The sequence below is a fragment of the Mesotoga sp. UBA5847 genome (genome assembly GCF_002432735.1).
In the GTDB taxonomy this organism is placed as follows: domain Bacteria; phylum Thermotogota; class Thermotogae; order Petrotogales; family Kosmotogaceae; genus Mesotoga.
Window position 1 is genome coordinate 1 of the sequence record NZ_DJGL01000103.1, and the last position, 57,671, is coordinate 57,671.

Genomic DNA, 57,671 nt, shown 5'->3' on the forward strand with positions numbered 1-57,671 from the left:
GCCGAAGGCAGCCTTGCGTCCCCGGATGCTTCTCCGGGCATTGCGCCCTGGCGAAGCCAGCCTTGCGTCTCATTCCACTCTTTCCAACCTGACCCGCTACCACGCGTTTACGGTGTATACTTTTGATTAATAGCGGCTTCATTGCTTCAGGAGGGGGTGCACCAAGTTGAGGATCGGAATTGCCGGACTCGGCACAGTAGGGTCCTGCGTATATGCTATTCTTTCTGAAAAGGGAGATGATATCGAGAAGAGATCGGGAAGGAGATGTACTGTCTCCAAGGTGATAACAAGGACTCGAAGCAAGTACGCCAAACTTGGAATCCCGTCCGACCTGATCGCAGAGGATTTCGAAGACCTGATTATCAACAGCGATATTGTAGTCGAGACTATTGGCGGGACTGAGGCCGCCAGAAAACTGGTTAGACAGTCTCTGGAACTCAACAGAACAGTGGTTACCGCGAACAAGATGCTTATCTCCGAATTCGGTAATGACTTCTCCGGCAGTTCCGTAATTAAGAGTCTCTTCTTTGAAGCTGCCGTGGGTGGCGGCATTCCAATAATCTCGCTTCTTGAGGACTACCTGATATTCCACGGAATCAAACGCATACGCGGTATACTCAACGGAACAACGAATTTCATTCTATCTGAGATGCAGAAGGGAATGGGGTACCAAGAAGCTTTGAGGCTTGCTCAGGAAAGGGGTTATGCAGAAGCCGATCCGTCAAGCGATGTAAAGGGCTTAGATGCAGCATACAAGCTATCGGTGCTCACGGGGATAAAGACTGGGATTTTCCCCGGAATAGCGACAATAGAGACGAAGGGAATTGAAGGTATAGATAAGCTAGATATAGAGAGGGCTGCAGACGAAGGGAGGAAGATCAAGCTCATAGGGACGATTGATTTCGAGAAGGAAGGAGCTTATGTTAGACCTCAGGAGCTAGAAAGAGATGATCCACTTTGGAGCGTAGATGGTGTTGAGAATGCCATAGAGGTTGAAACGGATCTGTCTGGAAGGTTTATTCTCAGGGGAGAGGGTGCAGGCGCACAACCAACTGCAACTGCGATTATCTCGGATATTCTAAGGGCATCGAGATACGCCGAGAAGCAGAGCAATTCAGTCGTGATAATGAAGTTTGGAGGAACGTCGGTCGATACGCCGGAGAAGATAAGGGATGTTGCAAAACGTGTTCAGAGAAAGGTTCAAAGCGGAGTCAAGCCCGTTCTGGTTGTTTCGGCCATGGGGGTCGAAACTGACACTCTCTATGAACTCGCCGGAGAGATCTCCAGTAAGCCAAACGGCAGAGAGATGGATATGCTTCTAGCTACCGGCGAACAGAAGTCTATAGCACTTGTAGCGATGGCAATTCAGGAGCTGGGGATGAAGTCTATCTCACTTTCCGCCAATCAGGCTAGGATTCAGACTGACTCGAATTTCTCAAATGCAAGGATCGTCTCAATCGATGCGGATCTAGTGAGTCGCCACATTTCAAATGGATATGTTCCCGTTGTTGCAGGCTTTCAGGGATCGACATATACTGGCGAGATCACGACGTTAGGACGAGGGGGTTCGGATCTTACGGCCGTAGTGCTTGCGAAGGCTCTGGGATCACAACTGTGCGAAATCTACAAAGATGTGGATGGCGTATATTCTGCCGATCCGAGGATAGTTGAGGATGCCAGACCTATAAAAGAGATCTCATGGGAAGAGATGATCGAGCTTTCCAAACAGGGAGCTCAGGTGCTTCAAAGCCGAGCGTCGGAATTCGCCAGGAAGTATGATATAAAGGTGCTCGTGAAAAACGCGCACACGAACGCCAGAGGCACACTTATATGGAGGGGATCGAAAGTGGAGCAACCTATCGTAAGCGCAGTAACTTCTGATCAGGATATCGTAAAAGTAGTTCTGCAGGAAGTTCCTGACAGGCCGGGAATAGCTGCAAGAGTGCTCAAGACTCTTACCGAGCAGAATGTGAATATCGATATGATAATACAGAGTATGAGAAGTGGTGATTTCAACACAATGGCCTTTACCGTTCAGGCGAGCGACCTTGCAAAGCTCAAGCAGGATATTTTGAAATCGAGAAGCGAAGCCAGAGAAATAACCATAGAAAGAGCTATTGCAAAGATTTCCATAGTGGGCGTCAACCTGACTGCCACACCGGCCATAGCTGCGACTCTCTTCGAGACTCTTGCAAATGAAGGGATCAACATAGATATGATAAGCGCCAGCAACAGCAGAATCTCGGTCGTAATTGACAGCAAGAAGGTGCGTTTGGGTGTAAACGCTATTCACAGTGCCTTCAGTCTGGGGGAGATCGAATGAAAGGGTTAATAGCTAGCTACGAGAGATTTCTTCCCGTAACTCAGAGTACTCCGAGGATTACCCTCCTTGAAGGAAACACACCTCTGATATATCTGGAAAACATCAGCAGGAAATTCGGACCGAAAGTTTACGTGAAGTATGAAGGGGCCAATCCCACAGGCTCTTTCAAAGATAGAGGGATGGTTCTGGCTATCGCCAAGGCGATTGAAGAGGGTTCAAAGGCCGTAATTTGTGCCTCTACCGGAAATACTTCGGCCTCTGCTGCCGCTTACTCTGCAAGGACCGGTTTGAAGTCGATAATCTTGATTCCGGAGGGAAAGATCGCTCTGGGTAAGCTTGCTCAGGCGATGATCTATGGTGCAAAGGTAATTCAGATAGATGGGAATTTCGATGACTGTCTTGAACTTGCGAAGAAGATTTCTGAAGAGTATCCGGTAACGCTTGTGAACAGTCTGAATCCATACAGACTTGAGGGTCAGAAAACTGCCGCTTTCGAGATAATCGACGTTCTGGGAAGGGCTCCTGACTACCACTTCATACCAGTAGGGAACGCGGGCAATATTGCTGCCTACTGGATGGGTTATCGGGAGTATCACGAGAGAGGTCTGTCAGGCAGCCTGCCCAAGATGATGGGCTTCCAGGCCGAGGGAGCTGCCCCAATTGTATATGACAGGGTCTTCGAACACCCCGAGACTATTGCGACCGCCATTAGGATTGGTAACCCTGCAAGCTGGAAGAAGGCAGTCGCTGCAAGAGACGAATCGGGAGGGGTAATAGAGGCCTTGACCGACGAAGAGATCTTGAACGCGCAGAAGCTGCTCGCGAGCACCGAGGGTGTCTTCTGCGAGCCGGCCTCTGCAGCTTCTTTTGGCGGCTTTTTGAGAAAAGCCTATCAAGGGCTTATCCAGCCGAGTGATGTCGTTGTCTGTACTTTGACCGGGAACGGTCTCAAAGACCCCGATGCAGTCATCAAGTCTGTAGACATGCCTGTAGTCATTCATAACAGTCTGGAGGCAGTCGTTCATGAGGCAGGTCTGAAATGAGACTGAGGGCGCCGGCCACGACGGCAAATATGGGAAGCGGATTCGATGTCGTCGGCATGGCTTTGAAGCTCCATAATACCGTTCAATTCGAGAAGGCGAATCGACTTAAGGTTCTATCTATAGGTAGATATGGAAGAGAGATCGAGGATGCCGAAGAGATTTTCAGAAGTTCTATAGCGAGATTTGAGAAGATTACCGGCAAGGTGGTACCGGGAATCCAGATAATTCAGGAGTGCGATATTCCGCCGGCTCGCGGCCTGGGTTCGAGCGCCGCAGCGATTGCTTCAGCTCTGTTTATAGCAAACATCATGACCGGCGGGAGTATTCCCGTAAGGAAGCTTCTCGAGATCGGGACCGAGATCGAAGGCCATCCCGACAACATCGTCCCATGTATGCTTGGAGGGCTCGTTGTCTCTTACTACGACGGAAAGAGATTCGACTACGAGAAGTTTGAAATGCCAGATCATAGACTGACTTTTCTGGTGCCAGAATTCAAGCTCTCCACAGATGTAATGCGAAAGGCGCTTCCCGAATCGATTCCCTTTGAAGACGCTGTGAGCAATATAAAAAGCGTTTCGCAATTTGTAGCCAAAATCTCAAAGGGCGACCTTGGTAGCGCTCTGAAATACTCACAGGATGAAATCCATCAGACTTACAGAATAAACAGCGATTCACGGATGAAGGAATTCGTCCTCAGCATCGAAGAGAGAAGGCCTTCTTTCTGGTTTGTCAGTGGTTCGGGCTCGGCGGTCTGCTGCGATCTGGAAGATGTGGACGGAATTCCATATCTGGAAGCAGTCATAAGAACCACCCCTGCAAACGAACCATTTATCGTAGGTCTGTGAGTAATTGACTAGATAACGAGTTTCAGTCAGCTTCGATAAACAGTCTCTATGGCGCCTTCACATGGAAACAGGTCATCGAATATCCGGTAGTATAGAAGCTCTTCCTTTGATCTAATTCCGCTGTTTCGCCGTTCGTTCTCAAGTTCGGAGTCGGATATCGTCTCCTCCGCATACTCTTTCATCAGATGCGATGAGCCCGAACCGACGCTGAACTTGCTCTTCTTACGCCACACGACGCTCTCCGGCAGCTCGTTTTCGAACGCCTTTCTGAGAATCCACTTCTCTGTCTTTTCCGGTCCGTGGATCTTCCATTCAGCGGGTATGGAAAAGGCAAGATTCAACACCGAAGGGTCCATAAAGGGTACATCGAATTCGATTCCGAATGCAAGACTCATTCTGTCGTTCCGCTGGAAGCCCGAGCGATAACCGTTTCTCGTAATCCTTATCGACTCTTTGTCTATAGACTCTGCACTGGGCAGATCCTTCATGTACTCATAGCCGGCGAAGAGCTCGTCGGCCCCTTCTCCCATGAAGACGAACGAACTGCCTTCATCGGCTGCCAGCTTCGAAACGAAGTAATTGGGAATAGCGCTTCTGACCAATGGAGGATCGAACGACTCGAGATGATAGATTACTTCGGGCAAGACTTCGAGCATCTCATCGAAATCATAGGTGTGCTCTCTATGATCCGTGCCGAGGTACTCGGAAACCTCCCTTGCGAATTCCGGGTCTTCCCCGTCGCCGCTTCCAACGGTAAATGTTCTCAAGGACCCGCTCAGCGAACTAGCAACAGCTGCAATACAACTGCTGTCCAAACCGCCGCTCAAGAAGACTACCGCGTCATACTTAACTGCTGAGAGCCTCTTTTCAACGGCCTCTTCAAGAGAACTCCGCAGCAGTTCGGCTGCCTCTTCTTCGTTTCGAGCATCTGACTCATCTGTAAGCAGGTCTTCGAGTGAGGAGTACTTCTTGAACCCTTCGATGGAAGAGAAGTAGTAACCCGGCGGAAAGACCTTCACCTCACTACAGAAGGGTGTCAGAGCCTTGAGTTCGGAGGCACACGCGATCGACCCGTTTATGAAGCAGTAGTAAAGAGGCTTCATGCCTAAAGGGTCTCGGGCGATCAGAGTTTCTCCGGCTGTATCTATTGCGAAGGTAAAAGATCCGTCCAGCCTATCTATGAATCGATTCCCATACTTCCTGCGAAGACTCAGTATCTTCTCCGGCCAGGGCGCATCGGAGCAGTTTCTGAGAAAACCGTCGAAAACGACGTACTCACCATGCCCTTCAAAGACATTCATGTCATCCTCATAGGCATTGCTCAACACAGCGCCCATACCTACCTCTCCGCCTGCCGCGAGGACTCTTGTCTCGCTCCCCCTATGTGCAAGAAAAGATAGCGAGTCTTCTATCATTTCTCTCTCGCCCCTATAGAAAACAGCGATTCCGCTCATCAAAAATCCCTCCATTTTGTTCCATGCGCGAGGACTTACCTGAAGCTACTTCTGGGATCATTACTATTCTGACACATAATAATTATATCATGTGAGGAAATCTCCAAAATTCATTTCTGAAGCCAGGTCCGCGCATCGCGTTCCAACTAGCTCAGAAGGCTTCATTCACTTAGTTCACAAGGAGGATTTCTGTATAATGGGAGTGCAGAGATTCCATTCACTTTGGAGTATCTGTTCTTTGCAGGTTATCATTTGTTTCTTATTCTTTTTCTGCACAGGGGATTGGGGAGGTGCGTTATGAAGATAGCAGTAATTGGAGCTGGCAACGGTGGACAGGCTCTTTCGGCGGTCCTTGCGATGCGAGGACATGATGTCTCGCTTTACAACAGGAGTCAAAAGAGAATACTACCGATACTTGATGACCGGAAAATAAGAGTTGAAGGTGAGTCTAGCGGAAAGGCCAAACTCAAGTACGTCGGAACGGATATGAAGAAGGCGATAAATGGGGTAGAGGCAATCATGGTGGTCGTGCCTGCCTTTGCTCATGCTCAGATTGCCGCCGGTCTGGCCGACTGCGTTACGGAAGGGCAAATCATAGTTCTGAATCCGGGCCGAACCGGAGGCGCGCTCGAGTTCGATAAGATCTTCAGGGAGAAGGGCGTTAGAGAGAAAGTGGTAATTGCCGAGGCCCAAACCTTCGTCTTCGCTTCGAGAATCTCTGGTCCGGGGATGGTAAGGATATTCAGGATAAAGAACGCCGTTCCGATTTCTGTTCTGCCTTCAAAGGAAAACGAGGCGATCATGCCGATAATAAGCGAGATCATGCCCGAGTTTACACTGGCAAAGAACGTACTGTACACAAGTTTCAACAACATAGGCGCAATCTTTCATCCCGGTGCGATACTTATGAACGCCGGTTGGATTGAGACGAAACACGGAGACTTCCAGTTCTACTTAGAAGGCATAAGCCCATCGGTCGCGAGAGCTTTGGAAGCGCTGGACAGAGAGCGCTGCGAGGTCACGAAAACTCTTGGCGTTGAGGCAATGGGCGCCAAGGAGTGGCTTGACTATGCTTATGACGTCAAAGGCGAGGACCTATATACGGCCATCCACAGCAACGAAGGCTATAGAGGGATAATGGCCCCGATAAGCATAGAGAACAGATACATAATGGAAGATGTGCCGATGAGCCTCGTTCCGATCAGCTGCTTTGGAAAGAAGCTCAAAATAGAGACGAAAGTCATAGATTCTATAATCAATATTGCTGGAGCGGTTATGGAGAGAGACTTCTGGAGCGGAGGGAGAAGTCTGGCCAGTCTCGGTGTTGATAAAATGTCCGTTGAAGAACTTACCAGGTACGTGGAGGAAGGGACCTGATATGAAGATACTGGCGGGAGCTATCGGGAGCGACATACACACTGCTGGCATTCTGAATTTCCTCTATCTGGCCGAAAGGGAAGGCTACGAGACGACATACATTGGAAGTGTAATCGGTATAGACAAGCTGTTGGACAGTGTGGAAGAGGCTTCACCTGACATAGTTGCGGTGAGCTACAGATTGGGCAAGGAATCTTGCGAGCAGCTACTGCGCGAACTGAAGCTGTCTCTGGAGAACAGGGGGATCGAGAAAAGACTGATCTTCGGTGGAACGGTTGAGACTGCTGAAATAGCAGAGAGAAGCGGTCTCTTCGAGAAGGTCTTTGATGGCAGCGAGATGCCGGAAGAAGTCGTTATGTTCCTCAGGGGCACGACAGATGCAAAAGGCCAGGTTGATTACCCGCAGTCGCTTCTCGAAAGAATAACATCTAAGAAGCCCTATCCGTTGATAAGGCATCATATAGGCCTGGAAACCGTTGAAGCAACTGAGAAGGCCGTCCGGAATCTCGCCGAATCCGGATTGCTGGATATCATCTCTCTTGCCCCGGATCAGAACTGCCAGCAATGGTTCTTTCAGCAGGAGAATATGATCTCTTCTGAAGACGGAGCCGGCGGCGCTCCCTTCAGAACTAGAGAGGATTTTGAAAGAATATATGAGGCAAGCCGAACAGGGAACTATCCATTGATGCGCTGCTACTCAGGAACAAGAGATCTTCTAAAGTTCTCACTCCTCTTCAAAGAAACAATAAACAACGCCTGGGCGGCCGTGCCTTTGACATGGTACTCGCAGCTTGACGGCAGGTCGGATCGCGAACTGCTCGAAGCGATTAGAGACAATCAGGGGGCGATAGCCTGGAACGGAGGGAAGGGCATCCCGGTCGAGATAAACGAGGCCCATCAGTGGGCGCTGAGATACTGCCATGCCGCAGTCGAAGTGACCACCGCCTATCTTGCCGCCCTCTGCGCCAAGCGCCTCGGCGTAGAAGTGTACGTTGCGCAGTACATGTTTAACACGCCACCGGGAATCTCTCCAAGAATGGATCTGGCAAAGGCGCTCGCAAAAAAAGAATTGATCGAGTCTTTGAAGGATGATAACTTCACACCGGTTACGATGGTAAGGCCCGGACTCATGTCTCTTCCAGCCGACCCCAATCTGGCTATGGGTCAGCTGGTAACATCCGTTTATACTGCTATGAACATTGACCCGGAGATCGTTCATGTTGTCGCTTACTGTGAAGCGACAAGAAGGGCCTCAGATGCAGAGATCATAGAAAGCGTGAAGATGGCCAAACAGGCGATAAACGAGGCGATCAAAGGGATTCCCGACTTCAAGCAGGATAAGGAGATTCAAAATCACAAGGAATACCTCAAGAGTGAATCTGCAACGATCATAGAGGCAATGGAGAAGATCAGAACAGGCGAGCTCACATCGCCCGAGACAATTTACACGGCAATCAAACTGGGCATTCTCGACGCCCCTGGTTTGAGCAAGATGTCAGTAGCCAAAGGAGCAGTTCGGACAGCCATTATCGACGGCCAGTCCTGCGCGGTCGATGAGGAAGGAACGAAGATAGACGAAAACGATAGACTTACCGCTTTGACAAGTGAAAATGGGGATTGAGATGCACCGAAGATCGTCGGCGGTCGCAATGCCGGCAAAGAACATGCCGGGACGCAAGGCACTGAAAAGCATCAGTGGACGCAAGGCTGGGCAAGAACGGCCCAGGTCGCAATGCTGCCTTCGGCAGGAGGCGATTTTGAAGCCAGTCTGCTAACGCAGGCCAGTCAGGCTTCGCCTGGCCAGTCTCGCCTTCGGCGAGGCCAGTTCCGGCGCGCCGGGCAGAAGAGACGATGAACGCTGATGAAGACCACGTTGACCGTCATCGGTTCTCCGTTCTCCGTAAAAGCTGTTTCTTCGGAGAACAGAGGACGGCCAACGGCTAAGTAAATTCAGACTTCATCTCTAGCATCTCGCCAGCCTGATTTGAAATAGAATAGGTATGTAACATGTTTGTGCGTTGAGTTATAAACTAGAATGATTTAAAAGTATATACTCATTCTAGCCAATAATACTTCTGAGACAAGACTGAGTATGTTCTCTACTCGACTGTGGGTGAATGATGGAAAAGAGGCTGCTTTTTACAATGGTCCTGTTCCTGACGGGAGTTTTTAGCCTGTCTCTAGCTATCACAAGCTACGTAGACCCGGTGGGATTTCCCGCTCCCTGGCCGGATAATCCAAGCCAGCCGCTAGCTTCTTATGAGTTCAACAGTCTCAACGACCTTATAGATTACTACCCTACGAATTCCTGGAATGTAGCCGGCGGTATTCTATCGCTTACCGCTTCTGGCGAGCGCAGAGCGATACTTGATGGGAACGAAGGCTGGGGCGATTACGTTGTGAGGAGCTTTGGCAGGATCACCGACGGGATTCAGTCCGGCGGCTCCGGTTATGCGATATATGTCAGGGCTACCGGTACTGCCAGGAACATAAACGCCTACGCTTTTCAGGTCGATCCGGGACTTGGGAATAAATTCGCATTGAGAAAGGTCACAGATGGTAGAGAGTCCGGCGTTCTAGCCTCGGGAACGCCTGCCGCAGGTTTCGACTGGCTGGAATGGCATGAAGTAACCATAGTGGCCATGGGTAATACATTCACTATGTTTGTCGATGGAATTGAGGTTTTGAGATACACTGACAGCGATAACCCTTTCATGAACGGAAGAGTTGGTCTCAGATCCTGGGGACCGACACAGGTCGAATTTGACTATGTTCGAGTGAATGAAAGCACTTCGGCAACCAACGAGTGGATCCCTTACACTTACTCGAGAGACCCGATTTACGACGCTTCAGGCAATACTGACAATTCTAATGGGGGGACCAGTCCCAGGCAGGAAGCAGATTTCGTCAGTTCTCAGAATCTGCCTGCGATACAGTTCTTCGCCGACTGCGACAATCTCATGTTCAGAATGGTGCTTGCCAACAACCCTCTACAACTACAAGGTTCTGGGACTCCCTATAAATCTTCTACATGGAACATACTTATAGATATAGACGGCGACGGTTATAGAGACTTCGCGATTGAACTCGACGGAACCGACCAAGGAATTGCGCCCGACGATATAAAGGTATATTTCAGCACAATCAGAGATCAGTATCTCTACAATAATGATTTGATCTGGAAACAGGATAGCGCAAAGCACTTGATTAGTCCGACAAACGCCGACGGCGAACCCGGCAGTCCGGCAAACTGGGATAGAGATCCCTCGCCTCTAGTGTGGGATTTTGGAAGAACCAGAGTGATCGAGTACGTTGATCCCTCGCTAGGTACTGTTTATCTTCTGGATATCCAGGTGCCACTGGCAGCTCTAGACGCTACTTCCAGAGGCGGGCCGAAACTCACTACCGACGATATCTTCCAGCTTGCGTTCACTACAAGTTCGAACACGAACAATCCTATACAGAGAGATCTTGCATTCCAGGGGACCTATACGATGGGTCTTAATAAACCCATCCCCTTTGGAGACCTTGTGAATTCATGTGGGCATATTTCGCAGATTCCTCTAACATCCAGGATCACCATTTCCGGCTGCGGTCCTTCCACGATCGAGGCTTTTGTGCTCGATTCGCATACCGCCGTCGGAGGAGCAATACGTTCGACGGTCACAAGCGTTAAGTTCTACTATTATTTTGACTATAACGGTAACGGAGTTGCCAATGACGGATTCGAGTGGGTCTTGATCGGAGATGCAACGGCCGTGGACCAGTTTAACCCCTGGAGGTTACAGTGGAATAATTCTCAGGTTCCACAGGGAGACTACATAATTAAGGCAGTAGTGAGAGACAATCAAGGCAATACAATGGACTCCTATGTGCAGTACAATAGCGGCGAACTCAGAAAAGTAGCACTCTTGGAAAATACTTGTAGCAGTATCTCGCTGACAGTCTCCGGAAAAGCCTTTGAAGACCGAGGAGACAATGGTGGGCCTTTTGTTTCGGGTGTCGATCTGCCAAAAACTAACGTTAGGGTGAGAATTTACAGAGAGGCCGACGGTAACGACGCGATCAGTAATGGCGACGTGTTTGTCGCAGAGACTAATACCGATTCCAATGGCAACTACTCTTTCGGACCTTTGCCTCAATATAGATACTACGTCGTTGTGGATTCGAAGAGCGTCGCTCCGACAGCTCTCAATCCCGGATTTCCACCTGCGACTCCCTGGGCCGAGCAGACTTTCAAACGCGAGTTCAAAGACGGTGCTTACAATGATGTACAGGCCTTTGGCGGTTTAGATCCCTCAATCTCAGACAGATTCGCGACCTGGAATAGGGCCGTCAGCCAGAGCAACTTTCAGCATTTATGCGTGGTTGACCTTTCGGAAAGCATACAATCCGTAAGCGGAATCGATCATGGCTTCTCGTTCAACGTGATTGTCAACACGAACGACACTGGAGATAACGACTTCAGAGTTGCCGGCAATCAGGGAACCTTCAGGCAGTTCGTGCTGAACTCAAATGCTATTGCCGGAGCCAATGCGGCGAGATTCGTCATGCAGACTCCTCAAAATTCATCTTTCGGAAGCAATAGTTGGTGGACGATACAGACTCAGGCAGCCTTGCCGGACATTACCGATACCCAGACAACTATCGACGGCACTGTATACACTGCGCAGGGGAACATCATAAACAGTAACGGCTCAAACTTTGGGGGCGGTCTTGCCGGAGTCGATAAAATTGCCATACCCCCACTCAACGGCAAAGAGATCGAGATAGATTCGAACGGTCTGCAGTATGTCCTGAGAACTTCGGCAACCGCGGGAGGCTTCTCGTTGAAAAACATCGCCTTCCTTAACGGCGGCGGGACTATCGGCGACACTAACGCCCCGGTAGTCATCAACGGCCAGAACTTCAATCTTGACAACATTGTGAGCGGGGCAAGAGCCGATGGATCTAGACCTGAAGATAGCAGTCTAAACAGAAGATACGGTCTGGTTATCAACGCGAGCGGAACTCTAAAAGACTCGTATATCGCTTACAACGGCTCCGGTCTTCTGCTGACTGGAAATACCATAGATGTAAACAGGATAATTGTACTGGACAACGGCATCGGTCCTTCGGGAACCGACGGAAATGGCGTTTCGATAGTCTCTCCGGCGATTTCAGTTACTTTAAGAAACTCTATCGTAGAATCGAATGGCGGAAGCCACGCCGGCGTGACTCACGGAAACGGTGTCTATACACAGGGAGACAAACTGACGCTTCTAGAGAATACAATGATCGTCGATTCAACCGCTTCGGCCATATCTCTCAACGAATCTGTGGGAGCAGTTATAAGAAAGTCAATCGTCAACGGCTCTCTTAGCGGTCCCGGTATAAGGGTTAGCAGCGATTCAAGTTATGGCGACTTTTCGCTAAACTCTTTTGGTGATAATCGCGGTCTGGCGATTGATCTTCTCAGATCGCCATCTTCGGACATAATTGAGGGTGCGAATCCAAACGACGGGCTTCTCAATGCAAACTATGGCAATATGGAAGTCGATCACCCTGTAATAGCTCTGGCAACGCGAAGCGGGAGCGCTCTGTCTATTCAGGGATTTGTCGGTCAGAACGCTCCCAGCACAGTCTTTGCTGGTTCTGTCGTTGAAATATACTCTGCAAGAGCCGGGGATGGAGACTCTTATTCGGGAGAGGACTATGGTGAAGGAATAAAGTATATCGGGTCACTCACAGTAGATTCTCAGGGAAACTTTGAGGGCAATGTCTCCCCTGTCTCTGAGGACACAAAGGTCATAACAGCTATAACCCGTCACGAAAGCTTCAGTAACGTTCTCGGCATTCTTGCTTACAGTACTTCCGAGTTCGGTCCGAATAAATCAGTTGGTTCGGGTCTGAAGATCAGCGGTTACGTCTATGAAGATCTCAATTTCAACAGGACCCGCGACTATGCCGAACCCGGTATTGCGGGAGTCAGGCTGAAGCTCTGGAAGTTTGATGGAAGCGGCTGGACTTTCCAGTCTTATACTCAGACGGACAATGAAGGTTTTTATAGCTTCGATGTTTCACAGGGAACTTACAGAGTTGTGGAAGACGCACAGAATCTCTTCAATTCATCAACTGAAGGATCTGATCCTGTTGGATACATATCCACGACTCCGAACTGGGTTGAAGTGATAGTAGATACAGTAAACAAAACGGCCGATTTCGGTGATTTCAGAGGTTTTATTGTGAAAGGTTTTGTCTTCGATGACACCGGTGCAGGCGTCGTCTCTCAGGCCAACAATGCTACAAGAGAGCCGGGAGAGGCGGGGATACCGGGAGTGCTGGTTACACTGACAAACGGGTCGGACAAATTTACAAGATACACAGACCAGGACGGTCTTTATAGATTCTTCGTCTCCGGAGATCCTGTCTATTCAATCGTAATAAGAGAGACGGATCTTCCGGCATATACATCAACGGGCGACCATGATAGCGGCGGTTCTGCCCCTCTTGATGAGAGGAATACTATAACGATAAATTCGAATGTTGATTCTTCGGCTTTCTACAATTTCGCAGATGTGAAGAGATTGCTCATCGAAGGTATAAACACCGTTTCGGGACTTCCGGGAAGTACCGTTAACCTCGATCATTCTCTGCTCGTTGCAACTTATGGTAGCGTTTCTCTGGAGACCATTTCATCTCAAGGCTTCGGTATAGCTGTTTATGAGCTCGATTCGGCAGGGAATGTGCTGGGCCTGTGGGATAACAATATCGCAAGGTCTCCGGCAAGGTACTATTTGAGACTTGCAGTCAACATACCCACTGAAGCCATCAGCGGCACGTTCGACGCGATAAAAGTCAGGGCGGTTCAAGACTGGTCTAATTCTGTGGGAAGCGATCGTGCCGAGACTTACGATACAATTACCGTTGGAGCCGAGGGCCTGTCGATTCGCAAAGAGACCCGCAATTTCTCGATCTCGGGTGACTGGGGATTGTCATCTGAAGGAAAGCCCGGGGAGATAATCGAGTACAGGATCTCATTTGCCAACAATGGAACTCTTTCGATTCCTTCTGTTGTGATAACCGATCCTCTGGATAGAGATTTGCAGTTACTTCAGAGCAGTTATTCGATGGGCAGTTCTCACGGTAACGTGATTCTCTCTGTCGATGGCAGCGAGTATCTGCTGGTCGCCGAAGACGGTGGCGACGCTAATCTTGATTGGGCCTTCTGCGAGGGGGGAGTTCTGACGGTTAATATCACAAAGATAATTGGTGCGTTGCAGCCAGGCTCTTCGGGCTGGCTGATATTCAAGACGAAACTTAGAAGATAATCGGGAGGGGATACAGATGAAGAAGTGTTTCCTTACAATCGTTTTTCTTTCAGCACTCTTTTTACTGGGTTTTGCCAACGAGGAACCTATAAAGGTCAGTATCGAAAGTTATAAGGTCTGGGATTCTCAGAGTGCGACAGAGACATACGAGGAACTCGACGAGGTCTTTCCGGGCGACGAGATTCTTTATGTTCTCACATATGAAAACGTATCGGAATCTACGATCGAAGGTCTCCAGATGATCGCATTGATCCCCGAAGGCACTTTCTATATAAGGGGAAGCGCAACTGGAGAGAGGCGTGAACATCTGGACTGGGAGAGTCGAGAACTAGAGCTCTACTTCAGTTTCGATGGAGGGGAGACTTTCGGAAAACCACCGTTATTCTTTGAAGAAGTGAGGGGGGGGATGGCAGTAAGGAGATTGGTCAATCCTACGGCTTATACAAACATAATGTGGGTCTATGGAAGACAGTTTATGCCATCAGATATATTGAAAGTGCTTTACAAAGTTAAGGTATCCAACTAAAACACACAGGAGGTGAGTTTATGAGTAAGAAACTTCTACTGGTGCTCCTCGCGGTCATGATAGCTGTTGCCGCGATTGCCGCACCACCTGCCGCCGGCACCAAAATCAAGAACCAGGCCGCGGCTACATATACCGATGGCAGGGGAGTAACCAGAACAATCCTATCCAACCAGGTAATAACCACGGTACTACCGGTCTATTCGGTACTTGTCACACCCGATCTAATAGAACAACCGGGTGCCGCCGGACAGACTATGCAGTTTCAGTTCAGGATCGACAATCTCGCAAACACTGTCGATACTTTCAACACGAGTGTGAATATCGATCCCGCATCGACATTTACTCCGCAAAATATCGAAGTCTTCTACGACGAAAATGGCAATGGCGTCGTTGACCCCGGTGAAGAGCTCTGGAAAAACACAATTCCGATACCATCGGGTGACTTCAGGTATGTCATAGTCAGGTACAGGGTGCCGAGTGCGGCTGCGGCAGGAACCACCGCCACAGTCTATCTTGATGTGAACTCGGTAAGCGATCCGGTAAATGCCTTCGATCACGACAACGCGGCGCGCACAACGGTCTATAACGATGCCGTGTTGACTCTCTTCAAATCTGCAACCCCACAGGAGGTCAAGGCCGGCGACGAAGTCGTTTACACGATTTCCGGAGCTAACGTCGGTAACAAGGCAGCTTCAGACATAACCATAATCGACATTCTGCCGGCAAGTCTTGAATATCTGGGCTTCCTTGACAAGGTTCCGGCAGGTATGACCCTCGATGTAACAGGCAATACAGTGACCCTGCATATAGCCAATCTAACTGCAGGCTCGAGTTTCCGGATTAGACTTAGAGTACAGGTGAAAGCGGATACTCTTGCAGGTGTCGTTGAGAACGTGGCAACAATGACTTACAAAACGACTGCGCTCGAGACTGTGAGCAGGAGCTCGAACGTCTCCACTATCATGGTTGGTGGACCGGGCAACGAGACGACTAAGGTCTGGATCGGTCCCAAAGACAACCCCGAAGCGGTAGATCCGAACGATATAACGATAAAGCCCGGTGTTGCCGGTACTCTAGTAGAGTTCACGAATACGGTGAAGAATGCCGGTCTCTCGAAGGACATAATAAACATTACAATCGCCGAGGTTCTTCCTGCCGGACTCGATAATGTTGTCGCTATCTCCTTTTTCACCGAGAACCTTACTCCCCTACCCGATACCGACGACAACGGGATGCAGGACACAGGTCCGCTTGCACCGGGAGAGACCTTCGACATTACCGTCAAGATCTTCATACCCGCAGAAATCCAAGCCACTGTAACTTCAATTACCGCTGAAGTAAAGGCTATCTCCTCGATATCTCCAGCCGCCTCCGACACGACCACAGACAAGGTCGAACCAATAACCTTCCCGTCCGTAGCAATCGGAAATATGTCTGGAACGGCCACCGATACTACCGTAGATAAGACCCCGGTAAACAAGAACGCCGATCCCGGCTCTTATGCATATTTCCCTCTGGATGTTGTTAACAATTCCGATGCTGGCGATACTTTCAGCCTCTCGGCCGATCTTCCCGCTGGCTATACGGTGAGGTTCTACATCGATACCAACGGAAACGGAGTTCTCGATCCAGATGAGATGATACCTATAACAAATACCGGTCAGGTATCGGCAAAAAGTGGCATCAGGATCATAGCGAGAGTAACCGTCCCCGAAGGAGCCCTTTACACAGGAACGGCAGTTCCCGTGGAGTTCTTTGCAACTTCACTGACGAGACCCACAGCTGAGGACTCACAGATTAACACGATTACCGTGAACGCCGTCAGACGCATTACACTCTTGCCTTCCCGAAATGGATCGGCCGCACCCGGGCAGAATATCAACTACGAGCACACTCTGACAAACACCGGCAACGTATCGGTGACCGTCAAGCTCTATCCAAGCTCGACGAGAGGCTGGGACTTTACTTTCCTTCAGGGCGGAAACCCAGTAGATCTAGATGCAACTTGGCCACTCGACCCCGGCCAGAGCGTAACGGGTATATTCAGGCTTGAGGTCCCGACTGATGAACCTCTTGGCGTGACTGACGTCGCTTATCTGAAGGCCGAGGTCCAGGAGGACACTAACGTTACGGCAACTGTTATAGATATCACGGTCGTTGTGTCGGAAAAGGTCACTCTGGAGAAGGCCGTCAATAAGACCGATGCAAAACCCGGTGAACAGCTGATCTACACCATAACCTATGCCGACGTCGGAACGGAACCAATCAATAATCTGATCATCTACGATACGATTCCGTTCTACACCTCTCTTGATCCTGTAATAGTAACCGACACGGTCAACTTCACCGAACCGTCTCAGGTTAGCACCAATTACGGAGTAACCTGGGAGGACTGGGCAACGTTCGACAAAAACAATCTTGCCTCTGTTACCACCGTCAAGTGGGTAATCGGGACACTGACTGTCGGTGGTTCAGGCACAGTTGTCTTCCCGGTATTGATAGACGGTTATTGATCCAATTGCCATGGCCTTCGGGCCATGGCTCTTCATCTCTGTGATCCCCTGAAAACCATTTGGAGATCACAGAGACGAGGGATAGCGAGGTGATTAGGTGCGCAGGAAGACCGTAATGCTTCTTATATTAATCTTTGTGACAACAGTGATTGTCTCGGCGCCGGCTGCCGGTTCTAAGATAGAGAACTTTGCCTTTGCCAGATACAGAGATATCGAAGGCAATCACATTACGATCTTCTCGGATAAGGTCGTCAGTACGGTATTGCCCGTCTATGGTTTCACGATAAAGCCCGACGGAACATTCGAGAAACCCGGTCAGGAGAGAGAAGGCTTCGTTGGCAGCGCGGTTGATCTAAACTACGTGGCACAAAATTTTGGAAACAGCCCGACAACTATCTCCCTTTTGGCCTCTCAGGTCTTTGAAGAGGAACCATCAGGGGTCCCGGTGCTTAGAGTTATCGGTATTTATCTCGATGAAGGAGAAGAGAGTTTCTCGGGACAGGCAAAAACACCGGTAAATAGTGTCGACCTCGAAATCGATGGTTCAAAAAAGCTGATAGTAAGAGTTATTCTCGAAGAGACCGGTGATTTGACCGATAAAGGGTTTATCAACATAGTCGGAATAGACCCGGCCGGCAACACCGATGACGACAACATAGCCCAGATAAAGGTAGAAGAGAAGGAGATCGTCGCCTCTACAAAATCCAGACTCCTGGAGACAGTTCTCCCGGGCACATCACAGTCCTTCTCGGTGAGCCTCACAAACAACTCGGAGTACGAATTAGACAGCCTCGTTCTCAAAGACTTCATAGACTACGGAGGCAATCTGGTTGACGGTGTTCTCGATTCCGCTTCTCTCTTTTCGAATTACGATTTCTCCGTCCGTTACTTCAACGGTTCGGATTGGTTGCCCGAGCCGCCACAGAACGATGAAGAGATAAAGGGCTTCGAGCTCACCTTCGGGCCGGTTAGTCCGGGGCAGTCTATCGAAGTATCTTTCGATGTCTTCTTCCCAAGTAGTGTTCCGGCCGGCAGGCGCTACAACACAGCCAGTGTTTCCTGCTCGCGGCTTGGAACAACATGGTCCTCAAAGACAAATACTGTCGATTTCACCATTCCGGCTCTGGGAGTCCCTCTTCTAGGTCCTTTCGGATACCCGGACGCGCCGGAAATGACTTTTGAGGACACTACGGTCAGCACTACTACGGTTTTCGATGGCGATACTGTCATATTCCGTCATACTCTCAAGAACGACGGAAATACCCCCGGTGTAATGGATCTACTTATCGAAAGTGCCAACTTTCCGCTGGAAGGCTGGGGATTCTCTTTCAAAGACGATACGGGAGTTCTTCTGACGGACACAGACGGAAGCGGTTATGTGGATGTCGGGGTCGTCGCTCCCGGGCAAGAGGTAGATATAATCCTGGAGGCAACGATTCCTGGAGGCGTTAGCGGCAGCAATTTTGCAAAAGGTTTTAAGTTTATACCGAAAACCGTAATGGGTAACGAGGAGAACAGAACGATAGATATAATTCCACATATCAGGAAGTCAGACAGTCTAAGCATATCCAAAGTCGTTCTCTCGAGCTCGCTTGTTATGCCAGGGGCCGAAGTGCGTTTCCTTATCTCGGTGGAGAACGAGTCTGAAAGTTCGACCGGAAAGATCACGGTTAGCGATCCTATTTCCTCGCTCCTTTCGGCTCCGTACGAAATTGAGGTTTCAAAAGAGGCTACGGTTTCATTCAACAGTCAAGAGAGAATACTCACGGTCGAGTTCGACTCTCTTGATCCTCTGGAGAGTGTGGAGATTACCTTTAAATGCCCTACGGTTGACGGTCTCGCTGAAGGGACCGTAATAGAGAACACGGCAACCGTCTCCGGCGACGGAACTTTCGAAGACTCCGAAAGGGTCTCCGTGAAGATCTTTCACGGGAGTCTGGAGCTCGTGAAGCTGGCCTCTCCTTCGATCGTTGAGCTGGGGTCGGAGATCACCTACACTATCGAGGTGTCAAACCCCAGTACCATAGCAACTGTAACTGAACTAAGGCTGGAGGACAGAATCCCGCCGGGGACCTCTTACGTCGAGGGAAGCGGAAGCATCGACGGCGAACCCGTAGAGCCTCTGATTCTTGAAGATATGCTGATCTTCGATAATCTTAGAGACCTGAAGCCTGGAGAGAAGTCAAAGGTAGTTTACCGTCTGAGACTCGACGAGTTTACCGGAGAATTCCTGAAAAACATGGTCAGGGCTATCGGTACGATTTTATCCGAAGAGTACAGCACGGAAGTGGTAACAGAACCCTCTGTCGTCGACGTGCGCGTCTTCAGGCCTATGAATACGGGCACTGGAATCATAGGCAGGATTTATGTAGATGAAAACGGAAACGGCTTCTACGATAAAGATGACAGCAAACCTCTGCCCGTCAGACTGCTCCTTCAGGACGGTTCCTTCGTCGTTACGGATAAGGACGGACTGTTTCATTTCGACAGACTGAAACCGGGACTTCACACCGTCAAGGTAGATATTGACGTGACGCCTTACAGGCTTTCGCCGAATCAGGATAGCCGATCGCTTGGAGACGACAGATCTTTCATGATCGAGACGCTGCCGGGAATGTACACTATCATAGATATACCGCTGATCCACAGGGAGAGAATCGTTGAGACGATAACATATAGAAATCCGCTGACTCTCAAAGGCTTTGACGCCGCGTCGCTAATAGTCTCTGGAAATCAGAGTCTAGATCCCTCCATGTTCTCCGATTACGGTTATATAGTCACACCGTTGAACGGACAGGAATTTGTCGGCGTTGACAGACTCATGGTAGAGGTGGCAATGCCCATAGAAAGTCGCCACACTCTCTACGTAAACGATATTGTCGTTCCCGAGAGCCAGATAGGTCAGAAGGCCAACGACGCAGATGGCCTCTGGCTTTTTGTGAAGTACTTCAATGTGAAGCTGAATCCCGGAAGGAATAGAATAAGGCTAGACTGGCAGGATGGAACGGCAAAAGGCAGCAAGGAGATAGAGGTATATCTCTCCGGAGAGCCCTTTGAATTCAGAGTCTCGACCGAGCCGCTTATACTCACCGCCGACGGTGTGACAGAGGTACTGGTCGTAATCTCGCTGGTCGATGAAAGGGGCGTCCCATCATCGGTCGGTGGAACTCTCATTATTGAAGGTCTCGATTCGCATATCGTCCTGGAACCTTCCGACTGGGACGGAACGAGACTGAAGCTCGAAAATGGCGTCTCTAAACTTAAATTGAAGCCCACGGCTCAGGCTTATGCAGTAGACTTCTCTGTAAGGTACGGCGATCTGTCTAAAGATGTTCGTCTGGAGTATGCAGTCGAATCGCGTCCACCGCTTATAACAGGAAGCGCACAGCTTCAGTACAGCTTCAAAGATCGTTCGCTGTCCTTTGAAGGCGGTGTTTTCGGTCGCCTCAATATCGATAAAGGCTTGTTTACCTTCCGTTTCGGTGAAGAATCGTTGGCCGATTTCGATACGTATATCACCCATGGCGACGAATCGATAAAGGGTACGCTAGCTCCCTCATCTCGCCTGTTTTTTCTGCGATATGAAATCGGGCATTTCAACGTTCAACTTGGAGACTATACGTTTGAAACCCGCGGAAGCACGGGCTTCCTGTCAAGTGGAACGGGTCTTTCCAGCGAATACAGCGGCGATGTCTTTTCCTACAAACTCTTTGTGAATCCTGTTTACAGGGGAAAGAGGACCGAGGAGTTCAGGGGAGAGGGTATACGAGGCCCCTATTACCTGTCTGAAGTACCGGCTTCTGGAAGCGAAACTATAAGTCTTATAACAAGAGATAGCGAAGGCGAGATTATCACTCGACGGGTTTTGAGAAGAGGCGAAGACTATACCCTCTACAATTCGAACAGACTGCTGATCTTCAGTAAACCGGTTCCGTATTTCGATCTAGACTTCAACCCGATCTGGATCGAAGCCGTCTATTCTACCGATTCGACCTCGCCGGGCGATCTCGACATGATGGCTTATCTAACCTACTCTCCTTCGGGCTGGAAGTATGCCCTTACCGGGCTATTCAGAGGCCTAAGCGAAGGTTACCGGTTTGCGTCTTTGAAGGCGGACGGCAGTATTTCCGAAGGCCTTTCGCCTTCGCTGGAACTGCTGGTCTCCTCGGACACAGGAGACTTCGGATTGCGGGCCGCAGGGGCGCTGAAGTTTGTGAGCAAGACGGTCGTCGGTAATCTCGAAGCTCATCTGGACAGAAACTTCAGGGCGCCTGGCAATCCCAGAGCCTTTTCCGGCTTCGGTTTCAGTCTTGAACTCAATCCAAAGCTATTTGAGCTGAAACTGCTCTCGGGATACAGCTTCGATGAAAAGGCTAAGACGGGAACCCTATCGCTTGAGCTGCTGAGAGACTTCAAAGTGGGTCAGGTTATGACGGAAGTCTCGCTCAAGGAAACTCTGATACATAAGCAGGACGGTCTGGAAAATGAAGTCCGGCTCACCGCAAGACCGAGGTTATCGCTGGACAAGACCAGGCTCAGCGGGGAAATCAGTCTGGGACTGAGAGGAGTCAGTCCGGTCGCGGGTCTCTCTTTGAGGACCGACTTTGGTATCAGCGAGTCTCTCTTTGCGGGAGGAGATGTAGCATTTGACTCCTCCGGAGCGGGTAGGGTAAAACTGTCGCTGACTCCATACATATTGAAGAAACTTGGTAAGGTCTCTATAACAGCAAAAGAGAAGATAGAGTTCCTACCGGATCTAAGGTTCACCACAATTATAGGCTTTGGCTATTCGCTGGATGCGGGGAAGATAGATCTCGAGGCGACTCTTTCGGACAGGGTCTCGATTGGAGCCGGTTACACGGCCTCCTATTCTCCGGGCATCGTCAATCTGGATTTTCTCTTACAGGGAAGACACACTCTCGTTGGCTCGAACACCGAGGACTTCTACGCCCTTCACGTAGGTATAGAGAATCGTGAGATTGAGTCCCTCAAACTCAGGCTGGATACAGATCTAAGATTCGACACCGGATTCGCCCTGTCGCGATTCCTTATAGAGAGCCGGGGAGAGTATCTCGGTCTTGATAGGCTTAGACCGGCATATCACATTCTCTTCACGAACGACCTGAAGACCCAGAGCAGCAGATTTGAAGTCCAGGCCGGCCTCGCATATGTTCCCCAGTTGAGGAGCCCTCTGGCTCTCCTTGCGGAGGGAGCTTACTATATAAGCAGAAACGGAGAAGAAACGACTTCTGAAGGCCGACTGACTCTTGACACTGTCTTCTGGTATGATAGAACCTTCAACTTCGCTCTGACCGGGGAGATATATCTCAAGAAAAACATGGTTTACACAATAAACGGACTCAGAGCGGAGAAGTCTTTTGCCGATCTCTTCTATATCACCGGTGCCGGATATCTTGTAAACGATAATAGAGGCGGTTTCTATAACAGATTCATAGTCCAGGCCGGTCTCACCCTGTGGCCGGATACAGTTGTCTACGCCGGTTATGGCTTCGGTTCGCTGAAGGAGAGCTTCCTTGGAAATCTGGGAAAGGACGGCTTCTACTTTGGAGTAAAAATCAAATTGGACGACAGCTGGTTCTTCAAGAGCAGAAGCACCGGAAAGTTGAACCTCTACTTCTTCCTCGACAAGGATCTCGATACGAAATTCGATACAGGTGAGATGCCCGTAAGCGTCAAGGTGAGAATAGATGGCATAGAGTACAAGAGCGATGGAAATGGAGTCATATCTGTCGAGTTGCCCGTCGGTCTTTACAGAGTCGAACTCGTAGAATACCCCGATTCACTTGTTTCCTTGCTTAAGGATTCTCCAGAGCTTCAGATAACTGAGTACGGATCCAGAGACTTCTACTGGCCGTTTATGGAGTCTCCAGCGTACGTAGATATACGTATCTTTGTCGACTCGAATTCTTCGGGCACATACGATAAGGAAGAGGAATACCTGAAGAGCTTCTCTATCAACATAGGCGAGGATGTAGTGTTTACCGAAGACAAAACACTTACCGTCCCGGTCTCATCGGGAATTATAAGAATCTCACTGGATCTGGCCTCGCTAGGTTCGGGTGTCAGTATCACGACCGGTACTTTGAACAGACAGTTAGAGCTGAGACCGGGGGAGAGGAAGAGTGTCGAATTTGGAGTCGCCTTCCAGCGGAAAATCGAAGTGGTCCTCTTCAGAGACCTGAACGCGAACGGTCTGAGAGAGAGCGAAGAGCCTCTTCTGGATGCTTCAGGTATTCTAACCATAGGCGGAAAACCCTTTAGAATAGGCTCCCGGACGATCCTTGAGGGTGTTCCTGCCGGTGTTAGCAGAGCAAGTCTGACGATGGACAGGGGCTTTGAAAGACTCTACTCTCGCACTACATCAATTGAAACAATTGAAGTTGACGAGAAGGGCGATACTCGACTCGAGATTGGATTCGCTCAAAGGAGCTCACTGAACATATCTTTGATTGACGAGACAGGAGATTATTTGTATGAAGTGGTTAGTCTGAATGTCGATGGAATCGAATTCCAGGTCTTTGGAATGATCGAACTGGTAGGACTTGTCTTTGGGGAACACTCCATCGAAATAACCGAGTTGCCAAACGGATATACTGTCTCAGAAAATCTGAGGACAATATGGCTCGAACCTGGTAAGAACAGTGATCTAACGATTTCAGTCGAGAAAAAATAGTGTTCACCTATTTTCGAGTGCTCGAGCCTGGCATCATATAATAACAAGCATATCGATACGTTGAATGATCGGAGATATTGACCTCAGATAGCATCTAAGTTCACCAGACGACAACAATCGCAAGAAAAAGGCTTCGAAGTTTGCTGCAATTGTTGCACTTTGCAGATTATACTGGCGGTACCAAGAAAACCTGAACTTATTGCTCTCATTGCTTTTGAAGTGCTCCATCGCCAGACCTTTCAAGAGTTAGCTTTAGAAATCGCTGCCCCACTTAAGAAGCAGATCAATTTGCAGGAATGAGAACTTAGACTCAACTTTGACAGCGACAAATCTAAAAACAGCTAAACAAGGGGAAAAATGAAAAGAAAAACAGACGTACCACCACAGTGGTCAATTATGCAATCTCTTTGAGTAGATCCGGTGGTCTTATTTTGAGTGATTTGAAAGCGTCGTAAGCATTGCCCATCATTTCAGTCCTTGCAAGAAAGCGTTTGCCTTCTACCGTTAGCTCAACTGCCCTTATCTCTTTCAAGTCTTCAAGTATTTCTGCGTAAGAGAAAGTACTTCCAATCTCTTTCAGCTTTCTACATAAGGCAGTCTCCATTACAAGCGCAAGGAAACAGATCATTATGTGTCCCTTCACCTGTTTTTGGCAAGTAGGAAATCGCTCTTCCTCAATAAGTAAGAAAGGAGTGTTCTATTTTGCCTGTTTTGCCAGAAACACTCGACTTTAAGTAGATTCTATTTTGATGCATTAACTCCCTCTTGAGTAGATTTAATTATGATGCATTACGACGCCGGATCTGAGATAGAATATGCGTTATACGCTTGAATGAAGGTGGTGTCGCGCGATAAAAAAGGTAGACGACTCAATCCTGAAGAGTTTCATAGAATACAGTCGTCGTGTGGCACCAGAACACGACGATTAATATCTTCCTTGCGACGACTTTGTTGCAGATGAGAGACATCCCTCTGTAGTACTCTTAAGTGAAGATGGAAGAGTAATTGGAGCAGCTTCACTGATCCTTGAAGAACCTTATAGAAAGGCTGGAAAGGGAAGGTTCATGATCTTTCATTCAGAAACTTCGCAAGTCGGTGCTTACAGGTCGCTTCTGAATTCCATTTCCGGTATGATTTCCGAAGTTGACGAAGTATATATCTTCGTCTCACCCGGGCGACCGGTTCAGAAAATCCTTGAGGAAATCGGTTTCTCCATAGAAAGATACTTTTTTGTCCTAAAAGGAGGGCTTGAGCACGTTTCACTCGACATTCCCAAGGAAATCAATTCACAGATTTCTCGATTGACCTTCGTGGACAGGCATACTGTTGTATTATCAACTCGGCCTTCGCTGAAATTGCAGGTCACTTAGACATCACCGAGGACAAACTGAGAGAACTGACTTCAAACAGAAAGGTACCTGATTCCGGTATCCAGCTTCTTCTTAAGGGGAATGAGCCTATCGGGCCCTTCTTCTCAGAAATCAACGAAGATGGACATCTGGAAATCGGTCCCATAGCAGTTCTGCCGCGCTTTCAGGGGCATGAATTCGGTAGGTTATTATTGCGAAAGGCATTACGGCTTTCGCTGAAACACGAACTTGAAAGTGTCCTTTCGGTGAATGCGGCAAATGAAAAGGCTCTATCTCTAAAGAGGGTTTCGAAAAGATGTATAGCAAGGTTTGCTACAGACTACTTATCCCGCCTACTTCAACTTGCTTATGAAATTCAGGACTTCTTGTGCGTGACCCTTTGCTTTAACGCCTCTATACTCCCTAATGAGAACCCCTTCTTCGTCAATAATGAACGTCGATCTCTCAGTTCCCAGATACTCCTTACCGTACATCTTCTTCGGCTTAATCACGTCAAACAGCTTGTGTATCTCTTCATTCTTATCGCTTAGAATGGAGAAGTTTAGATCAAGTTTGAGTGCGAAGCCTTGATGAGACTTTTGACTGTCCCTGCTGATTCCTATTACAACCGCATTGTTACTGGCAAATTGATCCGCTAGATCTCTGAAGTTTTCCGCCTCAAGAGTACAACCCGAAGTATTGTCTTTTGGGTAGAAGTATAGAACGACTCTCTTGCCCGAAAAATCCGACAATGACACTTCAGTTCCGGTCTGATCGGGCAAAGAAAAATCGGGAACAGCTTTGTTCAACTCGATTTCTGCCACATTAGCACCTCCGGAATTCATACTGGCTGCCAACTACATACTCTTCACTTGACCAAAGCTAGGCGCCGTCTCTTCAACAACCATTATATGACAAATACCTCTACTCTTTCCGAACGCGGAGCTCTCTTTTCCTGCTCGCCATTATTTGAGTTCTCGAGTTACATTCATCCTATACTGATCAATTAAGAATGCCTTCTATTAACTGTCGCAGGAACCTCTATGATAACGAAAGAGTACTCTGAGCATGGATCTCTACCAGTCTAGAATACGTTCTAGTGATCTGTGAATGAATGCGGCGCACATACAAGATCAAAACAATGGCATGAATCGAACTTCCCCGAAATCCAAGGAGAATCAATGATTGTTTAGGTTTAATGAGCGTATCAAGTTCAGTGCTTGTCTTTGAAAAACGGAAAGTGAGAATTCGGCAATTCAAGACAAAAGAAACACTGATTTCCGTTTCGGGGTAATCGTCTTTCACAGGATTATTCCCTTGCGAGCTCAATGACATAATCTGTTCATTGACAGCATTCAACGTAAATTCAAAAGGCTTACATTGACTTGGCATGCTGATTCTCACTCGATGCATAGTTTTTCTGGCACAGAATTGCTTTGGCTTATTCAGTGGAGAAAATTCCACCCCTAATATCTCAAAAGAATAGCGGTCTCAGAACGGAGACCGCCTTTTTTTTGGAAAGACCTTGCAGCTGATATAATCATCTTGAGTTCACAGGTTGAACTGAATGGGGGGACGGATATGAAGTTTCTTGCGGCACAACTTCCGGAGAAGATAAGCTTCTTCGAAAGTATTGGGGATTATGACGGCGCTTTAAAGGAGATAGAGATCCAACTTGATGATTATCTCCCTTCGATAATGATTGAAAGACTAAGGTGGGAAAGAGAGAGAATCGTAAGGCTCAAAAACAACTATCCCTATTCGGCTTCAGAGGCTCTGGGGATTCTCTCAAGAGATCTTGAAGGATTCACTGAAGGGGAATTCGATTCTCTCAACAGCGCCAGAAAGCTCGACTCCATGATTTTCGACGGTGAAGAGAAATTCGAGAAAAGATTCGATAAGAACCTCCTATTCACGATGCCAGAATACGAGAAGCGACTGAAAAACAAGAACACAGATAGGGAAGCGACCAGAGTCTCTCTTCACAAAGAAATAGATCGACTGATAAGTGAAAGGCAACCCGCAAGATTCAGAGTAGTTGCAAAGTCATTGATTTCCGTCGAAGGTTCCGATGAAAGTGTCTATCGTTGCTGGTTACCTGTATCCAGAGTTGGAGATCAGGTGTCTTCAACGAGGATCTTGAGTTCAAGCCACAGCTATTTTCTATCACCGGCTAACTACTCTCAGCGTACTGTATACATGGAAGCGGCTGCAAAGAACGATACGGTTTTCAGCATCGAATATGAATACGAAATCTCCGAAATATCTACTTCCCTAGACCCCTTTAGCTGTGTAGAACCTGACGCAAAGAGATTCTCGGGCTATCTATGCGAACAAGCTCCTCATGTAGTCTTTTCGCCTCTAGTCAGATCTTTGGCGGAGGAAATTGTCGGGAGCGAAAATAACCCTTATTTCATCGCGAAGAGTTTTTACGACTGGATATGTGAAAACGTCAAGTACACTTTTATGAGTGAGTATGCACTCTATCCGAATCTCTCCGAATTCGCAGCCGTCAATCTTAGAGGCGACTGCGGAGTGAAGGCTCTCTTGTTCATTACCCTTTGCAGGATTAAAGGTATTCCTGCCAGATGGCAGTCCGGATGGTTTGCAGCTCCTTTGGGTGCCAGCCCTCATGACTGGGCGATGTTCTGGGTTGAGCCTTTCGGCTGGCTACCTGTAGACTGTTCATTTGGAGGGTCAAGAAAAGATATGCCGGCATACAGAGAATTCTATTTTGGTAATCTCGATGCATTCAGAATGGTTTCTAACTCAGCTTTCATGTCTCCCCTTGTGCCTGCCAAGAGATTCTATAGATCTGATCCTTACGATAACCAGGTAGGGGAAATCGAAACCGGGTCCAGAAACTTGAGGTCAAATGAGTGGGAATACTTACTGGAGATTTCATCGTTTGAAAGAATATTGTGACTCCTCCTGAAGTTGAAATTACCCGGCGAGACTAAACTTGTTGTTTTGCCTTGATACTCGATTGCTATCAAAGACAGCTCTAACTGCCGTGAATGTGGTTAAACGAAATTTGCTCCGATCAACTCAGTTAACTCTCTGGTCTTATATGCTTGCCTCAAAGATGTTCATGATTTAGGCTTCCCCACTATTTCCAGCTGAAAGAAAGTAAGGCAATTGCTGGTAAACTTACTTGCATTCATTCCAATTTAGGAGGCTTTCTATGAAGAAGACACTGATTTTGGTGTCACTACTGATTGTCTTTGCCAGCTCGGCTTTTTCACACATTCCCTTTTTCCTTACTCCTGAAGACTTTGTGGAAGGATCATATCTTGTAAAAGAAATTGATCTTTCCCAAATCTATTACTACATTTTCTCATCAGCGGAGAAGATCAGATTTGTTTTCGAAGGGACCGCCGGCCAACAGTTTCATATGCTTTTTGGAGTACCAAAGGAAGCTGACAATATGAAATCAACTGCAGATTTCCGACCGAATCTGACATTTTATGGTCCAGATCGAGAGGTTCTCGAAGACTTCTTCCTCGAAAGCACAGAACCTGAGATAATGTACGAGTTTTTTGGCGATACTTACTCATATCTTTACGTCAGGCACGACTCAGAGCTCACTAAAGAGGGGATCTATTCTGTTGAAATTGAGGCTGAAGGTTCCGGAAGGGCATGGATAACTTTCGGAAAAAAAGAGAGATTCACGGTAGCCCAGATAGCAGCTGTCCCAAGGTGGATTACAGAGATGAGAGCTTTCCATTATCATACCGGACTCGCAAAGTGGGAGAAATACGGTCTTGGAATAGTAGGAATCATAGGTACGACTCTCATAATACTTGTCTTTTTCTGAATGAAAAGGAATAGCAGAGCAAAGAGAGACAACGAAAAAGACGCCCGTTTTCGGACGTCTTAGTAATTATTGTACCACGGATATTTGTTAAAGTCAATTGCTTTGCGCATTACCACATAGTAAACTTCAGTTTCAGCTTGCACTCACTCTAGGGTTGGAAGATGTTTTCGGGTTCTAAGACAACACTTTTGACGGTATCAAACTGCAGTGCAGTCTTCTCAATCTGTGCCTTCAGGAGGCTCACTCTGCACGATCCACCTGAAGTGAATCCCAAAGGATCCGAGAATCTCAGATAGAGAACTCCATTTTCCAGCTTCGCTCCAAGAAACTGAAGCTCTCTGCCAGGGAATTCCGTCTTGAACCCGAGGTCTCGTTCTGCCTTTGTCAGTTCACCTCTTATAAGAAGACGTACAACGTCGTTAATTGGAGACTGAGAAACCGGAATTGTTCTTTGTACAGGGATAACAGCTTCTATATCGCAAGCTATTTCACCGTTTATCAATCTGTCTAGAAGCTCGTTGTAATAGTAAAGATTAACGTTCATAGTTCTCTGTACACCCGTTACAGCACTTATCTCCAGTTCAAGTGCCGCCTGATGCTTTTCGAGGTTCGCAATCTTGTCCGCAAGATTCTTCACCTTTCCCAGCTGAACAGCGAAAAGCACAAGAAGAAGGATTGAAAGCCCAAAAAAAACAACAACGGCTACCCTAAGAAATGGGAAAGATTGCTGCTTCTTAACCCTCAAAGAACTCACCTCTCAATCAATATCGAATCAATTATACATTCTCTATCCGAAACTCAGCTAAAATACTATGGTAGGAGGTAGAAGATGAAGATTGGATACACGTGCATCAACAGAACCGTAAAGTGCTGTTCTGCGAGGACACTCAGGCTTTCATCATACAGCGAAGAGAGATTGCTTGAAACTACAGCGGCAAATCTCATGTGCCTTGAAAAGATCCTTGAATTCAACAGAGCGAAGAGTATCCTCTTCTTCAGAATAACCTCAGACTTGATTCCGTTTGCATCCCACCCTGTTTGTAGGGTTGACTGGGAGATGCATTTCAAGAGTGACTTCGACAGAATCGGGAAGATGATAAGAACATACGATATGAGGATTTCAATGCACCCCGATCAGTTCGTCTTACTTAACTCACCCAAGCGTGAAGTTCTGGAAAACAGTATTTCTGAGCTTAAGTATCATGCCAAGCTTCTGGATCTTATGGGGCTTGACAAGAGTGCGAAGATTCAGATTCACTTTGGTGGAGTTTACGGAAAGAAGAAAGAGGCTATGGAAAGATTCATTGATCGGTACAAATATCTGCCCGAAAACGTACGCGAAAGGCTAGTCATTGAAAATGATGAGAGGCTTTACTCGCTGGTGGACTGTCTCTCGATAGATAACTCTACAGGTATTCCCGTACTTCTTGACGTATTCCACACTCAATTCTCGGCGATGGAATAACTCAAATGGATTCGCTGAAGCTTTCTCAGTGGACATGGCTTCCTGAAGACGGCATCCCCGTTGTCGACTACAGCACTCAACAAGGTGGAGCAAGAAAGGGTAAACACACGGAGAGCATCGATCTTGAGCATTTTTCAGACTTTCTTAGAGTAAGCAGTTCATATGATTTTGACATAATGCTCGAGATCAAAGACAAGGAGCTGTCTGCTCAATCTGCGATTCGCGTTGCTCAGACAGACGAGAGGTTTTCTCGTGTTACTAAGGGGTGTTGAAGCTGAGATCATTTTCAGATGGCTTCCGAATTCTGAGCTTGCGCTAAGTATGCTAGAATCTCCATGAGGTGAGGTGCTTGAAAAGACACGGTGATCTAAGTGGCTTCAGAAGAAATCTGACACTTCTGGTTTTCGATTCGTTGATGGTCTATTTCGCATTCATTTTAGGTATGTACTTCAGATACGGAATCTTCACTTTGGACGAACCTCAGTTTTTTGTCAATGGAGTCTACTTCAGCTTATTCATAGTAGTCTCTCTGATTCTGAATGGAGTCTATACAATAGCCTGGAGTTACAGCTACTTCAGAGATTATCTGATTATTCTAAGGGCGGTCGTCATAGGTTATGCAGTAGGGTTTGCTACCGGAAGACTTCTGAATCTTTTTGGCATCAGGTTTCTTACGGTACCATTCACGGTATCGACTATGGCTGCCATTATCTCTGTGTTTTTGATTATCTGGTCAAGGATATTCTGGCTGAGCATATTGAGTAGAAATCATCATGTCGTTTCCTCTGCAGAGAGAGTACTGATAGTGGGCGCCGGTGATGCGGGAACTTCAATAGCGGAGGAATTGTCTCGCCGCCCAGAAAATGGGCTGGTTATAGGGTTTATCGACGATTCCCCAAGAAAACTTCGAAAACGGATCAGGGGAATCCCGGTTTTGGGAAACACAGACGAAATCATGGCCTTGGTTGAAAAGATGGATGTGAAGCGAGTCATAATCGCAATCCCTTCTGCTGATGCAGCTACTTTGAGAAGGATTTTCTCAAAGATCGATGTGGGAAAGGTAAAAGCTCAGACGCTGCCTAGCATTACAGAGATAATGGATGGCAAAGCGAAGCTAGGATACTTGAGAGAGATCAACATCGAGGACTTGCTTGGCAGAGAGAGCGTGCGCATCGATGCGAATTCACTTAAGGATTACATTGTCGGAAGAACTGTACTCGTAACCGGTGCCGGAGGAAGCATCGGAAGTGAGCTTTGCAGGCAGATAGCTCCACTGAAGCCCAGAAGACTGCTGCTGGCGGGTAAGGGAGAAAACAGTATCTATGAGATCAGACAGGAGATTGGGTCGTTGTTTCCCGATCTCGATCTCTGTCAGCTGATTTGCGACGTTGCCGATTCATCAAGAATGAGGTATATCTTCGAGACGATGAAACCCGAAGTCATCTTTCATGCAGCGGCTCACAAACATGTACCTCTGATGGAGGAGAACCCGACGGAAGCGTTCAAAGTTAATTCCATTGGCACTTACAACGTTGCTATGCTTGCCAGTGAGTTCGGTGCGGAGACTATGGTGGTAATATCTACTGATAAAGCCGTCAAGCCGAGTTCTGTAATGGGCGTTTCAAAAAGAATCGCAGAGGAGTTCGTTAGGTCTATCTCATCGAGAAGTAAAACAAGGTTCGGAATAGTCAGATTTGGCAATGTTCTGGGAAGCAGAGGAAGCGTGATCCCCCTCTTTAAGAAACAAATCCAGTCGGGCGGTCCCGTTACCGTGACGGACCCAAGAATGACTAGATATTTTATGACTATCCCAGAAGCTGTATCGCTTGTGCTTCAGGCAGGAGCTTACTCCGGAGGCGGAGACGTTTTCGTGCTAGATATGGGAGAACCCGTCAAGATCTCTTCTCTTGCAAACGAGATGATCACACTGGCAGGATACGTACCGCAGCAAGAAATAGAAATAAAGTACACGGGAGTTCGACCGGGCGAGAAATTATTCGAGGAACTTGTCCTTACGAACGAAGAATTTATTCAGACGAAGCATCCAAAGATTTTTCGTCTGAAGACAAAGGAAGCAATGGATGAAACGACCTTATTTTCGATAGCCAGTCGCCTTAGGGCAGCCGTTGATAACAACGATTTTGAAGAGCTGAACAAAATCACGGCCGAAATAGTTGACGATGCCACAGTCAAAATAAGTGCCGGGTGTGATTTTCGATGAGATGGTATGTGGAATTTGTCAGAGATTTCCCCTTTGCTTCTGCAATGATTCAGTTTGCGATTCTCGGAACTCTTGGAGATTTCGTCAGCGCAAAGATTGCAGGTTCTAAGGAAAACCTCTCTGCTTCCGTAATGGTTTTGAAGGCGCTAGAATGGGCTTTCCTGTCAATCTTCATAAAGATTGCCTTCATTGGCTACGAGGGATTCGTTTCTGCTTTGGTAATCAACAGAATTCTGCCGACATCCTTCGCAGAAGACTCATTTCTGAATGCAGTCACACGGTCTGCATCAATGAATCTTCAGTTTGGAGTCTTCTTGGTTCTGTTTCACAGGTTGCTCGATAATCTTATTCTTCATGCTAAGAACTGGAAAAACGTCGATAAAGCCTTATTCTCTCTGATATGGTTCTGGCTTCCAGCACACACATTGACCTTTTTACTGCCAAAAGACTTCCAGATTGGTCTTGCCGCATTATGGTCGTTCATGCTGGGACTAATGCTTTCTCTATTTTCAAAGTCTCCCCAGGAGGTGAAGTAGTGTTTATACCCCTTTCCAGACCGGACATAACTGAAAGAGAGATATCCGCTGTTACTGAAATCATGAGTAGCGGAATTCTATCCATCGGACCAAAAGTCGCAGAATTTGAAGAAAGGTTTGCAGAATATATTGGTGTCGAGCACGCAGTTGCAGTAAACAGCGGGACCAGCGCCCTTCATCTTATAGTTCGCTCTCTCGACTTGAAACAGGACCAGGCGGTGATCACAAGCTCCTTCACTTTTGTGTCCTCAGCCAATGTTGCAGTATACGAAGGCGCCGTTCCTGTTTTCGCAGATATTGACGAGGCAACATACAACATCTCTCCAGAGACTTTGGAAGATGCTCTTGGCTATTATTCGAAAAACGGTTTGAATACAGGTCAAATTGAGTTAGGACCCTTCATTCCAGATGTTTTCATGGCGGTCGATATTTTTGGTCATCCCCTTGAATGGGACGGGATAGAAGGTGTCTGTAACAGACACGGCGTAAAAATCATAGAGGATTCATGTGAGGCGCTGGGGAGCTCCTTTATGGGGCGGAGAACCGGCACTTTCGGTCTCGCAGGTGCATTTGCATTCTATCCAAACAAGCAAATCACAACTGGGGAGGGTGGAATAATTGTTACTGACGACAGCAAGATTGCCGAATTATCGAAAAGCATGCGGAATCAGGGAAGAGGTACATCAGAAAATTGGCTTGAACATGTGAGGTTGGGCTACAATTATCGGATGGACGAGATGTCGGCAGCACTGGGTTTAGAGCAGCTTAAGAGAATTGATGAAATTCTAGCAAAGCGGCAGAGAGTTGCCGACAGATATGAGAAATTGCTTTCAAAGATTGATGGAGTAGAGACTCCCTTTGTGGCAGACTACGCTACAAGTATCGGCTGGTTCGTGTATGTCATAAGGCTTGATGAAAAGATAGAGAGAGACAACTTCATGAAATACCTCAATGACAATGGTGTTCAGTGCAGAGACTATTTCAGACCTATACACCTTCAACCCTTTTATATGACAAAGTTTGGATTCAAGAATGGCATGTTTCCCGTAACTGAAGAGCTCGCAAGAAGAACGGTTGCTATTCCTTTCTTCAATAATCTGTCTGAAGAAGAACAGCAGTTCGTTGCTCACACTATTGAAAAGGCTTTGGAGTATAACTGATGATGGCTTTTGTCTACGCTCTCGTTCTCTCGGCCGTACTATGTTTCCTTTTTCGTAGAGTTGGCATTAAGCTAGATCTGGTAGACAGGCCTTCGGGGACTCTAAAGCCCCACGAAAAACCGATTAGCTATATGGGTGGAACTGCAATTCTACTTGCGCTTGTTCCATGGCTAATTCAGAGTCCGGAGTTCTTCCCCGCAATAATCATCATGTGGACTCTGGGCTTTGCGGACGACATAAGAGGCATATCACCAAAGATCAGACTGGTAGTGGAAATTCTTGTTGGATTCTCCGTTGCATTCGTAATCTACGGCTTCTCGACAGTCGATTCGATAATACTATCAATCATCTTTGCAGGAACGGTTAACGCCTATAATATGGTGGATGGACTTGACGGAATATGCTCAACTAATATGATTGTTTTCGGAATCTTCGCCTTCTTCACGGGATTTATGCCTCTTATGTCTCTTGCAGTCGCTGGCGCTTATGCCGGATATATGATCTTCAACTTTCCCCCCGCAAGGCTTTTTATGGGGGACCAGGGATCATACATCGCCGGAACATTTGTGGGAACGTTACTCATACAGTCTTGGGGAAGTCAGAATTTCGTTCGAGTTGCAGCTATTTGCTGGCCCGTAGTACTTGACCTTTTCGTGGGTTTCTTGAGAAGATCTATTGCGAAGAAATCACCTTTCACAGGTGATAGAGATCACTATTATGACAAAATATTCAAGCTCTGTGGACAGAAAAAGAGAGCCACGCTATTAATATCTACCGGCATGGCTCTCTTCTATGCAGTCTTAGGGCTATTTCTTCCAGTTACGCTAATTCCCCCTGTACTACTGTTGACTTCGTTGACTCAGATCTTCCTTCTTAAGTCTCTACGAACTACTTCTTAAACCATCTAATTTTGAAGAGTATTATGGCAACAAGAAACGCCACAACTCCCGAGAGACCCATTGACCAGTAGAAGATAGAACTGTAGTTCATAAAAGGAAGTTTGACATTCATTCCATACATCGATGCAACCAGTGTCGGAATCTGAAGAGACAAAGTCACTATTGTCAGTATCTTCATTACAACGTTGAGGTTGTTGGAAATAACAGACGCGAAGGCATCCATCATTCCCGTCAGAATGTCGCTGTAAATATTCGCCATCTCTATAGCCTGTCTGTTCTCAATGGAAATATCCTCAAACAGCTCTTCGTCCTCCTCGTATAAAGTTAGAATGTTGGCTCTCTTCAGCTTTTCAAACATCAACTCGTTGGACCTAAGAGATGTGGTAAAGAAGACCAAAGACTTTTCAAGATTCAACATTGCCACCAGTTCTTGATTCCTGGTCGATCTGTGCAACTCTGATTCGACTTCATTTGACAGTCTTCGGATTTCCTTCAGATACCTAAGGTAATAAACCGTTGCCCTATCGAAGATTCTTAGAAGAAAACGATTACGCTTCTTGGTTGATATGTCCCTAACTCTGCCTTCAACTATGTCAGAAACAATGGCGTTTTCGAAACCACTTATGGTAACAAAATAACCGGACTTCATAGCGATACCAAGAGTGGTCGTTCTGTAAGGAACCGCCTCGTCGTTGATATCGAAGTATGGAAGCTTAGTAATCACGTAGATGAGTTCTTCGTCTTGCTCAAACCTTGCCCTTTCTTCCTGATCTAGAGCATCATACACAAAGTCCTCGTCGATCTCCAAACTTCTGAGAAAAGCTATATCACCACTGTCAGGTGCAATAACATTGATCCAGCAGCCTTCCGTCGGTGACTCTATGACTTTCATTTTTCCATTCTCTGAAATCAGTATCTCTCGCACACCTACACCTCCTCTTCTAGTAGCAAAGCAACTCCGATTAGATAGAGGGAGGCTTCAATGGGCGAGACAAATCAAAGTGGTGGTTCACTCTCACTACTGTATAATTCCATTTGGCTCACCTCCGCTTTGAGATTATATCACGCAATTAATCATCACTATCTCGTGATCCGAAATTCTCTGAACCGCCGGATAGTTGTCTGCCATCTAAAATAAAATGGAATTCGCGAGATTTTATGACGAGATACAAAACCGCTTTTTCGTTATAATCTCTTATGAGTTGGATCAGTCTTAACAGCTACAACAGACCAAAGGAGATGACTAAAGTGAAAAAATACACAATTCTGATATTTCTTCTGGCAATCTCTCAGCTCTTTTCTCTCTATCTTAATGATGTTTCTGGGGATGGGGTAACGATTAACTGGTTTACCGAGGAGCCTTCCGACTCTTTCCTGATAGTATACGATGGTTCAAATGAATCAATCTATTCCGAGCAGGAAGTTACGTTGCACAGATTCAAAGTCTCCGGTCTTCAACCGGGAATGAGTTACGCATACACTGTAAAAAGCGAAAAGGACGGAAAAGTAATCTTCAGGAATGGCGGCATACTTACAACAGCTCCTTTGAAAAGGACCCCATTTAGCTTCGCAGTCTATGGAGACAGCAGGAGCAACCATGCGGTGCATCTCGAAATTGCCCATGGAATTGCCCGTGAAAATGTTCCGCTGGTCATACATACAGGAGATCTCGTATCCTCAGACGACACTCTCGATGAATGGACAAGTTTTTTCAATGTAATTGACATCTTATCGGATAGCGTCTTCTACAGTACAATTGGTAATCACGAGGCATCTGCTGAGAACTACACAAAGTTCTTTGCTTTTCCCGGCAATAAGCGATACTATAGCTTCTGGTACGGAGACGTATTCTTTATCTGTCTAAATACGAATGAAGCTTTCGACAAGTATTCACAGCAGTACATTTGGCTGTTGACGGAACTCGAAGAGGCAAAAGAGGAAGACCCTGCATTCACAATAGTCTACTTCCACCATCCCCCCTATAGTTTCGGTCCTCATGGCGACCATCTCTATATAAAGCAGTATCTTGTACCGGTATTCGAAGATTACAAAGTAGATCTAGTTCTAAACGGGCATGATCACGGTTACCAGAGGGTCGAGAAAAACGGTGTGACCTACGTTATTTCAGCCGGTGGTGGTGCACCGCTCTATGACATTGGTTCAGGAAAAGACCTGATCGCCTCTGCAAATGCATATCACTACATGTTGTTCAACTATACCGTTGATGGTCTGTTTGGTTATGCGAAGACGGCAAAGGGATTGATTCTCGACAGTTTCTATATCCAGAGACGAGATTAACGGCTCTTTACTGCAATTCAGGAAGCGTAAAGTTCTTAAACCACCGATAATAATCGTCGTTGTCGTTCATAAGCACCTACTGATAAGGATTTTACAATATAGTGCGACTGCCGGAGACTTCAAGAATCTGAACTTGCACTACTTATTGCTCGGAAATTCTTCTCTAGCAGCACATTTCAGCAGCAAGGACAAATAGGAATACTCTAATAAAACCCCTATAACACCTTCTGTGTATAAATAAAATGTGGAAAAAACTTCAGGAGGTGTGGCCATGAAGAGTTTCGGTACTGTATTTGTTTTGCTCATGTTAGTCGGAACGGCATTTGGTTCTACTCTTGTTATTAAGGGCTCAAACACTGTTTATCCTGTCGCACAGCTGTGGGCCGAAGCCTACAAAGAAATCAACCCGGATGCAGAGATATCGATTGAGGGTGCGGGGTCTTCAACCGGTATAAAAGCTCTGTTCAACGGACAGGCAGACATAGCAAACTCCAGTAGATGGATCAAGAGCTCGGAGATCGAGCAGATGAACAAAGAAGGTAAGTACTTCATTCCCTTCATCGTTGCATACGATGGAATAGCAATAGTTGTCAATAAGTCTCTTGAGATCGAAAACATAACTGTTCAACAGCTTTACGACATTTACTCGGGTAAGGTGACCACATGGAATCAAATCGATTCTTCGCTGCCAAAGAACAGAATAGTTCCGCTGTCCAGAGATAATGCATCGGGAACATTTGAGTATTTTGTTGAACATGTTATGAAAGGCGATAAGCTGGCCCCTCAGGTTCAGCAATTGGCATCGACAAGGGCGGAAGTCGAGCAAATAATGCAGAACAAGTATGCGATCGGTTACATAGGCATGGGATACATAACTGAAGACGTGAAAGCTCTTACAGTAGAGAATATTGAACCGACCGTAGCTAACGTAAACTCCGGTGCATACCCAATATCAAGGCCGCTATTCATGTTTGTCGATGCAACCAACGGACTCCCCACCGGTGTTATAGGAGACTTCTTGAGATTCGCTCTTTCACCTGAAGGCCAGTCGGCGGTTCTCAGTGTGGGCTATGTAAACGCTTACGGCATAGAGTAGGAACGGATGAAGCGAGTTGAGTAGGAAGAGAATTGACCTTTTCTCAAGAGTGTTGGTAACGGGCGCTGCCCTACTGACAATGGTTATTCTGTTCGGAATATTCTTCTTTCTGATATCTGATGGAGTTAGAGTCTTTGGAAAGATATCTTTGAGAGACTTCTTCCTCAGCACTCGCTGGTACCCAACGTACGAGGATGCCGAATTCGGCATCCTCGCTCTCTTGTCCGGCACGCTTGCAGTCACAGGGCTTACATTGCTTATCTCTATCCCGTTGGGGTTCATATCCGCTATTTTCCTTGCGGAGTTCGGAAACAGGAAGACACATGATTTCCTGAAGTATGTATTTGAGCTTACGGCGGGAATACCTTCAGTAGTACTGGGAAGTTTTGGTCTCAAATATATTTCCAAATGGTTGATGGACCTATTCCCGATGAAAGTGTGGACCGGACTGAATATTTTGAATGCCTCTTTGATGCTTTCTGTTCTTGCAATACCTTATTTCGTAACTCTGATAGAAGATGCGTTGAAAGCCGTCCCAGTAGATCAGAAAGAAGCCTCACTGGCACTCGGCGCCAATATGACCTCAACTCTTTTCAGGGTGCTCATTCCCCAGGCCAGAAGTGGAATTCTCAACGCAATCATTCTTGGAACGAATAGAATAATTGGAGAGACGATGGTGGTCTTAATGATTGCAGGGGGGGCAACCATGATTCCACAATCAATCTTCGATCCTGTAAGACCCCTAACAGCTGCAATAGCAGGTGAAATGGGAGAAGTGGAGCTAGCAAGTACTCATTACTTCGCCCTCTTCATGATAGGAGTAGTCCTTCTGATGATATCACTTATCTTCACAGTTACGGCAATGCGCTTGAAGAGAGGAATGAGAAGATGATAATAGATAGAATTGCGAAGATAGTTTTCGGAATCATATCCTATCTTCTGGTGACCATAATTCTTTTAATCGTAGGGTTCCTAATACTGTCTGGTCTAGATGATATAAACCTGGAGTTTCTGACTTCATTTCCAAGAAACTCAATGACCGAAGGCGGAATCTGGCCTTCAATACTGGGGACTGTTTATTTCCTGTCGATAGCTCTTCTTTTCTCGGTACCTGTTGGGATACTCGCAGCAGTATATCTCAGTGAGTATAGTAAGGAGAATCGTCTGCAGCGCCTAGTGCTTACAGCAAACAATATTCTTGCCGGAATACCTTCCGTCGTCTTCGGAATGTTCGGCTTGTCGCTTTTCTCGATCACCTTTGGATTCGGAACTTCAGTCATTGCAGGAGGTCTGACACTCGGAATTATGTCACTTCCGTATATAATCTCCAATACTCATGAAAGTCTTGTAGCGGTCCCGAAGTCATACAGAGAAGCATCGCTGGCCTTGGGCGCCAATAAAGCCGAAACAACCTTCAAAATTGTTATACCTGCATCCTCTTCAAGAATACTTACCGGAGTAATCATCGCAATTGGAAGAATAATTGGTGAGACCGCGCCGTTGCTTTTCACAGGAGCTGCATTCTATATAACCAGAAATCCTTCTAGTCCTTTTGAACCGGCGATGGCTCTTCCTACACATATTTTCGTGCTCTCCGCGATATATCCTGATAATGTAACTCCAAAGTTGGAGGGAAGCGTATCAGTTCTCTTGATCATCGTGGTGGCGCTGTTCATGTCGGTTGCAATCAGGAGAAGAAGGGAATCTCGGAAGATGGAGGGATGAGATGACTGAACCAATATTCAAAATAAAAAACCTAAATGTCTTCTATGGCGAGAAGCATGCTCTTAAAGAAGTTACCTGTGATATACCTCAGAGAAAGGTAACTGCAGTAGTAGGTCCGTCAGGTTGTGGGAAATCGACCTTTCTGAGAGTTCTAAACCGAATGAATGACTTAATTCCTTCATACAAGCATACCGGTTCTGTCAAGCTCTTAGGCGATGAGATTCTAGATATGGATCCTGTATTACTCAGGAAACATATCGGAATGGTATTTCAGAAGCCAAATCCCTTTCCGAAGACAATACAGGAAAACGTCACTTACGGCCCAAGAATTCATGGCATTAGGAACCGCCAAGTTCTGCGTGAAATAACCGAGAAATCACTAAAGCAAGCTGCTCTATGGGACGAAGTCAAAGATGAACTGAAGAAGAATGCAGCAAATCTGTCGGGAGGCCAGCAGCAAAGACTCTGCATAGCAAGGGCTCTTTCTGTAGAACCCGACGTCCTTTTGTTGGACGAGCCGACAAGCGCTCTTGACCCTATTGCTACTCAGAGAATAGAAACGTTAATAGAAGAACTCTCTGAGAAGTATACTATTGTTATAGTAACCCACAATTTGCAGCAGGCACTGAGGATCTCGGATTATGTTATGTTCTTTTATGTTGGAGAGTTAGTAGAGTTTGATACGACGGAAAAGATTACCTCAAATCCCAAGGATCAAAGGACAAGCGACTATCTGAGAGGAATCTTTAGTTGACGGGAGTTGGTTCTGATGACACCAGAGAGACAAAGACATCTTGAAGCGGGACTCAACAGGCTCAAATCAATGCTTTCAGACATGATGGAGAACGTAAGATCCAGTATTCAGAAAGCCATCGATGCGCTGGATAGACTTGATGGCGACCTTGCAAGAACTGTTATCGAAAACGATGAAGTTATTGATGACTTGCAGAGAAAAATGGATACGGAAATCTGCAATTACATTGGCCGATTTCAACCTCTGGCAGAAGACCTCAGGTATGTTCTGACGATGATGAAATTGGCTACAGATCTAGAAAGGATAGGCGATCTTGCTGTAAATATTGCTGAAGTTGCAGTTGGGTACGAGAACCAGACTCTGGTCAAGCCCCTCATTCACATAAAGAAGATGACTGCCGTGGTAGAAAAGATGCTGGAAGAGGTAATTGACGCTTATTACGGCAAGGATACGGAAGCCGCCAAGGGAGTTTGGACTGAAGACAGTAAGGTTGACGAATACTATCTTTACATCAAGAGGGAAGTGAGAGACAAGCTGATAAGCATGTCTGACCCCGGCGCAATTGGTCAGCTTCTTGACCTGTTGCTAGTATCAAGATTTCTGGAAAGAGCCGGCGACCATGCAACGAATATCGCTGAAGAGATCTACTACATAAAAAAGGGTGAGAGTCTTAAGGAGGAAATGCGACGTTGAAGGTATTGATTGTTGATGACGATCTCGATATTCTGAACATTGTTAGGACAGCTTGCGAAAACGAGAGTATGGAGACTTTCACAGCCGCGAGTGCAGAGGAACTCTGGACAGCTCTTCGGGCAGGAAGACCAGACGTAATATTACTTGACATTATGCTGCCCGATGCAAACGGTCTTGATCTAGTGAAGAAGATCAGGATTAAGCATCCAAGAATTCCCATAATCTTCTTGACTGCAAGGAAATCGGACCTTGACATGATACTCGGATTGGAACTAGGTGCCGATGACTATGTCACAAAGCCTTTTAATCCGCGGGCTCTCGTAGCGAGAATAAAGGCCGTAATGAGGAGAAGCGAGCTATCCGGCACATTGGACGAGAATCTTGCAATAGGCGAGGCCATTGTGAACCTGAAATCGTACACCGTTACCAAGAACGGCAGGACCGAAGAACTCACCAGACGTGAATTCGAGTTGCTAAAGTTGCTAGCGGAGAATCCCGGGAGGGTTTTCACGCGAGAAGAGCTGCTGGATAAGGTGTGGGGGATTGATTTCTTCGGAGACTTCAGAACTGTAGACGTACACATCAGCAAACTAAGAGAAAAAATCGGAGAAGGGTTCATTCGGACAGTAAGGGGAGTGGGCTACAAATTTGCACTAGGGGATCAGAAGTGAACGAATCATTGCTCAACGAACTCAGTGAAGGAATCATAATGGTCGATGAAGGCCTGGTTATATCGTATGCGAACTTATCGGCCAAAAAGTTACTTGGCGAAATCGAGGGATCGGCTCTTCCCGATGCTCTTCATGTTCAGGGGATTTCGAACATAGTAGACAGCTTCATCTCTGGATCTCATTACTGTACAGATACGGTATTTGTTAAAGACGAGACAACCCACTATTTGAAGATCAAAGTCTCACCCCCTTACGTGATTGCCAGAAATATAACAAGTGAAAAGTTGTTTGAGAGTGCCAAGATGGATTTCGTAAATTCAATCGTTCATGAATTCTCAACACCTCTGGCCGTCATAAACGGCTACGTGCAACTACTGATGGACAGGAACAGTGAACTGCCCAACGATGTCTCTGAGACAATCGATAGAATATCCAGATCAACAGGAAGACTTTCAAGACTCGTCGAAGAGCTTGGTATACTATCCAACCTCGAACTGCAGAACTACAGAGTAAAAGTTGAAACAGTGAATCTAAGAGAACTTGTAGATGAAGCCATAGGCGACCTTCAAGCCAAATGGAATCGAAAGAAACTCGAGATCATCACAACTGTGTCGCCGGATACTTATGCCGCCGTGGACTCGATGCTCCTCTTCAGAGTAATATCCAACCTCATCTCGAATGCTGTCAAGTATTCGAGTGTCGGGAATAAAATCGAAGTGGTTTCTCGTGAAGACGAATCTAATATCTACATCTCCGTGAAGGATGATGGAATAGGCATTAAGAGTGACGAACTCCCCAGAATATTTGAAAGATTCTATCGAGCTAGCAACGCTAGGACATCGGGGTCGTCTGGACTTGGATTGGGGCTATCTCTCGTCAAGCACGCTCTAAATCTAATAAATGGGACAATAGACGTCAGGTCAAGATATATGATGGGGACAACTGTAACCATTACTTTTCCCAAGAACATGTAAGCGTATCACCTTCAAGACTCCAATATGTCTGATCTTCCACGTATAACCGACTCATACTGCTCTCAGCAGGTCTCTCACCAATTATCTCAAACAAGTGTGCGTTCGGCTTGAACGGATTTTGCACATGCTATAATATGAAGAAAGTGTTCATTCAAACCAAATTCGAACTCTCTCTTTTTGGAGTTGTTGCTCATGAAATTTGGATCACACAATATTGCTTTATATAACAACAGCAAAGCCTTCAGAATTACACTCGACTCTGTTTTGAGCGAAGGTCTGTTTAATAACGCCAAGATTCTATATCTGGGGGCCGAATCGGAATTCACAGTTTTGAAGAAAATCCTTCTTGACAGAGAAAGCAGTATCGATGAATTGCTGGAAGCAAAGTCGTTGGAACTCATTGAAACAACTCAGTCGTACCTAAAGCAAGGGACTTTCGATCCAGATAGCTCCATCATGTTTCTTGAAAAAGCGGTAATGGATGCTTTAAAAGAAGGATTCGAAGGCCTCTGCGTAGCAGGAATAGGCACTCCGATCTTCGAATCGGGTGCAAGGCTTGAAAAGCTTCTTGAGTACGAAGCATCCGTTAATGACTTGGTTGAAGAATTCCCGATAGCGGCAATCTGTCTATACGATACAGCAAGAATGGACCGAAAAAATGTTCTCGAGATTTCCAGGCTCCATCCATATGTTCATCGAACGGGGGAGTTTTCAATGAATGATGATTACTGCAGCGCTCCTGATAGAGACATAGAGTTTGATATTGCCAGCCGTCTTGATATCTGCAGGGGGACCGCTGATTCGCTGTTGGAGATGTTTAAGATCAAGAGCATCTACGTGGAAGCTCATGAAGTTAATGTCTCGAGGCTTGCAGTTGCAATAGCCGATGAGATGGGGCTTGATTCCTTTACAAAAGTTTGTATTGAAATGGCCGGAAAGATTCACGATATTGGTATGATTTCACTGTTTCTTGATATGATTAGCAGGCCCGGCCCTCTCCATAGTTTTGAGTTGAAGCTTCTTCAAGAACATCCAAGAACCGGGTTCGAACTTACCAAAAGAGTTCCATTTCCGGACAAAGTTTCAAATGCGATTCTTCAGCATCACGAAAGGATGGACGGGTCGGGATATCCAGATGGTTTGACTGGCTCTGAAATAAGTCTTGAAGGATGTATTCTTGCAGTCTCAGAGGTAGTTTCGGCAATGAGCTTTTATAGACCTTACAGGACCACTTACGGAGTGAAGTTTGCTCTTGCCGAAATCGCTAAGAACAGCGGATCTCTTTATCATGCAGGCGTAGTAGAGTCTTGCATCGCCGTTTTCAGAAAGGGCTTTTCTTTTGCGGAGAACTCCACAAATTACTGAAAAGCTGCCTCTTCAACAGTTCATATATGATACCTAATGTATGCTACGCAAGTCAGATCTATCAATACCTGAAGTTCTTAATCCGTATAAACCAATTCTTTACCTAATACAAGACGACACTCCTTGTAATAAGCTCAGATGTATCTCTTCTTATCAAGTGTTCTATCCACTTTTTCCAGAGTCTGCATTGTTCCGTTTCTAAGCCTTATCGACTTCTCAAGCAAGAGTTGAATCACAGCAAGCTGGCATACTCTTGGTTGAAGAAGTGGTATCCCAGTCTCATGTCCTCCCTGGGCGACATAGACCGTCTCAGTAGAAACGCTGACAATTCTTGATCCGATCCCACCTGTAATCGCTACAGTATATGCTCCAGAATCAGAGGCTACTTCGATTGACTTGACAGTATCTCTGATATTTCCGCTAGCAGAAATCCCAAAAACAATGTCGCCTTTGTTCAGAGAAACGGCCGTCATTATTTGCAAATGAGGATCAGTATAGAAGGCTGTCGAAAAACCTGCCCTCATGAAGAGCGTGGCTCCAAATTCCGCTACTATTCCGCTAGAAGCCACTCCGAAGAATATTAGCCTGCTTGCCTTCACAATTCGACTTGCGATTCTGTCAAGCTGAACTTCGTCTATTAGATGATTCTGCTGATTCAGTGCTTCAATAAGATCTGAAATCAACTTGTTCTTGTCAGCAGAAATCGACGGAGTTTCACTCGAAAGCTCTCTTGCCAGCTGGATTTTGAAAGCCTGGTAGCCATTGAAACTCAACTTCTTTGATAATCTGAAGATAGTGGTCTCACTCGTCCCGGCGAGCACAGACAGTTCGCTAATTGAATGGTGAATCACATCATCCGGAAAATCGATAATGTACTTCGCGGCCTTCTTCTCAGCCGGATTCAACCCCTTTATCATAGCTTTGAGTTTCTCTGTTATTCTGAACTCTTCTCCCATATTGATATCAACTCATCCTTTGTGCTCATAAACTTCTCAAGGAGTCTGTCGGTTTCCTTTTCGGCTTTCTCTTGAGATTCTTTCTCAGTTCTCGAAACAAAATTCGCAACTTTCCCAAAATAAAGAGGAACGAGCAACTCTATCAGTCTATTCCTAAGTGCAACATTTCTGTATCTTGAAGCAATCCTGTATATGATTCTAACCCATAGATCATCATCAATCATCGCATTCGTTTTTCCAAGAAGGAACAGCTCATGAGAAATATCCGATCCAAGGATCTCCCCAATGAAGCCCTCTTGCTCTTTAATGCCCTCATAACACTTGAGAATCATATTTCCCAAATCGACTTCTACCGATTCTGGAACTCCAGCTGCCACTTCACCATAGATTGGCGATTCATAGTAATCTGTAACCGCTGTCCAGTAATCTTCATATCTCTGCATAAGGGAAAACAAAGTGCCAACGACTTCCCTAAACATATTTCCAAGCTGCTTGCCTGGATCCTTCACGTCATGAATTTTCGTACCTAAAGCAGCCTGGTATATTCTTCCTCTTGCCTCATTAATGGCAGAAGTGGTCATCCAGATATCAATTCCAAATCTGGAAACGTCGGACTTCCATGTCTCCTCAGATACGGAAATGTAATAGTCAAGCATCTCTCTGCCTACACCGAAATCTCCTCCAATAGGTTGTCTTACCTTCTTTCCATAAAGGGCCGTTGTTAGAGGGTAGCATATGCTGTTGGTTATCGTGCCGTCATACTTGTGTCGAATATAGTAAGGGGTAACGTACGCTGCGTTCTTTTCAAAGATCGGACGCGCAAGTCTATCTATCCAAAAAGGTTCTACACTTCTTAAATCCGAGTCGAGAAATACCACTGCCTGAGCATCGAGAGTGAGGGCTTTCTCCATTATCGATCTCATTGCGCTTCCCTTTCCGGAGATCCCCCGGTATCTGAAAGAAAGCAGATCTATTCCATCACTGGAAGCTGAATAGAAAACCTCTTCAGTATTGTCCGTCGATCCTCCGTCTGAATTGATGATACAGCCTCTCAACGATGGGAAAAACTTACCGAGACCTTTTGCTGCCGTCTCGACTACGTATTTGATAGTATTCGAGTTGTTAAAACTAGGTATTCCGATTACTATGTCATATGATTTCTGATTCAGTCCAGGCATGTTTCCACCTCCTATTCTTTGACACCTCCGGCAGTGAATCCGCTTGTCAGGTACTTCTGCATGAGACTGAAGATGATTATGATTGGGATTGCCGAAACTACTGAAGCCGCCATCAGCCTTCCCCATACTGCATGAGCCGAACCGGAAAACGCATTCAACCCAATTGGAAGAGTGAAGAGATCCTTATAGGATTTTAGGCCAAGGAAGGCAGATGCAAACAAGTATTCGTTCCATCCAATCATAAAGGCATAGATATATACTGTGACAATTGCTGGAAGAGAGAGCGGAATAACAATCTTGAAGATCGCCTGCACTCTGGAACAGCCATCGATAATCGCCGCTTCTTCTATTGAAAACGGAATTGTCCGGAAATAGTTTCCCAACATATAAAGAGAAACCGGAAGTGTCTGAATAACATAGACCATGATCAGATAAACTCCGGTACCAAATGGAGTAGAAAGGATTCCAAGTTTCACCGCCATCTGATAAAGCGGCACCATTATTACGGTACCACCGAACAGATACACGAAAAGAACCGAACGCTGAACAAGTCCCCTACCCTTGAATCTCAGCCTCGAGAATGCATATGCTCCTAAAATCGCTACGAAGAGGCTTATCAAAGCGGAAATCCCTGCGAATATCAGCGAGTTTCTAAGGTATTTCAAGAAGGGAAATTCACTAGCTCTCTCTTCCAATATTTTTGTCTTCTGCGCTTCGAATAATTTCAGTTGAGCCTTTGCCTTTTCGAAACCGGCGGCAAGTGCTTCCTCGGAGAGAGCGTTGTCAACCTCGGCTCTCAAATCCGTGAACCGTTTCACATCATTTGCACTGAATATGGTTTTCATGTTTTCCTCGATTATTGAAGCCTCCTCTGTACCTGGAACGAGCGAGTTTTCAATAAACTCTTCCCTGTCTGTTACATCAATTCCACTGAAGTCGATCACAAGATCAACGATATCTCTCAGTTCTTTTTCCTTGGCCTTGAGCTGTACATCATGAACATACCGCGTATACACTTCAATTGAGGCCGTTCTCTCTTCCAACTCATCTATCCTCTTCAATACAGGTTCAAGATTTGCCCTAATTATCTCATCGCCGAAAAACTCTGTCTCACTACTTTGAATAAGCCCAAATATCTCCAGATAGTTTCTGATTGTGAAATCTGAGAATGTCATTTTGTTCGGATCGTAGTCTGCCTTAAGAGATACATGAACCATGAAATAAAACGGAATGAGTATGAAGAAACAGATTAAAGAGATCCCCAATGCAAACATGACTCTTCTGAAAGGTGTCTTCTTCCTTACCATTTCAACACCTTCTTCACGTATGCAGTTATCAGCCCAAGCATAATTACCATAAGGATTGTTGCAATTGCCGCGGCCACTCCGTACTCCGGCGAAGTTGTACCGATAACCCTTTCATAGATAAAGATAGGCAGAGTGCCAGCTCTCTTGCTGATCAGATAGACCTCGTCAAACTTATAGAAATTCCAGATACCCCTCATGAGAGCGACAGCACCCATGACGAAATAGATCTCCGGTAGAGTGATATTCGTGAACTTACTCCATGATGTTGCTCCATCGATTTCTGCAGCCTCGTAGTACTCATCGGGAATAGATTGAAGTCTTGAAAGCAGCATCAGGTAAACAAAAGGGAAGTTCCGCCAAATGTTGAATATCGATGCCACAAAGAATGCATTGTTCGAGTTGTTTAGGAGATCAAGTTGCGGAGAGACCCATCCGAGACTTTGACTGAATAACTGCATAAAAGGCCCGTAGCTTGGATCAAATATGTACTTCCATGAAAAGACTATCGAGATAAGTGGGGTAATGTATGGAAGCAGAATGATCGTCCTAACTATCGCCCTCCCCTTGAACTCCTTGTTCATCATCAGCGCTACTCCGAGACCCAACAATATACTTCCAATAACTGTCATCAGAGTGAAACCAACTGTTATGAAGAAGGACTTCCAGAAAGCAGCGTCTTTGAAAACTCGGATATAGTTTTCTAATCCTACGAACGTTGAACTAGTAATCCCGTAGTCGAAAAACGAAATGTATATGTTATACGCCACCGGATAGATTATCAATATCATCAGTAGGATTACTGTTGGCGAAACAAGTTTCCAACCTAAACTATTTTCCTTCTTCAATATGGAAGAGGCTGCTTGCTGCATAAGATCTACCTCCAAAAAAGGAAGGCCCCGGCTCCGGGGCCTTCGATGTCAGGCGTTTATCTTCCTATAAGCTTTCTAATGTCCTCTCTCCAGAAGGTTAGAACCTGATCTGGGGTTGCGTTGTTATCGAACATCATGACTATGCCATTACCTATAGTGAAGGCTCCGGATATCTTTCCCATTTCGGGGAAGACTCTTCCTTCTACATAACCGAACTTCTCAATGTTCTCCATACCATAAATGATTGCCTTGATCTTTTCTGCGCCGTAGCTCTTATAAATCCCCTTTGGATCGTTCAGGAATTCTTCGCTTTCAGCTATGGAAGCTCTTGTAGGAAGCATTCCACCGGGAGCCATATGTATGTACTTTATGTAATTGTCCGGCTCGAACATGAAATCGAGAAGTTTGAGAACATCAAGCTTGTTCTGGGAAGACTTGACGATCGCGAGCGACAAGACCTGTCCAAAGGAGGAAGGCCTGCTGTTAGTCATCATGGGAGCGAATTCAGTGTTCTTAACAAGATCTGGATCAAAGTCGCTTATGAACTGAGTCTGAATCTCGGCAAGAGCCAGGTCATCCATGACGTAAGTTGAGTAGAACATCATAGGTGTCCTACCCGCAAGATAGAGTTCTCTTGCCTGCTGCCAGTAGGTATGTCCTGGAGCTGAATATGCGCCAAGGTCCTTGTAGAACTGAAGTACCTCTCTCATCTCAGGAGAGTTAATGACTACATTTCCGTCCTTGTCGAAAATCCTTGCTCCGTTTGACAAAGCAAAGATTGTGAAGACCTGTTCCGCGTAGGCATCGTTGGTCTTTCCAAGTACGATTCCATACATTCCATTCTGAGGATCGTGGAAATACTTTGCCGCCTCCATAATCGCATCCCAAGTTGTTGGTTCGGCAAGACCCGCTTCTTCAAACCAATCTCTTCTGTACCAAATTCCTTGAACCCATCCGTGATAAGGAATAGCAAAATACTGATCCCCAGCCGGAGTAATAACAAATCTTGTTGCACCAGTGTAGAAATCCCCTGCATTTCTGATGAATCTTGTTGGAATCACAGTATCCAGAAGACCGTCAGCTCCAAGGCCGAGAATAGTTTCAGCGCCAGCTTCAATTAGGTCTGGAAGTGTATCGGCCGCAGAAGCCGCAGCCAATTTCGAGAACATCTCGTTCTCCTCGATTGCCACAACATCAACTTCTACTCCGGTTTCAATTGTAAACGACTCGATCAACTGAGCGATAATCTGCTGTCTGGATTCTTCTTCCTGAGTGTGCCAGTAAACAAGTTTTCCAGTCATTGTTACCGAAAGCATCAATACCAGAAATACTACAAAGAATATTTTTTTCATTTTCACCACCTCCGAAGGAAATTTTTTTCACCCTAATGATACCAAACTTCTTCTTTCGTTCAAAGAGGCTATACACCGCCTCAGGATCCATCACTGCCATTCTCGTCAATCTAGCATCGATTAGATAGAAATAACTCTAAGAAACTAGCTCTAAGAGTATGGTTTGAACCAAGAGATCTTATGCAATCTGCAGAGGAAACCGATTATAGAAGTTCACTGAAGATATCCTAAGCATAATAGAGCTATAAAAATGGGATCGGCCAATGCCGATCCCATTAGTACTAACTGCTTACACTCTATCTATTACTCTATAAGCTTTTGTGGCAGAACCACCAGTCGTAACAACCTTCCTTGCCCCTTCTCTCTTCAGCAGTCTTGACATCTGATGCGGGAGGAATGATTACGTGATCCCCAATGATCTCGTTGTTTGGCCAATCTGCCGGAATAGCCACTCCATTCTTATCGGCAACCTGGAAGCCCTTTACCATTCTGAGAATCTCATCCATATTCCTTCCCAGCTCTTGCGGGTAATAGAGGATAGCTCTGATCTTTCCCTTCGGATCAACAATGAAGACCGCCCTGACAGTATTCGTTCCCTTTGCAGGATGAATAAGCCCAAGAGTCATTCCTACTTCGCCCATTTCGTCCGCGATAATAGGGAACTCGATTTTCACACCTAGCTTCTCTTCTATCCACTCCGTCCACTTTATATGAGAGAAGACTTGGTCAACGCTAAGACCTACGAGTTCACAGTTTAACTCTCTGAACTTATCATATCTTCTCTGAAAGCCCACGAATTCGGTCGTGCAAACCGGTGTAAAGTCCCCCGGATGACTGAATAGAACAAACCATTTTCCCTTGTGAGCTTCCGGTAGGTTCATTACCCCATGTGTCGTCTTGACTTTCATCTCAGGGAAATCTTCTCCGATCAATGGAATCCTTTTCTCCATAAAGCACCTCCATATTTATAATAATTATTATTAGCTACAATATAATTATACTTTTCGCTACTTTGTTTGTCAACCATACAATTATGCCGAACAGAGGTTTCGATTCTAAAGAAAAAGAGGGCTCTTGGCCCTCTTTTTATGACTTCAACAGAGTAGGTAAGGTGTCTCTTCTTCATCGGGGTAGATGTATGAACTGACTACTCTGTAATCTGGAAAACTTGTTTCCAGGGCTCTTGAGATCAGTGAAAGGTACTCGTTGATCCTTGGCACCACTTCTTCAAAGGAACAGGAACCTTTCAGAGCCATGATCTGAACTTCAATTGTATCTTCAGTCTCGGCTCTCATGTTGAGCGTGTCACCTTGGGCTCCCAGAAGTAACTTCTTTGAGAGCGTCTCAAGTATCATCTTCAAAGCCTCTGTGGATCTACTTTCAGAAACAGCGTACCTCAAATCGCAAACAATGTACATGGCGCTCCCTCCTTCGTCTGGTTTCTTAGATTCTGTTTATAACTAACACAGGAAGGTACCAGATGTAGACCCTGATTTCTGGAAAAGCCGTTTGTGAAAGACCGTTCATAGCTACTATTGCAAAGTGATCAGCCCGTTCCATTTATTATACATCAAAGGCAGTCTACCTATATTAACCAGGAGGAGTTCTAGATTTATCGGCAGACTATTATCTATCGAAATATTAATGTAGAATTTAGGGAATGGGGGTGATCTAAATGATATATAGAACTCTGAAGGATAACAAAGGAGAAATCCCCGCCATTGGTCTAGGCACATGGGAGATCGGAGGAAGAGACGTTCCTGATGAAACGAGGGACAGAGAACACATTGACACATTGTCCAGAGCCATTGAAATGGGTTACAAGCACATAGATACTGCCGAATACTATGGTGGTGGCCATACCGAAGAAATAATTGGAGAGGCAGTCTCGATTTTCAGTAGAGAAGAATTGTTTATCACATCTAAGGTCTGGCCCACTCATTTGCGGAGTGTTGACTTACACAAAGCCCTTGAAAGAACACTGAAGAGGCTGAGAACAGACTATATTGATCTGTATCTTATTCACTGGCCGAATCCTGAAGTTCCGCTAGAAGAGACTCTTTCGGCGATGAATGAAGAAGTGAAGAACGGACGGATAAGGCATATCGGAGTTTCTAATTTCGACACGCAGCTCCTTAAGAAGGCCGTATCTATTTCAAAGGAACCTATTGTAAACAATCAGGTTCTCTTCAATCTAGAAGACCGGCAAGCAATGAATGAGCTTCTACCATACTGCCAAGATCATGGCATTACCCTAACCGCATACTCGCCGCTAAAGAGAAACGCATTAAAAGCCTCAACCGAGAAACTTCTGACTGGATTCTCTGAAAAGTACTCGGCCTCTGTTCAGCAAGTAATGCTTGCATGGTTGCTGGGGAAAGATGGTGTGGTGGTCATACCAAAGGCATCCAAGCTTGAACACCTGAGAGAAAATCTAGAAGCAGGCATGATTGTTCTCGACAGAGAGGATATGAAAATGCTTGATTCACTAGAATAAGGAGGACATCTTGAACGATATCAAGAGCAACTTTATAAGCGCTCTCGACTCACAAGATAAAGAGAGGGCAGTGATGGTGTGCATAGAATCGCTTGAGTCTGGCAATGTTGAAGTAATCGATTTGTATCTGGATATTCTTGCACCCGCATTGAGGAGTTGGGATTGCGACTACGTGAGCGACAGATTGTGCATATGGAACGAACATATAAGGAGCTCTATTGTCAGAACGGTAATGGAATGCTGCTTCCCTTATATTGTGAAGAAAAGAAGAGACAATGGATCAGAAAAGAATGATCAGACAGTGGCAGTACTCTGCCCGCCCGAAGAGTATCATGAGATCGGAGCTAGAATGATTTCGGATATCTTCACTATCGCTGGGTACAATTCCATATTCGTCGGAGCAAATACCCCGCTAGACACCTTCCTTGAGGCTGCGAAAAAGCTGAGTCCAATGTACGTTGCGATTAGTGTTTCAAACTACTACAACCTAATAAACACACGAAGGATGATTTCGCGAATTAAAGAAGCCGGTGGGAAATCGAGAGTTGTCGTAGGTGGAAATGCATTCGAAAAAAATCCCGACTACTGGAAGGAAGTCGGTGCAGATATTTTCCTGAAAGATCCAAGAGAGATTCTAGCTCTGGGGAAGTGTGATGTAAAATGAGATTGGCTTTTTCAATTGCGATGCGCTTTCTATCTTCCAGCAAGACCCAAACTCTTCTCATAGTAATGGGAATTGCAATAGGTGTTTCCGTTCAGGTATTCATAGGCTCGCTTATCCAGGGACTCCAAAAAGACCTGGTGGATACAACAATCGGAAGCTCTTCGCAGATAACTGTCTCCTCATCGGAAAACAACAGAGTAGAAGACTGGCAAGGCATAATTTCGGAAATCGCTTCTCTTGATTTGCCAACAGATCTGACGGCTCTTTCTGCAAGCGCAGATGTTCCTGTCTTCATAAGCAGCGGCGACAGAACCTTATCTGTTCTCCTCCGAGGTCTGCAGTTCCCCGAATCACATGTTATTTACAAGACGGATAGTCGCCTCATTGATGGCAGCCTTCCTGAAGGAGACGGAGAAATCATTATCGGCAAGGGTCTTAAGGATGAGCTCGATGTGAACCTTGGAGAAGAAATCACAATCTTCACTCCGGATAGAGCAGTTGAGATTCTGAAGGTAGTCGGTGTCTTCGATCTGGGTGTTGCAAGCCTTAACAAAAACTGGATGATCTCAACGATTGGCACCGCTCAGTCAGTTGGAAAACTTGGTGATGCAGTCACATCGATAGAGATGCAGGTGAGCGAGGTCTTCAGAGCCGATGAAAACGCCTCTGTCATTTCGGAACGTCTTTCGGGGTCTGCTTTACTTGTAACTGACTGGAAATCTCAGAACGAAGATCTCCTCTCCGGACTGAACGGGCAGAGCGTCTCAAGCATAATGATTCAGGTGTTCGTAATCATAGCCGTTTCCCTTGGAATAGCAAGCGTGCTCGCAATAACTGTAGTCCAGAAATCAAGGCAGATCGGAATTCTGAAAGCTATGGGACTTAAGGATTCCACGACGAGTTTCGTTTTTCTCTTTCAGGGACTCGCTCTCGGCATTGTGGGAGCAGTAGTTGGAATTGCATTCGGAATCCTGCTTATAATTATGTTCTCCACTTTTGCCGTAGGAACTGACGGAGAACCGATCATCAGAATCTCTCTGAGTTATGGGTTTGTAATGTTGTCCGCGCTCATTGCCATTGGCGCTTCAACTATTGCCGCAATGGTCCCAGCCAGGAGATCCTCCAAACTCAGCCCTGTTGAGGTGATACGAAATGGCTAACATAATCGAGCTTAAGGATATAAAAAAGGTTTACGGAACGGTTGTGAAGACAGAAGTTCTTCACGGTGTGGATCTTGAAATCGAAGACTCATCGTTTCTTTCGATAGTCGGACAGTCTGGAAGCGGAAAATCTACACTCATGAACATTATGGGCACTTTAGATCAACCCACGAGCGGTGAAATAAAAATCGCAGGGAAACAGACAAACAAAATGAACAAGAATGAACTCGCAAGTGTTAGAAATGAGACTATTGGATTCATATTCCAGTTTCATTATCTGCTTCCCGAGTTCACTGCTTTCGAAAACGTAATTCTTCCTTACAGAATTAAAGGTCTTAAACCCTCGAAGGAAATTATGGAAAGGGCGAAGGAACTAATGGATGTCGTTGAAATCAGCAAGGTTAGGAATAATCTAGCTCCAAACATGTCGGGAGGTCAGCAGCAAAGAACCGCAATAGCAAGGGCCCTTATCAACAATCCGAAGATTATACTTGCAGATGAACCTACGGGCAATCTCGACTCCGATACCTCAGCGAAGGTCTTCAGCCTCATGCGTGATCTCAACAAGAGATACGGAACAACATTCGTAATAATTACTCACGATAGAAGAATCGCAGAAGAGACAGACAGAATAGTTGAAATCAGAGATGGCAACATTTTCAATGACATAAAGAGATAAGGGGGACATCCCCCTCATCTCTCTAAATAATAACACTTCTGGAAAGCTATTTGGACTTTCTTAAGGGGGATTCCCTTCTGAGGCGCATCGTATCTTTGGGGAGGAAGACCCCCTCTTTTACCTTTCGAATATCTTCAACTGACATGAACGCCTTTGGAACGCATTCCAGAGCGATTCTCTCGAAGTCTTCCACTTCTTTCCTGTTTATGATACTGTAAACAATGTAAGCCTTTCCTCGAGCACCGTGAGCGTCTATCTTTGTAACTCCAAATCCAGCCTGGCACAGTTTTTCTATAAGTTCAGTTGGATCTCTCGAAATTATCAGCCTAACCGATACGGTTCCAATTGCAAGCCTCTCATCAATGAGCATTCCTATGTAGCTACCGGCCGCGAAGCCACCTGCATAAGCAAGAATGTAAAGTACATTGTCAACACTCTGGATTACTTTGCTGGCAACGAGCAACCACAGAATAATCTCAAAAAAACCGATAACACTTGCTATTTCTTTCTTGCCTCTCGAAACCATTATGATTCTCGTGGTTCCAAGAGAAACGTCGATGATCCTTGCGAAGAAGATTATCAGAGGCATAAGAACCCATCTGAAGAGATCGCCACTCAAGAATTCTTCCATTAGAAACCCTCCTACCGCATTCTTACATAGAAACTCTTCTCTCAAGCCAATTATAAGATACTTCTTTCAGGATAGCATGATGAAAAAGATTACCTTGTTTAATACGGGCAAAACAGATTTCTTCGAATGAACTGGCAAGTGAGGCAGACTTAGTATAGATCATTTCTACCAAATTTAGCATATCTCTACTTCTTTCTCTCAGTAATCTCATCGTGCTCCTGCAATTCGCTACAAAGAAGCGGGGCCTTTGGATTAAAGGAATGATAATTTCTACGAATCGCTTTCTCACTAAAGCTTGCATAGCAGTATAGGCAACGATTAAGACAGGTATTATATGCGCCAATGTCGACACTCTCGACACAGCGGCATGCAGCTCTCTGATATCTGTCTTTTGGGTGATCAATCCTTTTGCCTGTCAGCGTGTCAATTACCGTCCCGTCAATACAGCTTCCGTGACTAATTCCATATTCCGAAAGATCAACGGTCTCTGAACATGTCTTCAGCTTCATTCCTTCAGAAGATGATACTTCTGAATAATGGCTGGCAATTTTCCTTACCTCAATTTCATTAGGCGCCCTTGCATCAAGTTTTCGAAGGTTTGATGAGATCTTCTGATAGTAATCGAGAAAACTAATCACACACTCTTCAGTGAAACCCTTAAGCAAATGCGCCATTTTTTCAAAGGCCCGTAGATGATGGTCGACACTATAGTCTGCATTTATCAGAATAGGATCGTATCTCCAAATCACTCTGTTTTCTCCAATCTTTCCGGAAAGCTTTTTGAAGGTCTCGATAATCTCTCTCTTGTTGCGAAGCCCAGGCTCTACACTTCCATGATAGGGCGTAATCGTGAATTGAAAATAATAACAGTAATCGGCAAAGTGATTCAGCTTGTCTAACATTTTTTTGGGATCCTTTGTCCAAAATACGAAGCAGTCTACTGCTTCTGGATTTAGGATAACTTTGCTCACCTGATGGGGATTGAACGGATTCCTAACAAGAGCAAAGCCACTTTTCAAACGCTCTATCATCCACTCTGAATAAAAAGCAGGGATATCTGTCCTCCTGCTCGCACTTACAATCATTCCTGTCTCCTTTCGAGTAATGTTAAGTTTGATTTTCGTGAAGTGCAAAATCATCACAGCTCGATTCGCCATTTCGAAAAAACATAACGTTTGCTGACTACTTCAATATTAATACAGAAGATCATAGCGACTGAAGAAAGGGGACATGTGTGTTTTGATTCGTAGAGATCGTAGAGAATAGAGAG

Annotated in this window: 44 protein-coding genes and 2 pseudogenes; 32 read left to right on the forward strand and 14 right to left on the reverse strand. The window is 46.1% G+C overall.

The window, feature by feature from the left end; all coding sequences use genetic code 11:
* Nucleotides 1–166 precede the first annotated feature (166 nt).
* Genes B3K91_RS12660 through B3K91_RS12670 form a run of 3 tightly spaced genes read left to right on the forward strand, consistent with a single transcriptional unit; the run spans nt 167 to nt 4,211 of the window.
* Nucleotides 167–2,323: an aspartate kinase gene (locus tag B3K91_RS12660; RefSeq protein ID WP_292589908.1), complete on the forward strand. Its 2,157-nt coding sequence runs from the start codon at nt 167–169 to the stop codon at nt 2,321–2,323.
* Nucleotides 2,320–3,366: a threonine synthase gene (gene thrC, locus B3K91_RS12665; protein WP_292589909.1), complete on the forward strand. Its 1,047-nt coding sequence runs from the start codon at nt 2,320–2,322 to the stop codon at nt 3,364–3,366. Before B3K91_RS12660 ends, thrC begins: the two co-directional genes overlap by 4 nt.
* A complete protein-coding gene (locus B3K91_RS12670; protein ID WP_292593276.1) occupies nt 3,363–4,211 on the forward strand; it encodes a homoserine kinase in 849 nt (282 codons plus the stop codon). Before thrC ends, B3K91_RS12670 begins: the two co-directional genes overlap by 4 nt.
* Before the next feature lie 26 nt (nt 4,212–4,237).
* Here B3K91_RS12670 and B3K91_RS12675 read toward each other — a convergent pair whose 3' ends face one another.
* Nucleotides 4,238–5,665, reverse strand: coding sequence for an asparagine synthase-related protein (locus B3K91_RS12675; RefSeq protein WP_292589911.1), 1,428 nt, complete (start codon nt 5,663–5,665; stop codon nt 4,238–4,240).
* A gap of 297 nt (nt 5,666–5,962) precedes the next feature.
* Between B3K91_RS12675 and B3K91_RS12680 the strand changes: the two genes are divergently transcribed.
* The 6 genes from B3K91_RS12680 to B3K91_RS12705 all read left to right on the forward strand — a co-directional run bounded on the left by B3K91_RS12680 (nt 5,963) and on the right by B3K91_RS12705 (nt 24,085).
* Complete coding sequence (locus B3K91_RS12680) at nt 5,963–7,042, forward strand: NAD/NADP-dependent octopine/nopaline dehydrogenase family protein (protein ID WP_214079828.1); 1,080 nt, start codon at nt 5,963–5,965, stop codon at nt 7,040–7,042.
* A gap of 1 nt (nt 7,043) precedes the next feature.
* A complete protein-coding gene (locus tag B3K91_RS12685; protein ID WP_292589912.1) occupies nt 7,044–8,663 on the forward strand; it encodes a methionine synthase in 1,620 nt (539 codons plus the stop codon).
* 499 nt (nt 8,664–9,162) lie between these two features.
* A complete protein-coding gene (locus B3K91_RS12690; RefSeq protein ID WP_292595332.1) occupies nt 9,163–14,352 on the forward strand; it encodes an SdrD B-like domain-containing protein in 5,190 nt (1,729 codons plus the stop codon).
* Nucleotides 14,353–14,368: 16 nt separating this feature from the next.
* Complete coding sequence (locus B3K91_RS12695; RefSeq protein ID WP_292589914.1) at nt 14,369–14,878, forward strand: hypothetical protein; 510 nt, start codon at nt 14,369–14,371, stop codon at nt 14,876–14,878.
* Nucleotides 14,879–14,898: 20 nt separating this feature from the next.
* Nucleotides 14,899–17,391: a hypothetical protein gene (locus tag B3K91_RS12700; protein WP_292589915.1), complete on the forward strand. Its 2,493-nt coding sequence runs from the start codon at nt 14,899–14,901 to the stop codon at nt 17,389–17,391.
* 97 nt (nt 17,392–17,488) lie between these two features.
* Entirely contained in the window at nt 17,489–24,085 is a 6,597-nt protein-coding gene (locus B3K91_RS12705) for a hypothetical protein (protein ID WP_292595333.1), read from the forward strand.
* A gap of 394 nt (nt 24,086–24,479) precedes the next feature.
* Here B3K91_RS12705 and B3K91_RS12710 read toward each other — a convergent pair.
* A pseudogene (locus B3K91_RS12710) lies at nt 24,480–24,731 on the reverse strand (IS1634 family transposase); the annotation flags it as partial.
* A gap of 418 nt (nt 24,732–25,149) precedes the next feature.
* On the opposite strand from B3K91_RS12710, the gene B3K91_RS12715 reads away from it, so the two are divergent.
* Complete coding sequence (locus B3K91_RS12715) at nt 25,150–25,455, forward strand: hypothetical protein (RefSeq protein WP_292590261.1); 306 nt, start codon at nt 25,150–25,152, stop codon at nt 25,453–25,455.
* A 26-nt stretch (nt 25,456–25,481) separates the two neighbouring features.
* A pseudogene (locus B3K91_RS13725) lies at nt 25,482–25,718 on the forward strand (GNAT family N-acetyltransferase); the annotation flags it as partial.
* 69 nt (nt 25,719–25,787) lie between these two features.
* Here B3K91_RS13725 and bcp read toward each other — a convergent pair.
* Complete coding sequence (gene bcp / locus B3K91_RS12720) at nt 25,788–26,258, reverse strand: thioredoxin-dependent thiol peroxidase (protein ID WP_214079830.1); 471 nt, start codon at nt 26,256–26,258, stop codon at nt 25,788–25,790.
* A 757-nt stretch (nt 26,259–27,015) separates the two neighbouring features.
* Here bcp and B3K91_RS12725 point away from each other — a divergent pair.
* Entirely contained in the window at nt 27,016–28,359 is a 1,344-nt protein-coding gene (locus B3K91_RS12725) for a transglutaminase-like domain-containing protein (protein ID WP_292590264.1), read from the forward strand.
* A 259-nt stretch (nt 28,360–28,618) separates the two neighbouring features.
* On the forward strand, nt 28,619–29,251 hold the full coding sequence (locus B3K91_RS12730; protein WP_292590266.1) for a hypothetical protein: 633 nt from the start codon (nt 28,619–28,621) through the stop codon (nt 29,249–29,251).
* Between the two features lie 148 nt (nt 29,252–29,399).
* Here the strand turns inward: B3K91_RS12730 and B3K91_RS12735 are convergent, their stop codons facing one another.
* Nucleotides 29,400–29,996, reverse strand: coding sequence for a GerMN domain-containing protein (locus tag B3K91_RS12735; RefSeq protein ID WP_292590268.1), 597 nt, complete (start codon nt 29,994–29,996; stop codon nt 29,400–29,402).
* A gap of 84 nt (nt 29,997–30,080) precedes the next feature.
* Here B3K91_RS12735 and uvsE point away from each other — a divergent pair, with 84 nt between their 5' ends.
* The 6 genes from uvsE to B3K91_RS12765 all read left to right on the forward strand — a co-directional run bounded on the left by uvsE (nt 30,081) and on the right by B3K91_RS12765 (nt 35,532).
* Nucleotides 30,081–30,716: a UV DNA damage repair endonuclease UvsE gene (gene uvsE / locus B3K91_RS12740; RefSeq protein ID WP_292590271.1), complete on the forward strand. Its 636-nt coding sequence runs from the start codon at nt 30,081–30,083 to the stop codon at nt 30,714–30,716.
* Nucleotides 30,717–30,721: 5 nt separating this feature from the next.
* A complete protein-coding gene (locus tag B3K91_RS12745) occupies nt 30,722–30,988 on the forward strand; it encodes a hypothetical protein (protein WP_292590273.1) in 267 nt (88 codons plus the stop codon).
* Nucleotides 30,989–31,065: 77 nt separating this feature from the next.
* Complete coding sequence (locus B3K91_RS12750) at nt 31,066–32,937, forward strand: nucleoside-diphosphate sugar epimerase/dehydratase (RefSeq protein WP_414674178.1); 1,872 nt, start codon at nt 31,066–31,068, stop codon at nt 32,935–32,937.
* Nucleotides 32,934–33,473: a hypothetical protein gene (locus B3K91_RS12755; RefSeq protein WP_214060561.1), complete on the forward strand. Its 540-nt coding sequence runs from the start codon at nt 32,934–32,936 to the stop codon at nt 33,471–33,473. Before B3K91_RS12750 ends, B3K91_RS12755 begins: the two co-directional genes overlap by 4 nt.
* Nucleotides 33,473–34,633 (forward strand): DegT/DnrJ/EryC1/StrS family aminotransferase, encoded by a 1,161-nt coding sequence (locus B3K91_RS12760; protein WP_292590276.1) that lies wholly within the window; start codon nt 33,473–33,475, stop codon nt 34,631–34,633. The genes B3K91_RS12755 and B3K91_RS12760 overlap by 1 nt, the downstream gene beginning before the upstream one ends.
* Nucleotides 34,633–35,532 (forward strand): glycosyltransferase family 4 protein, encoded by a 900-nt coding sequence (locus tag B3K91_RS12765; RefSeq protein WP_292590278.1) that lies wholly within the window; start codon nt 34,633–34,635, stop codon nt 35,530–35,532. The genes B3K91_RS12760 and B3K91_RS12765 overlap by 1 nt, the downstream gene beginning before the upstream one ends.
* On the opposite strand, the gene B3K91_RS12770 is transcribed toward B3K91_RS12765, so the two are convergent.
* Complete coding sequence (locus B3K91_RS12770; protein ID WP_103134656.1) at nt 35,522–36,457, reverse strand: magnesium transporter CorA family protein; 936 nt, start codon at nt 36,455–36,457, stop codon at nt 35,522–35,524. The genes B3K91_RS12765 and B3K91_RS12770 overlap by 11 nt on opposite strands.
* A 314-nt stretch (nt 36,458–36,771) precedes the next feature.
* Between B3K91_RS12770 and B3K91_RS12775 the strand changes: the two genes are divergently transcribed.
* From B3K91_RS12775 to B3K91_RS12815, 9 genes are all read left to right on the forward strand, one after another.
* A complete protein-coding gene (locus B3K91_RS12775; protein ID WP_292590280.1) occupies nt 36,772–37,830 on the forward strand; it encodes a metallophosphoesterase in 1,059 nt (352 codons plus the stop codon).
* 271 nt (nt 37,831–38,101) lie between these two features.
* Nucleotides 38,102–38,926, forward strand: coding sequence for a PstS family phosphate ABC transporter substrate-binding protein (locus B3K91_RS12780; protein WP_292590281.1), 825 nt, complete (start codon nt 38,102–38,104; stop codon nt 38,924–38,926).
* A 16-nt stretch (nt 38,927–38,942) separates the two neighbouring features.
* Nucleotides 38,943–39,818: a phosphate ABC transporter permease subunit PstC gene (gene pstC, locus B3K91_RS12785; RefSeq protein WP_214059895.1), complete on the forward strand. Its 876-nt coding sequence runs from the start codon at nt 38,943–38,945 to the stop codon at nt 39,816–39,818.
* A complete protein-coding gene (gene pstA / locus B3K91_RS12790) occupies nt 39,815–40,651 on the forward strand; it encodes a phosphate ABC transporter permease PstA (protein ID WP_214059894.1) in 837 nt (278 codons plus the stop codon). Before pstC ends, pstA begins: the two co-directional genes overlap by 4 nt.
* 1 nt (nt 40,652) lies before the next feature.
* Nucleotides 40,653–41,405: a phosphate ABC transporter ATP-binding protein PstB gene (gene pstB, locus B3K91_RS12795; RefSeq protein ID WP_214059893.1), complete on the forward strand. Its 753-nt coding sequence runs from the start codon at nt 40,653–40,655 to the stop codon at nt 41,403–41,405.
* Between the two features lie 15 nt (nt 41,406–41,420).
* Nucleotides 41,421–42,098 (forward strand): phosphate signaling complex protein PhoU, encoded by a 678-nt coding sequence (gene phoU, locus B3K91_RS12800; protein ID WP_292590283.1) that lies wholly within the window; start codon nt 41,421–41,423, stop codon nt 42,096–42,098.
* A complete protein-coding gene (locus B3K91_RS12805) occupies nt 42,095–42,769 on the forward strand; it encodes a response regulator transcription factor (protein ID WP_214059891.1) in 675 nt (224 codons plus the stop codon). The genes phoU and B3K91_RS12805 overlap by 4 nt, the downstream gene beginning before the upstream one ends.
* Nucleotides 42,766–43,743 (forward strand): ATP-binding protein, encoded by a 978-nt coding sequence (locus B3K91_RS12810; RefSeq protein ID WP_292590284.1) that lies wholly within the window; start codon nt 42,766–42,768, stop codon nt 43,741–43,743. The genes B3K91_RS12805 and B3K91_RS12810 overlap by 4 nt, the downstream gene beginning before the upstream one ends.
* 192 nt (nt 43,744–43,935) lie before the next feature.
* The gene (locus B3K91_RS12815; protein WP_292590285.1) at nt 43,936–45,108 is read left to right on the forward strand and encodes an MEDS domain-containing protein; all 1,173 of its coding nucleotides are present in this window, start codon (nt 43,936–43,938) and stop codon (nt 45,106–45,108) included.
* Between the two features lie 134 nt (nt 45,109–45,242).
* Here the strand turns inward: B3K91_RS12815 and B3K91_RS12820 are convergent, their stop codons facing one another.
* From B3K91_RS12820 to B3K91_RS12850, 7 genes are all read right to left on the reverse strand, one after another.
* Nucleotides 45,243–46,064 (reverse strand): MurR/RpiR family transcriptional regulator, encoded by an 822-nt coding sequence (locus B3K91_RS12820; RefSeq protein ID WP_121551253.1) that lies wholly within the window; start codon nt 46,062–46,064, stop codon nt 45,243–45,245.
* On the reverse strand, nt 46,043–47,242 hold the full coding sequence (locus B3K91_RS12825) for a glycosyltransferase (RefSeq protein ID WP_214059946.1): 1,200 nt from the start codon (nt 47,240–47,242) through the stop codon (nt 46,043–46,045). Before B3K91_RS12825 ends, B3K91_RS12820 begins: the two co-directional genes overlap by 22 nt.
* Before the next feature lie 11 nt (nt 47,243–47,253).
* Nucleotides 47,254–48,549: a carbohydrate ABC transporter permease gene (locus B3K91_RS12830; protein ID WP_292590286.1), complete on the reverse strand. Its 1,296-nt coding sequence runs from the start codon at nt 48,547–48,549 to the stop codon at nt 47,254–47,256.
* Nucleotides 48,543–49,418, reverse strand: coding sequence for a carbohydrate ABC transporter permease (locus B3K91_RS12835; RefSeq protein WP_214059948.1), 876 nt, complete (start codon nt 49,416–49,418; stop codon nt 48,543–48,545). Before B3K91_RS12835 ends, B3K91_RS12830 begins: the two co-directional genes overlap by 7 nt.
* A 56-nt stretch (nt 49,419–49,474) precedes the next feature.
* Nucleotides 49,475–50,770 (reverse strand): ABC transporter substrate-binding protein, encoded by a 1,296-nt coding sequence (locus B3K91_RS12840; protein WP_102818814.1) that lies wholly within the window; start codon nt 50,768–50,770, stop codon nt 49,475–49,477.
* A 308-nt stretch (nt 50,771–51,078) separates the two neighbouring features.
* Nucleotides 51,079–51,720 carry a peroxiredoxin gene (locus tag B3K91_RS12845; protein WP_214059950.1) on the reverse strand — a complete coding sequence of 214 codons (642 nt, stop codon included), beginning with the start codon at nt 51,718–51,720 and terminating at the stop codon, nt 51,079–51,081.
* Between the two features lie 144 nt (nt 51,721–51,864).
* On the reverse strand, nt 51,865–52,188 hold the full coding sequence (locus B3K91_RS12850; protein WP_099829799.1) for a hypothetical protein: 324 nt from the start codon (nt 52,186–52,188) through the stop codon (nt 51,865–51,867).
* Nucleotides 52,189–52,445: 257 nt separating this feature from the next.
* Here B3K91_RS12850 and B3K91_RS12855 point away from each other — a divergent pair, with 257 nt between their 5' ends.
* From B3K91_RS12855 to B3K91_RS12870, 4 genes are read left to right on the forward strand one after another with little or no spacing between them, the layout of a single operon-like run.
* Nucleotides 52,446–53,267: an aldo/keto reductase gene (locus B3K91_RS12855; protein ID WP_099829798.1), complete on the forward strand. Its 822-nt coding sequence runs from the start codon at nt 52,446–52,448 to the stop codon at nt 53,265–53,267.
* 10 nt (nt 53,268–53,277) lie between these two features.
* Nucleotides 53,278–53,931: a cobalamin B12-binding domain-containing protein gene (locus B3K91_RS12860; RefSeq protein ID WP_292590287.1), complete on the forward strand. Its 654-nt coding sequence runs from the start codon at nt 53,278–53,280 to the stop codon at nt 53,929–53,931.
* Nucleotides 53,928–55,091 carry an ABC transporter permease gene (locus B3K91_RS12865; RefSeq protein ID WP_292590288.1) on the forward strand — a complete coding sequence of 388 codons (1,164 nt, stop codon included), beginning with the start codon at nt 53,928–53,930 and terminating at the stop codon, nt 55,089–55,091. Before B3K91_RS12860 ends, B3K91_RS12865 begins: the two co-directional genes overlap by 4 nt.
* Nucleotides 55,084–55,770: an ABC transporter ATP-binding protein gene (locus B3K91_RS12870; protein ID WP_099829795.1), complete on the forward strand. Its 687-nt coding sequence runs from the start codon at nt 55,084–55,086 to the stop codon at nt 55,768–55,770. Before B3K91_RS12865 ends, B3K91_RS12870 begins: the two co-directional genes overlap by 8 nt.
* Before the next feature lie 46 nt (nt 55,771–55,816).
* Here the strand turns inward: B3K91_RS12870 and B3K91_RS12875 are convergent, their stop codons facing one another.
* Nucleotides 55,817–56,401: a DUF2179 domain-containing protein gene (locus B3K91_RS12875; protein WP_099829794.1), complete on the reverse strand. Its 585-nt coding sequence runs from the start codon at nt 56,399–56,401 to the stop codon at nt 55,817–55,819.
* Nucleotides 56,402–56,586: 185 nt separating this feature from the next.
* The gene (locus B3K91_RS12880; RefSeq protein ID WP_214059953.1) at nt 56,587–57,486 is read right to left on the reverse strand and encodes a DUF1848 domain-containing protein; all 900 of its coding nucleotides are present in this window, start codon (nt 57,484–57,486) and stop codon (nt 56,587–56,589) included.
* Nucleotides 57,487–57,671 lie beyond the last annotated feature (185 nt).

What these genes read in the sequence shown, in the direction of transcription:
- B3K91_RS12725 (WP_292590264.1), top strand. Translation starts at nt 27,016, where the DNA reads ATGAAGTTTCTTGCGGCACAACTTCCGGAGAAGATAAGCTTCTTCGAA.
- B3K91_RS12755 (WP_214060561.1), top strand. Translation starts at nt 32,934, where the DNA reads ATGAGATGGTATGTGGAATTTGTCAGAGATTTCCCCTTTGCTTCTGCA.
- B3K91_RS12835 (WP_214059948.1), bottom strand. Translation starts at nt 49,418, where the DNA reads ATGCAGCAAGCAGCCTCTTCCATATTGAAGAAGGAAAATAGTTTAGGT.
- B3K91_RS12745 (WP_292590273.1), top strand. Translation starts at nt 30,722, where the DNA reads ATGGATTCGCTGAAGCTTTCTCAGTGGACATGGCTTCCTGAAGACGGC.
- B3K91_RS12855 (WP_099829798.1), top strand. Translation starts at nt 52,446, where the DNA reads ATGATATATAGAACTCTGAAGGATAACAAAGGAGAAATCCCCGCCATT.
- B3K91_RS12680 (WP_214079828.1), top strand. Translation starts at nt 5,963, where the DNA reads ATGAAGATAGCAGTAATTGGAGCTGGCAACGGTGGACAGGCTCTTTCG.
- B3K91_RS12825 (WP_214059946.1), bottom strand. Translation starts at nt 47,242, where the DNA reads ATGCCTGGACTGAATCAGAAATCATATGACATAGTAATCGGAATACCT.
- B3K91_RS12700 (WP_292589915.1), top strand. Translation starts at nt 14,899, where the DNA reads ATGAGTAAGAAACTTCTACTGGTGCTCCTCGCGGTCATGATAGCTGTT.
- B3K91_RS12775 (WP_292590280.1), top strand. Translation starts at nt 36,772, where the DNA reads ATGACTAAAGTGAAAAAATACACAATTCTGATATTTCTTCTGGCAATC.
- B3K91_RS12850 (WP_099829799.1), bottom strand. Translation starts at nt 52,188, where the DNA reads ATGTACATTGTTTGCGATTTGAGGTACGCTGTTTCTGAAAGTAGATCC.
- B3K91_RS12830 (WP_292590286.1), bottom strand. Translation starts at nt 48,549, where the DNA reads ATGGTAAGGAAGAAGACACCTTTCAGAAGAGTCATGTTTGCATTGGGG.
- B3K91_RS12765 (WP_292590278.1), top strand. Translation starts at nt 34,633, where the DNA reads ATGATGGCTTTTGTCTACGCTCTCGTTCTCTCGGCCGTACTATGTTTC.
- B3K91_RS12875 (WP_099829794.1), bottom strand. Translation starts at nt 56,401, where the DNA reads ATGGAAGAATTCTTGAGTGGCGATCTCTTCAGATGGGTTCTTATGCCT.
- B3K91_RS12840 (WP_102818814.1), bottom strand. Translation starts at nt 50,770, where the DNA reads ATGAAAAAAATATTCTTTGTAGTATTTCTGGTATTGATGCTTTCGGTA.
- B3K91_RS12870 (WP_099829795.1), top strand. Translation starts at nt 55,084, where the DNA reads ATGGCTAACATAATCGAGCTTAAGGATATAAAAAAGGTTTACGGAACG.
- pstA (WP_214059894.1), top strand. Translation starts at nt 39,815, where the DNA reads ATGATAATAGATAGAATTGCGAAGATAGTTTTCGGAATCATATCCTAT.
- B3K91_RS12730 (WP_292590266.1), top strand. Translation starts at nt 28,619, where the DNA reads ATGAAGAAGACACTGATTTTGGTGTCACTACTGATTGTCTTTGCCAGC.
- B3K91_RS12715 (WP_292590261.1), top strand. Translation starts at nt 25,150, where the DNA reads ATGATCTTTCATTCAGAAACTTCGCAAGTCGGTGCTTACAGGTCGCTT.
- B3K91_RS12695 (WP_292589914.1), top strand. Translation starts at nt 14,369, where the DNA reads ATGAAGAAGTGTTTCCTTACAATCGTTTTTCTTTCAGCACTCTTTTTA.
- uvsE (WP_292590271.1), top strand. Translation starts at nt 30,081, where the DNA reads ATGAAGATTGGATACACGTGCATCAACAGAACCGTAAAGTGCTGTTCT.
- pstB (WP_214059893.1), top strand. Translation starts at nt 40,653, where the DNA reads ATGACTGAACCAATATTCAAAATAAAAAACCTAAATGTCTTCTATGGC.
- B3K91_RS12685 (WP_292589912.1), top strand. Translation starts at nt 7,044, where the DNA reads ATGAAGATACTGGCGGGAGCTATCGGGAGCGACATACACACTGCTGGC.
- B3K91_RS12675 (WP_292589911.1), bottom strand. Translation starts at nt 5,665, where the DNA reads ATGAGCGGAATCGCTGTTTTCTATAGGGGCGAGAGAGAAATGATAGAA.
- thrC (WP_292589909.1), top strand. Translation starts at nt 2,320, where the DNA reads ATGAAAGGGTTAATAGCTAGCTACGAGAGATTTCTTCCCGTAACTCAG.
- B3K91_RS12815 (WP_292590285.1), top strand. Translation starts at nt 43,936, where the DNA reads ATGAAATTTGGATCACACAATATTGCTTTATATAACAACAGCAAAGCC.
- B3K91_RS12880 (WP_214059953.1), bottom strand. Translation starts at nt 57,486, where the DNA reads ATGATTGTAAGTGCGAGCAGGAGGACAGATATCCCTGCTTTTTATTCA.
- B3K91_RS12865 (WP_292590288.1), top strand. Translation starts at nt 53,928, where the DNA reads ATGAGATTGGCTTTTTCAATTGCGATGCGCTTTCTATCTTCCAGCAAG.
- B3K91_RS12670 (WP_292593276.1), top strand. Translation starts at nt 3,363, where the DNA reads ATGAGACTGAGGGCGCCGGCCACGACGGCAAATATGGGAAGCGGATTC.
- B3K91_RS12690 (WP_292595332.1), top strand. Translation starts at nt 9,163, where the DNA reads ATGGAAAAGAGGCTGCTTTTTACAATGGTCCTGTTCCTGACGGGAGTT.
- B3K91_RS12780 (WP_292590281.1), top strand. Translation starts at nt 38,102, where the DNA reads ATGAAGAGTTTCGGTACTGTATTTGTTTTGCTCATGTTAGTCGGAACG.
- B3K91_RS12820 (WP_121551253.1), bottom strand. Translation starts at nt 46,064, where the DNA reads ATGGGAGAAGAGTTCAGAATAACAGAGAAACTCAAAGCTATGATAAAG.
- phoU (WP_292590283.1), top strand. Translation starts at nt 41,421, where the DNA reads ATGACACCAGAGAGACAAAGACATCTTGAAGCGGGACTCAACAGGCTC.
- B3K91_RS12845 (WP_214059950.1), bottom strand. Translation starts at nt 51,720, where the DNA reads ATGGAGAAAAGGATTCCATTGATCGGAGAAGATTTCCCTGAGATGAAA.